This is a genomic window from Rufibacter roseolus, from assembly GCF_017916365.1.
GTDB lineage: Bacteria > Bacteroidota > Bacteroidia > Cytophagales > Hymenobacteraceae > Nibribacter > Nibribacter roseolus.
In genome coordinates, this window is record NZ_JAFMSU010000002.1 from 807401 (window position 1) to 865071 (window position 57671).

Genomic DNA, 57671 nt, shown 5'->3' on the forward strand with positions numbered 1-57671 from the left:
GGTACACTTTCATGAACCCGTTGATGAGGACCTCCTCAGCATCCATCTCATTCTTGAGGTACCGCAGGCACACGCCCATCATGGGGCCGGCGTAGCGATCGTACAAGATTCGCTGGGCTTTGGCATCGCCTTTCTGCAGTGCTAGTACCAGTTCAGACTCATTCACGGGATGTAGAGATTTAAGCTATAATTTGTGCCTGTTTGTATGTTAGATGCGCCCCCTCAGAGATCGGTTGCCTGAGGTCCGGAAAATTTTTCAAGTAAATATAAGATACCAGCAATATTATTGAAGTAAAATCAAATAATATTAAGGTAATGTGCTGTTTACCAAGTGTATTCACTCTTTAGCTTCTTCTTTGCCCGCCAATAAAATATTCTGTTATTTTGTTTTTATGCCGATTTCTGAAAAACTGCTGTAGAACGATGACCAAGATTTCCCTTCCCGAAGGTTGTTGGCTTGGTTTGTTTGGATACAAAAAGCAATCCTCTCATCTTTATGGTATGAAAAGAATCATGTTCGCTTTGGCGCTGTTCTGCGTCCAGCCTCTTTGGGCACAGGAAAAACCAAAGGCAGCCATTACAGCCACAGAATACAAGGAAGTAAGCAAAAAGGAGAAGGGCGTGCTGGTAGATGTACGCACTCCGGAGGAGTTCCAGGCGGGGCACCTGAAAAAAGCCCGCAACTCAGATTTCAGAGGCGGAAAGTTCGCCCAGGAGTTTGCAGGGTGGGACAAGGACAAGACTTATTATCTATACTGCGCCAGCGGGAACCGCAGCGGACAAGCCTTGAAATTGATGCAGGAGGCCGGGTTCACCAACGTCTATAACATTGGCGGATATAAAGATCTGAAAGCGGCTGGTCTGAAAACAAAGGACGAAAAGAAAAAGTAAGGCTGTTTCTGACCTGGTTCTTCAGAAATCGGCTCAAAACAAAGCAGCTTTGGGTCAAAGCTTACACCATAGCAACTGTATTAAACCTTCGGGTATAAAAGAAAAAGGGTTTCGGGGCTGTTGTTTTGAAAACAGCCCCGAAACCCTTTTTTACAATTAGGCTCCTAAAAGCCTAGTAATTCCCTACGGAAAGCATGACCAGAGTACAGGCGTGCAGGGTTTTGATATTTTGCTCCTTTGCCTTTTTCTCCAGTTCGTAGTTCTCAGTTCCAGGGTTGAAGATAATGCGTTTGGGTTTGAGCGACAGGATATAATCATACCAGCTGGGCTGGTTCTGCGGTCCCACGTACAGGGTCACTGTGTCTACCTCGTCAATGGAAGGTTTCTCTGTCTCAATAGGTAAACCGGCCACCTCTCCGCGCCTGATGCCAACCGGCACCACCTCATGGCCCGATCTTTTCAGCTGATGGACAGCTTTATAACTGAAGCGTCCTGGGTTGTCAGAGGCGCCTATTACCACGGTCTTTTTCATCTCTTCTCACTTTAGATTAGAAAATCAGGCGTTAAACGCCATAAGTAGTTATACTCACAAAAGGGCCGCGGGTTAACCGCGGATCAAAACAGCTACCTGCTCAGCGCAACGTTCCCCGTCCATAGCCGCCGAAACGATTCCACCGGCGTACCCTGCACCTTCGGCGCAGGGGAACAAATTCTGGATCTGCGGATGCTGCAGCGTTTCTTTGTCCCTGGGGATGCGTACCGGCGAGGACGTTCTGCTTTCCACACCCACAATCTGGGCATCGTTAGTGAGGTAACCCCGCATTTTATACCCGAACTCCTGGAACCCGCCTCTTAACCGTTGTCCAATCATAGGTGGCAACACTTCCATCATGTCTACTGAGGCTAGCCCAGGTTGATAAGAAGTGTCCAGGAGCGAAGAGGAAACCTTTCCTTTCACGAAATCATGGAGACGCTGGGCTGGGGCCACCTGGGTACCGCCCGCGGCAGCCCATGCTTTCTGCTCCAAGGCCTGCTGCAAGCGCAGTCCGGCCAGAGGGCCGTGTTGCTTCAAGTCCATGTCTTCCAGGTTCACCGCCACCACAATGCCGGAGTTGGCGTACTTGGAATCCCGCCGGCTGGGCGACATGCCGTTCACCACCACCTCACCGGGAGCCGTAGCCGATGGTACAATAAAACCTCCCGGACACATGCAGAACGAGAATACGCCGCGCTCCTGACCCTTATAAGCCACCTGTTGCACAAGTGCGTAAGAAGCCGCCGGCAAGTGCATGCCACGGTCACCGTCACAATGATATTGGATGCCATCAATAAGACTTTGCTGGTGCTCTACCCGTACGCCCATGGCAAATGGTTTGGCCTCAATCAGGATGTGCTTCGCGTGCAAAAGCTCATAGATATCCCGGGCCGAGTGGCCGGTAGCCAGGATCACGGCTTCGCCCTCCAGGGAAGAACCATCGGCGGTGATAACGCCTTTCATCTGGTTTTTCTCCAGAATGAAATCAGTTACCCGCGTGTTGAAATGGATCTCGCCACCAGCAGCCAGAACCGTTTCCCGCATCTCGGCAATCAGCACCGGCAGTTTGTTTGTCCCGATGTGCGGGTGGGCATCAAACAGGATATCAGTTGTGGCGCCGTGCTGCACCATGATCTGCAGGATGCGCTGCACATCGCCGCGCTTTTTAGAGCGGGTATAGAGCTTGCCGTCTGAGTAGGTACCGGCCCCACCTTCGCCAAAGCAGTAATTAGAGTCTGGGTTAACGATATGCTCTTTGTTGATGGCGGCCAGATCCCGGCGGCGGCTACGCACATCCTTGCCTCGTTCCACCACCACCGGCTTCAGGCCCAGTTCAATACACCGCATAGCCGCGAAAAGCCCAGCCGGACCGGCCCCCACAATGAGAACCCGCTTGGCATCTGGTCTCAGTTCAGGGTAATGGTAGGTAGGCAGCAGGGTAGAAAGGTCAGGGGCCATGGTGTACACATCGGCGCGCACCTTTACCTGCACTTTGCGGCCGCGGGCATCAATGGATCGTTTTATCTTATGGATGAAGGCTGCATCTTCGGGACGGGTGATTCCGGCTTGCTGCAAAAGCTCGCGCTCCAGAAGGGCAGGGTCATAGGCTACCTCAGGCGCTAAGACTAAGTCAAGTTCTTTTTTCATAAAGCAGATGTAAGGTAGTTAACCTTAAAGTATAAAATGGGTGGGTTTTCCTTCCCGAAAATGGCTGCAAAGATAACCACTCTTGCTTAACCAAAAACAGTGTAGATAAATTCGTTTTTGGGCCTTTTTACCTTAACCAGTGCAAAAACAGATGCTTTCCACTTTGCATGACGCATCAAAGTTTTGGGTGCAAAAAAAGGTTTTGATCATAAAAGCCTGCTTTCCAGGTAAAAACGGCAACCAAAATTGATTTTCAGATATGACCTTTCAAAGAAGTATTTAATTTTATAAAGAATCTTGCAAAAAAGAAAAGTGCATAAACTAAAATCAATTGACAGTCCGTTATTTTTGCAAATCAGAGAAATCTGATTTTGAATGATAACTAGAAGGAAAGGAGGGAGATAAGAGAAAGAGTACCTGTAAGCAGTAATTGCAACAACCGCCAAAAAACCGCTTAAACCAGTTTTTATCAATTCTGGCACAGACAAACACTCAAGTTCCTAGTAAAGCGTTGAAAAATAGGAGCTAAACATTTTTAGGGAAGGAAACCAGACAACTTGTACTTTCTATATTCAGGCAAACCAATCTGAAAGGAAAAGTAAAATTTCCGACCCATTACAATCAAAATCCTAAATGAAGAAAGTTATATTTTTCAGCTTCGTCTTGTTGCTGTCGCTGGTTAGCCATGCGTGGGCGCAAAGTCGGACAATTAAAGGAAAAGTAACCGATGCAAAGACTGGCGAAGGAATGCCAGGGGTTACTGTTCAACTCAAAGGCAGCACAACCGCTGCCCCTACCGGTGTCACCGGTGATTATGAGATCTCCATTCCTTCTGTTGACGGAACGCTGGTGTTTACTTTTATTGGGTACACTAATAAAGAAGTGGCCATTGCCGGCCAAAGCACTGTGAACGTAGCTTTAGTGGAGGATAACACCCAACTGGGCGAGGTATTGGTAGTGGCTTACGGTACGGCAGAGGAGAAGTCCTATACCGGTTCCGTGACCTCTGTGAAGTCTGAGGCCATTGAAAAAATGCAGGCCAACGACGTGACCAAAGCGCTTTCTGGTTTAACTCCTGGGGTTCAGGTAACCTCTTCCAGCGGACAGCCTGGTACTACCAGTGCCGTTCGTATCAGGGGGGTAGGTTCTGTGAACGCCAACAGCTCTCCGCTGTACGTAGTGGATGGTGCGCCTTATTCCGGTGACATCAATGCCATCAACCCGCATGACATTGAGTCTATGACCGTGTTGAAAGACGCTACAGCGGCTTCTCTTTACGGATCTAGAGCGGCCAACGGTGTGATCGTGATCACGACCAAAGGCGGTTCTGCTCCTAAAGAGCCTACCATCAGCTTCGGGGCTACCGTTGGGGTTTCTGACTTTGCCGTGAAGGATTACAAGACCGTGAACGCCTCCCAAATGTATGAACTTACCTGGGAAGCCCTGCGCAACGACGCCAGAGCCAACAAAGCACTTTGGGAAGGTAAATACGCTTCTCCGGAGGAGTATGCCTCTAAGCTGGTAGTTTCTAGATTGGCAGGTGCCGGCAACGGACAGCAATACAATCCTTTCAACAACGCCAATGGAGTTACTGAAGTAGAGCCAGTGGGTCTGGACGGCAAGATCAAACCAGGTTTGACCCCGGCGTGGGATGAAGACTGGAGAGATGCGTTGTACAGAAAAGCCGTGCGTCAGGAATATGACCTCAGCGTGCAGGGTGGCAATGATAAGAGCAACTACTACTTTTCAGGGAACTACCTTGATCAGCAGGGTGCCTTCATTACCTCCGGCTTCAAGCGTTACTCTACCCGTCTGCGCTTAAGCTCACAGGTGCGTGACAACATTAAAGTTGGCTTAAGCGCTAACCTTTCTTATACAGACCAGAACGCACCAACCTCCAGCGGAACCTCTTTCCGGAACGTAGTGTCTTGGGGACGTAACATCTCCAGCATTTACCCAATCTACAGAAGAAAGAACGCTGATGGCACTCCATTCACAGGACCAGAGGAGTTTGACTTCAACACGGCGCGTCCTTACGGCGGCAACAGCAACCCGGTTGGTACTACTGCCTTGGATATTATTAAAGGAAGTAACCTTACCTGGGGCTGGAATGGTTTTGCTGAGATCACTTTCCTGAGAGATTTCAAATACAGAACCTCTTTGGCCCTGAACGGTGACAACTACCGTGGCGTGACGTTCTACAACCCTAAATACGGTGATGCCTCCGGCTCAATTGGCGGACGTGGTACCCAAAGCAGATCTTCCTTCACGGAGTACACTTTCAACCACATCCTGAGCTGGAACAAAACTTTTGGCCAGCATACCATTGACGCCTTGGGTGGTTTTGAGGTATATAACCTTTCTTCCAACTCAGTGTCTACCCAGAAGACCGGTTTCATTCCAATTGAAGGCATGACCGAGCTGGACAACGCCGCTACCATTGTGAGCTCCAACTCACAAACTGACAGACGTGCGCTGCAAAGCTTCCTAGGCCAGGTGAACTACGGCTTAGCCGATAAGTATTACCTGTCTGCCTCCTTCCGTCGTGACGGTTCTTCCCGTTTCCAGAAAGATAACCGCTGGGGTAACTTCTACTCTGTGGGTGCATCCTGGAGATTGTCTGAGGAGAACTTCATGAAAGAACTGGGTTGGCTGAATAACGCCAAACTGAGAGCTTCATATGGAACATCAGGTAACGAGAACCTTTCTTCTTACTATGCTTACAGAGGTGTTTACAACACTGGTTACCCAGACTTGTCTGCACCGGGTATGATTGTGTCTACCCTGGAGAACCCTTTCCTTACTTGGGAAAAACAAGCCATCTTCAACGTAGGTTTAGACGCTACCGTGTTCAACAGATTTGATGTGTCTTTGGATTTCTATGACAGAAACTCAAAAGACCTTCAGTTGGATCAACCGTTGCCTCCTTCTTTGGGCTTCACAAGAGTGTCTGCCAACCTGGGTGCTATGCGCAACAGAGGTTTTGAGGCCAACATCACTGCCCACATCGTGGACACTGAGAAATTCGGTTGGGATATGAACCTGAATGCAGCTCATAATACCAACGAGTTCACCCAGCTTCCGCAGCCAACTATTTTGAGCGGAACCAAGCAGTACAAAGTGGGTCAGTCTATCTATGACTTCTTCATTGAGGATTTTGCAGGGGTAGATCCGCAGACTGGATTGAGCATGTGGTACCGTGATGTAACCAACGCAGAAGGCGTGGTGGAAAGACAAACCACCACCAACTACGCCCAGGCTACCCGTTACTATGTTGGTAATGCCTTGCCAGACGTAACCGGAGGTTTGTCAAACAACCTGCGCTACAAAGGCTTCGACCTGGGTCTGTTGTTCTCTTACAGCTTCGGCGGTAAAATCCTGAACACTGACTACAGCGGCCTGATGGGCGGTGGTTCTTCTGCCGGTTACAACTGGAGCACTGACATTCTGAACAGATGGCAGTCACCTGAGAACCCAGGAAATGGAAATGTTCCTCGTTTGGGTACCGGTCAGTCTTTGAACGCCAACGCACGTTCTTCCCGCTTCCTCACCGATGCTTCTTATGTACGCATGCGCAACGTAACCCTGGGTTACACCTTGCCAGCTAACGTACAGGAGCGTTTGAGAATGAAAGGCCTGCGCGTGTTTGTACAAGGCGACAACCTGTGGACCTGGTCTAAAGGCCTGAAAGGAATGGATCCTGAGCAATCGCTTGACGGTATCACTTCCAACAGTTTCCCAACCATGAAGACGTATTCTGTTGGGGTACGTGCCTCTTTCTAATAACAGACAAATTACTAGAGTAAATGAAAATTAATAAAGCTAGAATATATACTGTAATCCTGGGAGCGACTCTGGGCTTAGGCGCCTGTAAAGATGATTTCCTGGAGACGGTTCCTTCAAACGCCGTGTCTTACGAGCAGGCGTTCAGCTCTACGGCTGGGGTGGAGGCTGCTTTGACTGGTATCTACCGGTTAATGCGCGATGCACCGGTGAACTCCGGTTCAACAGCCAGCCATGACAGCTACGGTGTGCCGCACTTCAATGAAACCTGGGACGTAATGGGCCAGGATATCATGGCACCCACCAGCTGGTTTGTGTTCCAATACGAGTTGGATAACAAGCTTCCAACTTACCGCGGTACTTATATGTTATGGGCTACCAACTACGGTATCATTACCAACGCCAATAACATCATTGCCAACGCGGCCAAAGTACCTGGTATGACAGAAGCCCAACGTCTGGCCTATGAAGGTGAGGCGAGAGCCCTGCGTGCTTTCGGTTATTTCAACCTGGCCCGGACTTACCAGCATACGTACCTGAAGGATCCAAATGCATTGGCCGTACCGTTGGTACTGGAGCAAACAACTGCGCAATCTCAGGGGCAACCCAGAGCCACATTAAAGCAGGTGTATACCCAGATTCTGGAGGACCTCACCATTGCTGAGCGTGACCTGACCACCGCCAGACCAACCAAAAGCCGCATCAACAAGAATGTAGCCCAAGGTTTGTTGGCCCGCGTTTACCTGGAGATGGGTGAATGGGCGCAGGCCGCTGATTACGCTGCCAAAGCAAGAGAAGGTTATCCTTTGATGTCACCATCTGTTTGGAAGGAAGGTTTTAACAACTACGCCAATAATGAATGGATCTGGGGACTTGCCCAATCAGCTGATCAGCAGGTAGCTTTTGCTTCTTTCTACTCCACTATGGATGGTCGTTACACCACTGACGCAAAAGGCAACAGAACCTACGTGCGCAGAGGTTATAACAACATCCGGGCGAATGATAAATTCGTTGAGTTGTTTGCTTTGACAGACGCTCGCCGGGAGTTCCAGGAAGCGGTGGGTACCACCGATGCCAACCGATACACAGTTACTAAATTCAAGGACCTGCCAGACCTGAGTGGTGACTTCGTGCTGATGCGTTCTGCGGAAATGTACCTGATTGAAGCGGAAGCGAAAGCCCGTTTGGGTCAGGATGCCGATGCTCAGCAATTGGTATTTGCCCTGCGTCAGCAACGTTTCACAAATCCAGCCGATGCGGTTGCTCCAACCACTACCGGTGCTGAACTGGTGGATGAGATTTGGGTAGAGAGAAGAAAAGAGCTGTACGGCGAAGGTTTCGGGCTGATGGACATCAAACGTCTGCAGAAGCCTTTGGTACGGGAAGGTAACCACACTGCGGTGTTGGGCACTACCCCTGCTAACAGCGACCTGTTTATTTACATGTTCCCGCAACTGGAGATCATCAACAACCCTAACTTCGGGCCTCAAAACCCATAAGGAAGTTCAGGTTTTATATTCAAGAAGGCTGCTCTGCAAAGGGCAGCCTTTTTTTGTTTTAATGCTATTTTTCAAAAACAATGGTCAATACGCATGATGGCTTTACCCAATTACCAGCTCTTCTTATAAGCTGCTCTCTCATCGTTAGTCACCATGCCCTTGGTGTTGCTGGCAATGTTATAGGCAAGGCTAATCTGTACTCAGGAGTGAAATATCCAGATTCATACATATTATCATGGGCCTGGTCAAGAATTGGTTTCAAGTAGCATTTCTAAAAGATACATTTATTTAAGAAACAAGAAGATTTGTGAAAACCAGGTGCCCTGAGGAAGGGATGGAGGTCAGAAACAAGGGCAGAAAAGGAAAGCAAATCATAATTGTTTGGAAACAGAAATCCCCCTAACCATCTATAAAAAAACGAACTATGAAATTTACCTCTATCAAAACCGGATGGGCCCCTTACTTCATGTTGGTGGCAATGATGTTGCTGCTCACCCAAAGCCTGGTGGCCAAGAATAGTTTTGGCTCCAAGCCTGTTGAAGAACCAATTGCAACCGCTAGCTCCACCGGAACCCCGGAGCTTGTTGTAAGCAGGTTATTGAAGCTGTATCCCAATCCCAACTCAACTGATGAGGTAAACATCAAAGGCTTTACTAAGAATACCTCCGCGGCCATCCTGATCAAGAATGCCATTGGCTACATTGTCATGGACGAGAAAACTTATACCGCCGATGAAAAAGGGGAAATCAACCTGAAAATACATTCCCTTCAGCAGGGACATTATTATATCAGCATCAAAATAGACAAGGCCCAGGTCATTAAGAAAATGATCAAAATCTGAAAAACAGGCTCTAAACAGATTTTATTAATTTCTGAAAAGAACTATTTAAAAGCCTCTTCCTAAACCTTAACAGATACTAAAGGTGAGCACCAAAAGGGTATTGTTAGCCCTTGCATTTAGGACCTGTTTTTCCAAAATCGGGCTCAAAACCAGAGTGAGGAGCAGGCAATTATAGGGCAAAAGAAAAGGGAGCCTAAGCTCCCTTTATGAATGTTGAAATTTAGCTCACCTCGCCAATGATGTCGTTCACCCAACCCTTGCCCCAGTTGTCTTTTTCTTCCTGGGTCCAGATCTCCGGGTAGAAAATGCGCTTCTGGAATTTGGGAGGCAGGTATTTTTGCCAGTTGGTGCCCCCGGTGGCGGCAATTACCTCTGGGTCGCGCTGCAGGTACCGCACCGCCGATTTGTAGTGCATGAGGGGCCAGTTCACGTTGACGTTGCTGTCAAGTTCTTTGAGGTGATTGATGAGTTTCTGATTTTGACGCTCTTCTTCAGAAAGCCGCCTGAAAACAGACCAAACGTTTTTGTGCTGGAATTCCTGGGCATGCTGCATGAGCTCTTTAGAGTACTTCTCCTCAAACTGAAGCAGGGTCAGGGTCTTGGCGCCGGTGGCCGCCTCTGTGGCGCCTTCTTTCCAGTAGATGCAACCAAACATCTCCTCATGGGTGCTTTGCTGGCCTAGGGCTTCACGCTTGGCTTTGTCAGTGAGGTTGCGCAGATCAGTAGAGCAGATCTCAATCTTGCGGTACTGCACGCTCTGAAATCCGCTGGCCGGCATAAGCGCCATTCTGAACTTAAGGAACTCCTTGGGATCCATGCCGTCCACCATCACATCAAAGGAGTCAATTAGGTTCTCAAAGTAACGGTTAATGCGGCCCACCCGCTTAATGAGCATCTGCGCAGTGGGAGCAGGGTCCTCTCCAATCTGCCGGTATTCATGCAGGCAAAGCTTGAAATAGAGTTCCGTTACCTGGTGGTACATGATGAAGATTTCTTCATCAGGGATCTTGGTGCGGGGAGTCTGCAGGCTCAGGAGGGTGTCCAGGTGGATATAGTCCCAGTAGTTGATGAAGTCTGAGTACAGAAGACCTTCAAGGTAAGAAGCCAGGTCTTGGCCCAGCGGGCTGTATTTCTGTTGGAGGCGCTCCAGCAGTTCCAGAACCTGGGGGGAGAAGGTGCGGTCCGGCATATATTATTTTCTGAATGTTGTAATTATCTTTCTTTACTTGCGACAAAGAAAGTAAAAGAAATTGGTTTGAACCTTTTCTATACGCAATATGAGGGAAAGCAGGACAACCATTCGGCTGCTTCCTGCATCTTCCTGAATGAGGTTCCACTTCTGTTTTTTTGGCAGCGGCTGCCTAAGGGTGAACAATATCTTTAACTTTGATGCCGGAAGAAAGCACAAAGACAATGGCAGAGAAAAGCAGCATTTTTGATATGATTGGGCCGGTGATGATAGGACCCTCCAGCTCGCACACGGCCGGGGTGGTACGCATTGCGCGGGCCGCGATAAGGATCCTGGGTTCAGCGCCGGTAGAGGCCACCATCACCTTTTATAACTCCTTTGCCCGCACCTATGAGGGGCACGGCAGTGACCGGGCCATCCTTGCCGGGCTCCTGGACTATAAAACCGATGACACCCGCATCAAAGAGTCCTTTACCCATGCAGAAGCCAGCGGCCTGAAGTACACCTTCAAATCCATCGGGAACGCTTCTACCATGCACCCAAACACCATCAAGCTCAACCTCACGGCTGCTGATGGTAGAACCTGCGAGGTAGTGGGGCAAAGCCGGGGCGGAGGCGTGATCAGCATTGTGGAGGTGGATGGTTTTCCCTCCAACTTCTCGGCTAACCTGCATACGCTTATCATTGACGCCGATGACGTGACAGGCAGTATCGCTTTCATCAGCAGCATTATAGCCCATGATGACTGCAACATTGCCACCATGAACGTGTCACGCAAAGGCCGCAATGATGTGGCCCGCCAGTTCATTGAAATGGACTCGGGGCTGCGCCCCATCTCGCTGGAGTACCTACGGCAGCTGAGTTGGGTCAAGAACGTGATCTATATCCCTAACATTGACTTATAATGCGACGTTTTTCTTCCAAATTTCTAGCTTCGCTGGGTTTGGTCATTGGCTGCCATACCTTTTTGGTGGCCCAGACCACCACACCCACAGAAACCGTCTGGAGTTTGCAGCAGTGCATCCAGGCCGGCCTGCAGAATAACCTGCAGGTAAAGCAGACTGGCCTTTTTGTAGAGCAGGATGCCATTGACGTAAGACAGGCCATGGCCAATTTCCTGCCTGCGTTCAATGCCAGCGCCTCACACGGCATGAGCTTCGGTTTCTTCAATGACCCCATTACCTATGAGCAGCGTAACGAGTCAAACCGCTCCAGCAGTTTCTCATTGCAGGCATCGGTGCCGGTTTTCAGCGGTTTGCAGGTCCAGAACACCGTGAAGCGGAACAGGCTTAACCTCAAAGCAACCGAACTGGAGCTGAAAAAGGCGCAGAATGACCTCATGCTGAATATCGTGACGTCTTACATGAATATTCTGCTGAACCAGGAACTGCTGAAAACAAACCAGGAGCGCTACAACCTGACCAAGGCCCAGGCTGAGCGGACCCAAAAGCTTTTTAAAGCTGGCAGTGTGCCGGAAAGCAACGTGCTGGAACTCAATGCCCAGTTGGCCAGCGACGAGCTCAACATCATCACGGCACAGAACCAGATTGAAATATCAGAGCTGCAGTTAATTCAGCTGCTTAATTTGGAGAACACGGCGCCTGCTAATTTCGCTATTGAGATACCGCAGCTGCCAGATCCGGACCAATCTGTGATCGCATTTGATGCCCAGCAGGTCTATGAGACGGCAGAAAGCATCATGCCGGAGATCAGAAGCAACCAGTTGCGGGTAGAGAGTGCCTTAAAAACCATTGACATTGCCAAAGGTGCCTATTTCCCAACCCTTAGCCTGGGCGGAAGTGTGAGTACCCGCTACTCCAGCGGAACGCCCTTCTTTTTAGTTGGCCCTCTTGAAACCGTAACCCAGACCATTGGGGTGGTACAAGGCACCAACACGCCCGTGATAACCACCTACTCAGACAGAACCCGCACTCCCACTAAATATAAGTACATGGACCAGTTGCAGGACAACCTGGGCCAGTATGTAGGGTTGAACCTGAGCATTCCTATCCTCAACAGTTTCAGGACCCGCAACAATGTGCAACTTTCCAGAATAGGCCTGAGAAACGCCGAGCTGAACACGGCCATTGCCAGAAACCAGCTTCGGCAGAACATTGCGCAGGCTTATACCAACGCCATCAATGCCCAGAAAAGGTTTGTATCTGCCAGAAAGCAGCTGGAGTCTTTTGAGCAATCCTTCAAAAATGCTGAGATACGTTTGAACAACGGCCTCATCAATAGCGTGGATTTCAACGTGGCCAGAAACAACTATGTGAAAGCCCAGTCAGACATTATCCAGGCTAAATACGATTACATCTTTAGACTCAAGTTCCTTGAATTCTATCAGGGAAAAACGATCACTCTCTAATTGACTCATGGCAAAACGCAAATCGAACAAACTGATTTACATTCTGGGTGGCTTATTGGTTTTACTTCTGGCAGGGTTGCTGGTAGCCAAAAAGCAGGGTTGGATAGGGAAGAAAGAAGGAATAGAAGTAGCGGTGGCCAAAGCAAAGGCCGCTAGTATAGTAGAGAAAGTAAGCGCCTCTGGTAAGGTGCAGCCCGAGATTGAAGTAAAGATCAGCCCTGACGTTTCAGGGGAGATAACCGAACTGTACGTGAAAGAAGGAGACTCAGTGGTAGCTGGTCAGCTGTTGCTCCGTATCCGCCCTGACAACTACCAGGCCATGGTGGAGATGCAGTCTGCCTCGGTAAATACGCAGCGCGCCAACCTGGCCCAGGCCAGAGCCCGCCTGAACCAGGCCGTAGCCAACAGCAAGAACATCAGGCAGTCTTATGAGCGTAACCAGAAGCTGTTTGAGCAGAAGGTAATTTCCCAGTCTGAAATAGATGCTTCCCGGGCCCAGTTTGAGGCCAACCGGGCCGAAGTGGATGCCGCCCGCCAGAGCGTGAGAGCTGCTGAGTCTACCGTACGCAGCGCCAGCGCCTCCCTGGATGAGTCTCGCAGGAACCTGGAGAAAACCACCATCTATGCGCCCGTAAGTGGAACCGTTTCCAAGCTGAACGTAGAACGTGGTGAGCGCGTGGTGGGAACCTCACAGATGGCCGGTACCGAGATCATGCGCATCGCTAACCTCAACAACATGGAGATTAGGGTGAACGTGAACGAGAACGACATCGTGCGCGTGCGCCTGAATGACTCGGCCATTGTGGAGGTGGATTCCTACACCAACACCAACCGCAAGTTCAGAGGCGTAGTAACGTCCATCGCCAACACTGCAAAAGACGCAGCTTCACTTGAGGCCGTGACAGAGTTTGAGGTAAGAATCAGGTTGTTAAATGAGTCTTACAAAGACCTCATTCAGAAAAATGGCCGCACGCCTTTCAGACCGGGTATGACCGCTTCCGTAGACATCATCACTGACCGAAAAAACAATGTTCTGTCGGTTCCGTTAGCCTCCGTGACTACCCGCGCCAAAGACAAGCCAAAAGATAAAACCGATGGCCCGGAGAACAATTTTACGCAGGAAGACAAGCCGGTAAGACCCGAGGAACGTCCGGAAGAAGTGGTGTTCGTGCACGAGGGCGGAAAAGTGAAGATGGTGAAGGTGACCACCGGCATCAGTGACTTTGACAACATAGAGATTTTATCCGGTTTAAAACTGGGGCAGGAGGTGGTTTCTGGCCCATTCAGAGCGGTTTCCAAACAACTCAAAGATGGTGACCTGGTAACTGTGAAGGATGAAAAATCACTGAGCCAAAATTTAAAAGAAGATCAACCAGAAGAAGAGGATAACTAAGCTTTGCAGGAAAGAGAAAGAATTGCCGTGTTAGGCGGCGGAAGCTGGGCAACCGCCCTGGTGAAGATATTATCAGAAAATAAAACGGATGTAAGTTGGTGGCTCAGGAACCAGGACGATGTGCACCATCTCCAACAGTATGCCCACAACCCCAGATACCTGAGCGGGGTTAGGTTTGACCTGGAATACGTTCATCCTTCCAGTGACATCCGGGAAACGGTAACTCAGGCAGACTGGGTGATCCTGGCCGTTCCCGCCGCCTTTGTGAAAGAAGCTTTGTCGCCTTTGGCCCCAGACGCCTTACAAGGCAAAACAGTGGTGTCGGCAGTGAAGGGCATGATCCCGAAGGAGAACCTGCTGATCACTGATTTTCTGGAGCAGCATTATGGCGTCCCGCCCGAGCGCCAGTGCGTGATTGCCGGTCCTTGCCACGCCGAAGAAGTAGCCTTGGAAAAACAGTCTTACCTGACCATCGGATCGGTGGATCTGGACCGCGCCGAGCAGTTCTGCGCCTTGCTCCGGAACCGCTACGTGAAAGCCAATCCGTTGGACGACATTGACGGCGTGGAGTACTGCGCGGTTATGAAAAACATCATCGCCCTGGCCTGCGGCATCGCCCACGGCCTTAACTACGGCGACAATTTCCAGGCGGTGATGGTATCCAACTCCATGGAGGAGATTGAGCGTTTCCTGGATGCCCTCATGCCCCTGCACCGCGACCTGAAAGGCAGCGCCTATCTGGGCGACTTACTCGTAACCGCCTATTCGCAGTTCAGCCGGAACCGTACCTTCGGGAATATGATCGGGCGGGGCTATACGGTGAAATCTGCTCAGTTTGAGATGAACATGGTGGCCGAAGGGTATTACGCCGTGCAAAGCATACATGAACTGAACAAGCGCCTGAAGGTAGATATGCCTATTACCACCGCCGTTTACAATATTCTCTATGAGCGTATTTCTCCAGGAGTTGAGATCGAGATCTTAAAGGATAAGTTTAAGTAAGCACGACAGCTTTTCCTTAGGAAACTACCCGATATGCATGGTTTAGGACTAAAACAGAACACCCGCCTCATATGAGGGCGGGTGTTCTGTTTTAGGGGCTTTTTCTAATAATCGGCCTCAATACGGTTTTGAGATTATACTAGAAGGTCAGGAGTTCTTCGTATAGGCGGTGCACTGGTAAGCCCATCACGTTGAAATAAGAACCCTCAATGCGCTTAATACCTACCAAGCCCAGCCAATCCTGGGCGCCGTAGCTTCCGGCTTTGTCGAAGGGTTTGTAGTGGTTGATGTAAAAATCTATCTCATCTCGGGTGAGATCTCTGAAGTGGACCGTGGTCACATCATGAAAGACCACGCTTTTCTCCAGGCTGAGGAGGCAAACCCCGGTGTAGACCTCGTGGCTGCGGCCTGAGAGCATCGTGAGCATGCGGGTGGCCTGCGCGTGGTCATAGGGCTTGTTCAGAATTGTCTGGTCCAGGCAAACAATGGTATCGGCGGTGATGATGACTTCCTCGTGCTGCAGTTCCTCACGGTAGGCGCTGGCCTTGTGGGCCGCCAGGTACTCGGCAACCTCGGCGCGTTCCAGTTCTGTGGGGTAAGTCTCGTCTATTTCCTTTACGCGGGATTCAAACGGGAGGCCCAGGTTGGTGAGCAGTTCCTTCCGGCGAGGGGAGTTGGAGGCCAGGATGTATTTTTTAGTAAAATTCATTTTCGTCTATTGAGCTGAATAAAAACCCGCAAATGGTTTTGGGGTAGAAAAACGTTGATTTCTGAGGCATAACAGCACCCGAGTGGCAAACCCGCTGCACCTCTTCCATCTTCACCTCGTTCGTGATCAGGGCCACTTCGGCTTTGCCACTGTCCACTTTGGCCATGCACTCGGCAAAGGACCGGACGTAGGAGAGACCCGGGTACTGACGCTGTTCCTCTGGGGAGATTCCTAGTACGCGTTCCAGAATAAAATAGTGCATGACGGTTAGGTCCAGGTCTTTCACCTCCTGCGGAATGTCCCAATCCAATTGAGCGTGTACCTCAGGTTTGAGCCGCGCTTTAAAGCTGTTTTCGCCAAAATAAACTCCAAACGCCCACTTCTTACCCACAATCACCTCGTTCAGTTCATAGGCCTCTTCAATGGGCGTAACTACGAAAAACTCCTGCAACCGCTCCAGAAATTCTTCCGGTGAGATGGGTAAACGCTCTAACAGCCTGTGGGTTGGCAAGATGCGGAGGTCATCTGAGGCGGCATTGGTCAGGTACATCAAATGGTAATTGAAAGGCTCCTCACCTGTGGCTCCGGGGAATTGTTCCTGCATCTTCTTCCGGTACTGCAAAGACCCTTCGTAGCGGTGGTGGCCGTCTGCCAGAATGATCTGCTGGTCCCGCAGCAGGTCTACAAACATTTGGATAACCTCGGCATCATGGATCACGGAGAGCACATCGCGCACGCCCTGGTAATCCTCAGATTCATACAGCGGCGAAGTGATGCTTTCATCCATGTACTGCTCCAGGGTGAAGTCGGGGTCCAGGAACAAGCCGTGGGTAGCACTGGTGTGCATGCGGGTCTCGGCCAGTAGTTCTATGCGGTCGTTCACGGCCGCCGGGATGGTGTTCTCGTGCCGGAGGATTACCTGCTCTTCCCATTGGTAGGCCTTGATGTGGCACATGAACCCTTTGCGGCAGTACTCGCGGCTGGAGCCCGGCAAGGTGAAATACTGGTAATAGACGTAGATGCCGGGTAACTGGTCTTGGAGCAGAATGCCAGCCCGTTTCCAGTGCTCGGCGGTTCGGCGGGCCATGTCGGCGGGATCCGGGCCGGGCGGCACCGATAAGTGGATGCTGTTATAGGGATTCCGGTAAAGGGCCTGGCGTTGCTTCACAGAAACCACGTCGAATAGGGGAGAGGTGAGCGCGTCTATGGAAAACGGGAGCCTGGGGTTGTACCTGAAGCCTTTGATGGGGAGTATTTCAGCCATTGACTGGTTTTAAGCTGTTTTTTGAAATATGGACCTTAAACGATCAGGGCGCCAGGCGCTGGATGTGCCAGTGCCCGTGGCTGTCCACTTCGTACAAGAGCCGGTCATGGAGCCGGTTCTGGCGCCCCTGCCAAAACTCAATCCGGTCTGGCTTGACCTGGTAACCACCCCAATGCTCGGGCCGGGGAATCACCTCCAGGTCCTTGAAGCGGGCCGAGTACTCTTTCTCCAGGTTCTCCAGGATGCTGCGGTCCGCAATGGCGGTACTCTGCGGCGAGGACCAGGCCCCTATCTGGCTCCCGCGCGGCCGGCTATGGAAATAAGTGTCTGACATTTCCGGGGAAACGCGTTCCACGCGGCCTTCCACGCGCACCTGCCGTTCCAGCGCTGGCCAGAAAAAGGTGAGGGCGGCAAAAGGGTTTTCCAGCAGTTGTTGGCCTTTGCGGCTCTCATAATTGGTGTAGAACACAAACCCTTCTTTCTGTAAAGCCTTCAATAAGACTACCCGGGCAGTGGGCCGGCCGTGGGCATCGGCGGTGCTCAGGGTCATGGCGGTGGGCTCATCGGCTTTGGCTTCCAGGGCTTCCTGCATCCAGGTCTCAAACTGTTGCAGCGGGTCCTGGGAGATGGCTTCCAGGGTAAGTTCCTTCAGGGAATAGTTGATCCTGATATCGGCAAGAGACAGGGGCGTGGCCATGGTATTTACACTGAATTGTTAGACTGTTCCAAAAGTAGGGCTTTCTGTTTAAATGCGATGGATTTACGGCGAAAAGCCTTTTCTTTTAAGCTTTAACAAATATGACCGGCGTTTTTTATGCGTTTTCTCAATTTTGGTACAGAATCTGCCGCAAACCAAATAACCCCCGATTCAGTAAGTATAGAAAGCTAAATCCACGGAAAAAGATGACTAGAAAGATGGCGAAAGAAATCCAGAAGGGCAGCATCCTTATCTCAGAACCATTCTTGGGTGACCCCAACTTTGAACGTAGTGTGGTGGTGATCTGCCAGCATGACAAAGACGGCACGGTAGGACTGGTGCTGAACCGGGTTTCTGCCCTGCATCTGTCTGATGTGGTGGACATCAACGCAGAGGTCTTTGACATGGCTTTGGCGGTGGGAGGCCCCATGCAGCCCAACACCTTACACTATATCCATCGCCTGCCTAATTTACCGGATGCGCAACCCATTGCCTCTGGTCTTTACTGGGGTGGAGACTTTGAAGAACTCACCCGTTGGCTTAACCAAGGAATTGTATTACAGGACGAAATCAGGTTTTTTGTGGGTTATTCCGGGTGGAGTCCCGGGCAGCTAGATGAAGAAATTGATAAAAATGTTTGGTTTGTTAATAACAATGCTGCGAATAAATTGCTTACTTTGAATATAAATACCTTGTGGCGCGATATATTAAAGGAAATGGGAGGCAAATACAAAATGTACGCCAACTATCCCGCGGACCCAAGTTTAAACTAATCCAAAGGCGCAAAGCCCCACGTGTATGATGAACCTAAATCCGGAAAATCAGCCAAACGGAAAAGCGGAAGAGCAGTCTACCGAAGCACAATCTAGCCAAGACCAGGCGCTGGACCAACGTAGAATTCTGGAAGAACGTTTAGCTGAAATAAATGCCCGTAATGAGGCCCCCGCAGTTCCCGCAGAAACTGTTGAGCAAACCCCAGTCACAGAGGCTTCGGCTGCTCAGGAAGTAGCCGCTCCCCAAGTGGAGCCAGCGTTGACCCAATCATCCGTCCTAGCTACCGAGCCCGCCTTTGATGGATCGCCGCCAGAAACGCCTGCACAAGTACCCGTGCAGACGGACCTGCCAACCCCTGCAATGGCTACAGCTAGCCCAGAAGCAGAAACGCCAACCGCCTCCACCGAAGAACCAACCACTGCGGCCACCCCGATAACAGAAACGCCGGTGGCCCAAACAGAAGAACCTTCTGCCCCAACTGACCCGAGTCCAGAAAGCCCCTCAGCCGGTCCTGAGGTGCAAACACCAGCCACTCCGGTCGCCCAGGAAACCCACGAGGAAACCACTTCTGAAGAGGAAGACTTGCACCCAGAGGAAGATTACACCCATTTATCCATAGATGAGGTAAGAACCAAGATCCTTTCTTTGGCCCAGGAAGGTAACGCCAGGAAATCTGGCCGTGCCCTCAACACCCTGTACAGAATCTATGAACCGCAATTCCAGGAAGAGCGCCAGGCGGCCCTGAACCGGTTTATTGCCGAAGGCGGCTCTCCAGACGATTTTGAGTACAATGCCCCCCGCGCCCACAAAGACGTGGAGCAGGCCATGCAGCGTTTCAGGGAGGCCCGGTTCAGAGAGCAGCGCCAGGAAGAGGAGCAGAAAATCCAGAACCTGCAGAAGAAGCGCGACCTTCTGGAGCGTCTTCGCCTGTTTATTGAGTCTTCTGAGACCCAGACCAGCGGTAACGCCATCAAAGAACTGCAGAACGAGTGGAAAGCCATTGGCCAGGTACCCACCGCCGAGGCCCAGCAGCTGTGGAACTCTTACCACGCCCTGCTGGACATGTACTACAACAACCGCAGCATCTTCTTTGAACTGAAAGAGCTGGACCGCAAACGTAACCTGGATGCCAAAAACCAGCTGTGCGAGCGCGCCGAAGGCCTGGCCAACGAAGAGAACATCAACAAAGCATTGCAGGAACTCCGCCACCTGCATGATGAGTGGAAACACATAGGCCCGGTACCCAATGAGATGCGCGACCAGGTGTGGAACCGCTTCATCCAGGCCTCTGAGCAGGTGCACGAGAGAAAAAAACAGTTCTTTGAGTCCCGGAAAACCGAGGAACTGGCTAATCTTGAGAAAAAAAGAGCCCTTCTGGCCCAAATTGAACAATTCCAGCATTTTACCTCAGACCGCATCAATGACTGGCGCGACAAAACCGACCAAATTCAGCAGTTGAAGGAAGCCTGGGATGCCGCCGGTTTGGTGCCTAAGGAAAACGCCGAGGAAGTAAACAAAGCTTTCTGGAGCAGCTATAAAGCCTTCTTCCACCACAAGAATACCTTCTTCAAAGCCCTGGACGAGGAGAAGATGCAGAACTACCGCCAGAAGGTAGCCCTTTGCGAGGAAGCCGAAAGCCTGCAGAACAGCGAGGAGTGGGACAGCACCAAAGAAAAACTCATTCAGCTGCAGAAGAAGTGGAAGACCATTGGCCGCGTGCCAGACAAGTACTCAGACAAAATCTGGAACCGGTTCAGAACGGCCTGCAACGCTTTCTTTGACAGACTGCACCAGGAAGTACAGAACAAGGAAACCCACCTGAACCAGCTCTCGGCACAGAAGCAGAACTACTGTGAACAGTTGGCGGGCAAAGTGGCGGATCCAACCTTTATTGGTTCCCTGGATGAGTTCAACCAGATTCACCAGGAGTGGCAGTCTTTCTCCACCGAGGGCAAGAGAAACCCCAAAGTGGAAGACAGATTCCAACAGCTGCTGGCCAAGTACCTTGACAAAGTGCCGGAGATGAGCCCGCAGCAGAAAGAGCAGACTTTGTTCCAACTGCAGCTGAACCACATGAAGGCCAGCCCTGACGGTGATCAGAAGCTGTACCAGAAAGAGCAGCACCTGCGCCGCGATATCACCTCGCTGGAAAATGACATCTCTACTTTGAAGACCAACATTGAATTCTTTGCCCGGTCAAAGAACGCAGAGAAGCTCCGGCAAGAATACCAGTCTAAGATTGACGATGCCCAGAACCGCATTCAGCACCTTAAAAGACAGCTGAAAGCACTTCGGTCGTAAATTTTTCACGTTGACTTTCAGGGCCTTTCTGCAAAGGCCGCAAATTAGTTGAGAGGTCTTTTTGCAAATATCAAAAAGACCTCTACTTTTGTATCGCTTTCAGAAACCACCAGGGTTTCAGAAGCAAAAGCCTCCATAGCTCAGCTGGTAGAGCAACTGACTTGTAATCAGTAGGTCGCTGGTTCGATCCCGGCTGGGGGCTCCCAAACAGCACTTATAGGACGGACCTGTAAGTGCTGTTTTTTGAAAATCTTTTTATTGCCGCTTTCTGAGGCCATATGGCCAATAAAGCAAAAGCCTCCATAGCTCAGCTGGTAGAGCAACTGACTTGTAATCAGTAGGTCGCTGGTTCGATCCCGGCTGGGGGCTCTCTTCAAAGCGCTTGCATTCCTAAAGATGTAAGCGCTTTTTTTGTGCCTTATTATTTCTGCAATAGTGACCAACTCTGCTTTTTTGCCAGTCAACTTTCAGAGCATGATCAAAGAGATGACCATTAAGGTTGATGCCTGGAGTTTTTCATGTTGCTTTGGAAGCATATTCCTTTAGTCCTTTTAGAGCAGGTTTTGCAAATAAAGGCTCCAAAACAAATGCTCCGCTTAATTTCCTAGGCACCGCTTTACCACACCTGGCGTTTTCCTGGTATTTCAAGTTTATATTCCTTGCTTTAAGAACCAATCATAGGTCCGCTGTAAATGGCTTGTTTTATGGAAAATACCCTTAAAACAGAAACCTCCCTCTATTCAACAGAAATCATGATAATCAATGACCTATCCGTATTTTCTGCGCCTCCCATGAAATAACACCTGTTTTAGCTTAGGTAAACAGATTGGGCAAACCCGATAGTGCAAGGTTCGTTGAGAATAGGTATATCAGCTGAACCTCACCATGGCGGAAACCACTGTAAAGAACAGGACCGGATTGGCTAACTACTGCCTTCCCCTTCAGAATGCCCAGGACCTGAATCCCTTGTTGGAAAGGATAGGTGATGCCCGGTATGTGCTATTAGGGGAAGCAACCCACGGCACCCATGAGTATTATACCTGGCGGGCCGAGATTACCCGGCGGCTCGTCCAGGAGAAAGGCTTTTCCTTTATCGCCGTGGAAGGTGACTGGCCCGATTGTTTTGAGATAAACCGATGGATCAAAGGCTACCCAGATACGCCGGAGAGCATTGAGGGGGTGCTGCGCCAGTTTAACCGCTGGCCAACTTGGATGTGGGCCAACTGGGAAGTAGCCGCTCTGGCCCGTTGGCTGCGCAGCCACAATGACAAGCTGGTTCCGGACCAGAAGATAGGATTCTACGGCCTGGATGTCTACAGCATGTGGGACTCCATGAAGATCATAGTGGATTACCTGGAAAAGGAAGACCCGCAGGCGGCAGCTTACGCGCGGCGGGCCATAGATTGCTTTGAGCCCTACGGCGAAGAAGAGTCTTACGCCACTGCCCTCAGTTCCATGAAGCCCAGCTGCCGGGAGGCGGTGCTGCAGTTATTGCTGGAAGTAAGGCAAAAGGCCGGGCAGTACAACCACGCGCCTGAAGCTGGTCTCAACGCCGAGATCAACGCCCTGGTAGCCGCCAACGGAGAGAAATATTACCGGGCCATGTCAGCGTTTGGAGACAATTCCTGGAACGTACGGGACCGCCACATGGTGGAAGCCCTGAATACCCTTATGAACTACCATGGCACTGAGGCCAAAGTCATCGTCTGGGAACACAACACGCACATCGGCGACGCTCGGGCTACTGATATGGTAGACGATGGGGAGATCAACGTGGGTCAGTTGGTACGGGAACAGCACAAGCCAGAGGAAGTAGTGCTGGTGGGTTTCGGGTCATACGAGGGTTCCGTGATTGCGGGCCGCAGATGGGACGGCCCCATGCAGGAAATGCCCGTGCCGCCGGCCATGGAAAAGAGCGTGGAGAAGATCCTGCGCGAGGCATCGGCAGAAAACAAACTCCTGATCTTTGACCAACAACCGGCTTTGAAAGAATACTTCCGGGGCTGGATGGGCCACCGGGCCATTGGAGTGGTGTACCACCCAGAGCGGGACCGTGGCAACTATGTCCCTACCAAACTATCGGCTCGATACGATGCCTTTCTGTACATAGACAAAACCAAGGCCGTTCACCCGCTGCACTTGGAACCCAAGGGCCACCAATTGCCTGAAACCTTCCCCTTCGGGATGTAATCTTGGATATAGGAAAAAAGTTTAAAGGCTGGTTTTCTTAAAGGCTCCTTAAACCTTTTATTTCCATTTACAATTTAAAATATTATAAATTAGGTGATTAAATAAAAAAAGAGGCCTAGAACTCTGTTTGAATTCCGGGCCTCTTTTTACTTTTAAAATCCTTTTGTAAAGGATCATCTAAGATGGCAGTACCTTATCAGATTCTTCCGCTCTCCGGATAGATGGAGGTGTCAGGGGCGTTATTTGCCTCCGGGAAACGGTCATCTTCCGCGAAGCTGGTGTTATCTGGGTAGGTGGTGTTTACCGGATAGGTGCTTCCGGTTTGGGTGTCACCTGTGCTGTAGTACCCGCTAGTTGCCTTTGTGTGGCCTTTCTTTTTGGAGTTGTTGATAAGGGCATACACGGCGGCTCCGGCGGCCAGGGCAATGGCACTGGTCACTTTGGGATGCATGACGGCGCGGGTGTAAAGGCTGGTTTTCATTACGTAGCCATCATGGTTGCCGTGCACCCGGGCATCTGAGACAGATCTATGCAGAGAATCCCGGCGGGAAGTGTCGGGTTCATCCTTCAACTGACCTTTAGACATCATTTTAGAGCTAACCCAGTCCATCACACCCGGAATCCTTTTGTTCAAGGTACTCATGACTTTGGCTCCGCCACCTACCATAATGTCTCTGTGAGGATTTACAGCAGCGTGCAGAATAGCATTGGCCACTTCCTCGGGCATATACACCGGGGCGGGCAGGGTCTGCGCCTGACCCGTGTAGTTTTTAGCGTGTTCAGGATACGGAGTATCAATGCCGGCCGGTTTGATGAGGGTTACTGAGATAGGCTCCTTGTCCTCCAGCAGTTCAATACGCAGGGCGTCGGTGAATCCTTTTACCGCATGCTTGCTGGCCGAGTACATACCCTGCAACTGAATGGCTACGTCTGAGAGCTCGCTGCCCACGTTGATGATGGCACCGCCTTTGCCGCGCATGTGGTAAGCGGCGGCCAGAGAGCCGTATACCACGCCCCAGAAGTTGGTATCAAAGAGACGTTTGTTGTCTTCATCGCTCACCTGGCTCAGGCGCCCGTAAATGGAAACGCCGGCATCATTCACCCAGGTGTCAATACGTCCGTAATGGCGTAGGGCTGCATCGGCAATCCACTGCACCTCTTCCCAGCGTCCTACATCGGCCGCCACGTGAATAGCTTCGCCGCCTTCATTCCGGATTTGCTGTTCCACTTCGGTCAGGGCTTCCCGGTTCCGGGCGGCCAACACTACTTTGGCGCCTTTCTTGGCTGCTGCCAGGGCAGTAGCCAAACCAATGCCGCTAGAGGCACCGGTAATCACAATTACCTGCTCATTGAGCGGTTTCAAAGAGTAATTCATAGCTATCGTTTTTAGGGATTGGATTATTGCAAATGGTTATAGGTAATTTCTTACGAGGCTTATTTCCAGAAGATACAATGTTCTGCCTCTAAGTGGAGATGGAGGTGCTACCAGAAAGCTTTTCCGGCCAATGAAAGTACGGGTTAGAATAGGGCAGCAGGGTTAATGAACAGCAGCTTAGGGAAGTAGAAGAATCAACTGAAAGGAGCAGGGCAACTATAAAGGTTGACAAGCAGCTAAAGTTCTGACCCGTCCACCCCCAGGATACGGAGAAGCTCCGCCTGGTAACCGGCATCTTCAAGGGCATTCTCTACTTTCTGCGGATCTAAGCCAGAACCTGAGATGCTGAGAATATTTTCCTGGGTTTGGGTGTCTATTTTCCAGTTTTCTATCTCCTTTACCTTACCCAGGAAAGGAGATACTTTGGCTATACCATCCTGGTCAGACACATTGGTTTTGAATTTGAGAATTTCCATAATAGTAGCAGTTGTTTAAAGGAATCAATAAACAAATGGCTTTTAATACTTTGTCTTTTTAACTCGGTTTCCTGAAAAAGAGGGCAGAAACGAAGGCATTAAAAAGTTTTATTCGACATCGATCAAATTATTGCCCTAAAAGGACTTTTCTGTTTTGGTCCGTTTTTTACCCAATTAGGGCTTAACCGTATAATAAACAAACAGGATAGGAGAACGGGCTCTCAAATGAGGAAAACAAGCCGGTATAATTGATTGAAGTTTAATCTGGTATGAAGTTGATATCCATGTCTTGGTTGAAGACCACGTAAACCCTTTTCCAGGGCTGGTCACCCAGCATTCTCCATTTGTGCCCGTTGCCGGTTGTATCAGTGGCCAGCAGCACATCGCCGGGTTCCAGAATGAAAGTCTCGCCCAAGCTGGTGGTGAACTCCAGGGTTCCGGTCAGACTCATGACATACTGGGTGTTGGGGGCGGGGTGCCAGTCATATTCTGAATGGGGTGGCGTTTCCTTGAAATGGATGGAAAGCGCATGGGTGGATAGCTTCTCTTGAATGGTTCCTTGCGTAAAATGGGAGTGCCCATCTGCCCCAGTGTACAGTTTAAAAGCTCTGATCATACGTGGTGGTTTCTGGTAGGTCTGTATATATACCTATCTGGCAGGAAGTAGTTACCTGGAATCTGAATGACATAATTGCTTGTCTTTTTAAATCATGGAAGGGAACCTGCCATCTTACGTCTTTCATAGTCCGTAGGCAAGGGCGTACACGAGCCTGGGTTTTACAACGTTCTAGAACCAGTTGACTAAGTTAAAGTTATGGTGAGCCAGGCCAGGAAGTTGGAACAGGCAGTACCTACAAATCAGTTTTTTGCCTAAATTGGAAAAATAACCTTTTTTCTATATTCTAAGTAAGTGCGCAATAATACTTATCCCAAGGGCATGTACAGATCAAGGTGTATTCGTAGAGGTGAAATGCTACTGCTTTGCATGGCGCTGGTTTTCTCCGGTTGCTATAGAAAGGAATCCAAACAGGAGGGAACCCCCTCAGAAAAGTCATCGGCGCAGGAGCAAAGCCCCACGCAGAAGCCCGTAAACGAACCAACCGCAGAAAACCCACCCGCCGCCCAGGCCAAAGTAGACGTGGACCTGTACTTAGAGGTATCCAATGGCATGAAAGGTTTTATGCCACCGCCCGCTGCTGAAAAAGAGCCCACTGTTTTCCAGAAGCGGTTGAACAAGCTCATATCTGAGGTGCAGGATGGTATTTACGTGGAAGACAAACGCTTTTACCTGGCCGGGCAGAACGCCCAGGGCCAGCCGGTGCTGGACAGCGTTGCCTACGGTACCCTCAAAAACACCATTACCAGCGGCATCAAAGCCAATGTACTGGGCACGCCGCTGCCCGACATGCTGCAGGCAGCCCTTGCCAATTCGTTGAAGCGTGGGGCGGTGACTGTGGTGGTCTCTGATTTCATCCACGGACCAGACCCCAATAATCCGGGACAGTTCCTTTCCCTGGACTCAGACATCCGGAGCAGCCTGAAACAGGCCGAGCATGAGAATCTGGTAGTAGCGGTTTTGGCCGATGCGTCCCCGTTCTTCGGGAGTTTTTACCCTGCGGTGAAAAAACCGGCTGTAAAACGCACGCTCAACGGGGAGGAAGTGCCATTCTACATCTGGGTTATTGGTAAACAGCAGGAGGTGCAGACCGTCACAAACAAGGTGCTGCGCGATCTGCCGGCTCAACAGGCATATTTTGGGTTTGACTACCAGCGGGTTCCGTATTCGGCTATTCTTAAATCCAATACATTCAGACCCGCGGGCGTTGTGTATTGTACCAGCCGGACCGCTGAGGTATGTACCAGCGTAAATTTAATGCCGGAAAAAGACGAGCAGGTGGAGTTCACCATTGGATTGAACCTCAGCGATTTCCCGGCTTCCTTGCAGGACGTAGCTTACCTCAAGCAGCACCTGCGGCTGGCGGTGACCGGCGGAAAGGCGTCTATTGGTACAGTAATTGCAGCCTCGGAAGACGTGAAGGCCACCCCAGACCTGGCTCAATACACCCACTTTGTGCGGGTACGGGTTCCGCAACTGACGGCCAACACGGGGTCTATCTCGCTTGCTTTGCCGCAGGTAGTGCCCACCTGGATTAGTCAGTGGTCTACCGCCAACGACAACAACCCGGCCGGGGCTCCCAGGAAAACGTACCAGTTGAATTCAATTATGGAGGGCGTGCAGGCGCTCTACCGTGATAAAAGTGAAAATGTGTTTAATGTAACCATGAAGTTTAACAAAGAAACCAAGTAAGGATGATCCAAAATTTCTTCTCCGGGCTCTATGAATTGTTCCTGGGCCGCCCCATGCCTGCCAACTACACCAATGATTACCGCGAGGTGGTGTTCCCCAACACCGGTATCCAACTCATATTGATCTCGCTGGCGCTGGTCATCCTGTATTACTACGTTTTTAACCGGGTTATGAGCACCGGGTTTTACAAGCCCATTCACTGGACCATCATGCTCATCATCAACGCCGTGATTGCCTTCATTGTGCCTATTACTCAGGTAAACAACAATGGCATTGAAACCCATTCTTACACCTACACCTTTGCGCTGGTGAACGCCATTCTCAGCCTTATTCTGTTTTTCATTTTCTCATTGCTGCTTAAAAAAGGATCTGTCCAGGCCTGGACTACTCCTATGAAATGGCCCCACACAAGATAAACTATGGCAAAACTTTTTGTATTTGGAATTGGGGGCACGGGCTCCAGGGTCATCCGCTCGCTGGTCATGCTCATGGCCGCCGGAGTCAAGATCAAGAACTGTGACAAGATAGTACCCATCATCATTGACCCCGACACCCAGAACGGGGACATGAACCGCACCGTGGAACTGCTTAAAACCTACAAGCACCTCCACGACCAGTTAGGCAAGCGCGAAGAAGGCTTCTTCCACACCAACATCAGCACGCTCTCCAGCATTGCCGGCGACGGTTCCTCCAAGATCAGAGATTCTTTTGTGTACGATTTCGGGGGCATCAACAAGCCTTTTAAAGACCACGTGGGCTACAACCAATTGGACATTGACTCCCAGGCGCTGGTAGACCTTCTCTTCACTCCTGAGAACCTGAACAACAGCCTGGACGTTGGCTTCAGGGGTAGCCCCAACGTGGGCAGCGTGGTCTTAAACGAAATCATCGATTCACCGGAGATGCGTTTCTTCGCCTCCAATTTCCAGGCCGGAGACCGCATTTTCTTCGTGAGCTCCATCTTTGGGGGCACCGGGGCGGCAGGTTTCCCGCTCTTGCTGAAGAACTTTAAGGATGTGCATTCCAAACTGCCCAATGCCTCTAGCCTAAACTCGGCGCTGACCGGAGCCATGGTGGTGTTGCCGTATTTCTCCCTGGAGCAGCCCGCACCTGGCGTGGAGGCGGATTTTATTGACTCCAACACCTTTACCACCAAAGCCAAGGACGCGCTTTCTTATTACCAAAACCACCTCACCGGGGTGAACGCGACCTACTACATCGGGGACACCCCGGACAAACCGCTGGAGAATAACCCAGGCCGCGCAAGCCAGAAAAACGATGCGCACCTGATTGAGTTGCTCAGCGCCCTGTCCATCATTGATTTCATGGACTACTCTGACAACGAGCTCACCGGATCTTCTCATTACCATGAGTTCGGTTTAAGAGAGGACGTGGATAATGTGCAGTTTTCAAATTTTGACCAAGAAACGCGCGACCGTTTGGCCAAGCAGCTCATCAGGTTCCATTACTTCTCCCGCTACTACAACACCCACGTGCCCGAAGATGCGCAGGCGGCCTACGCCAAAGGAGTGGACCTGGCCGGCGCCATCCGCAATGAGCCGGTCTTCAAGGAACTGAATAAGTTTCTCAACAGTCCAGAGTACGGTTATGAATCATGGTTGAGAGAGTTGGGTCGATTGGAGCGCACTTTCTCCGCGTTCAACCTCAACGAGCCAGATTTCAACCGCATGGTCTCAGACAAGCAGGTAGAAACCGGTTTCCTGAACAAGGGCATTCACCAGGGATCATTCGTGAAAGAGCTGAACCGCGCCTCAGAATCCATCACAGACCGCGAGCCCTTCAAAGCCACCATCAAGGCTTTTGAGATTGCCACCAATAGGTTGGTAGAGGAAAAGCTGAAATATTCCTGATGTGCTCAAACTAGTTTTTAGGGTAATTTCTTGAAAACATCCTTAGAACAGAAAATCAAACAGGGTTTGCCCTTTGGCCAACCATCAAAAGGGAGGGTATTGTAAATGACCATAGTCGTTTAGCGCCTCTTTCTTCAAAAACACCTTAAAAAGACAGATTTATGCCGAAAGTACTTCGTCTTCATAAAACCGGCTCAAACGTAGAAGGGTGGGCGAAAACCGCCCAGATCACCAGCACCGAGATTAAAGACATGGTGGACGGGGCCGGCGGAAGGGCGCAGAAAATCAACGCCTCCATTCCAACGCCGTTTGCCCGCATGCACCTGTTTGAGACAGCGTTTGACTTTGTGAAGCAAGGGGTCACCAGCACCCACAACAGCATCTACCATAAGTTTGTGACCCATTTCTGGGACTTGTGGGAATTGCTCTACAACCACCAAAGCTACGCGCAGGGCGGAAACAAGATCGTGATCCGGCGCTGGAACAAACACCAGCAGCTCGCGGCCATGCAGGCGAACCAGAACACGCACCTGCTGGGCAAGACTTTGGAGCTGTTCATGAATGACAGTCGGTTCCATGGGGTAGAGGATCTGTTCCTGTTCTACCTGGAATCAACTTCGCCCCGTGGTGACCGGAGCCTGCAGTTGCTGGGCGGTACCTCGCCGCTGACCTTCCTGTTTGTGTCGCCCAATGTGCAGCCGCTGGCCATTAACCGGGCGCAGAACGTGGGTGTGTACTTTGACAACAACTACATTTCTCTCAATGACCGCGAGCGCGACTTCAAAGAGTACGTGCACAAGCTGTTTGTCTCTAATCCGGAATACATCCGTGCCTTCCCGGCCGTGTATAATTCCCTGGATGAACACCTGCTCAAAAGCATCAGCATGTCAGGCGTGGGGGGGCAGGCGGGCATCTCCGCTGAATACCTGCCGTTGGTAGACCTGCAGCAGAATCCGGTACACGTGGGCCATCTTACCTTTTTAGTGAAGAAAGACCAGACCGCGGTAACCAGCAGCGACCTGTTCCTGCGGCCAACCAACACCATGTTCTCCGGTGACCGACCCATCGTGCTGAAACCAGACCTACGTCTGGCGCCGCACGTGAAGTACGTGAACAACCTGGCCTGGCCGGCTAACACCAACGTGGGGTACTCAGACAACAAAGAAATTGAGGCCCGTTCCCTGCCCGGGGTAGGTTTCAACTATCCGTACCTCACTGTTAATGACTTGTTGCAGGAAACCATCGTGCAGGTTCCTTATGAGGTGAACACCGACCGTTTTTACAGCGGTACGGTGCTGTACCAACCCGGTGTGACCGAGAAGGTTTTCAATTACCTGTTGCCGGTAACCAGCCTGTACTTCCAGTATTTTACGCCCCAGGACCTGGCCACGCACCTCACTTTCTACGTGGATGTGAACCACGTGCGGGTGACTTTGTCTATCCCTACGGAGAAGGGCAATGTGGTTTACGAGCGCAGCTACTATGACAACCCGTTGAACTCCAAGGATGCCCACGGCGAGATCATCCCTGAAAAAGGGCATATCTTGAAGTCACGAGTGGGCATTGGCGTGTTTCCGTTCTACAAGTTCACCGATGCGCCTACCTACAATGATTTCTACAAGGTAATGCTGGTAGACGAGGACATTGATCCTTTGTTGGTAAATAGAAACCATTCGCTAAACTTCTACGCCGGCGGACGGCAACTGGAAGCCAGCGGAGGATTAATCTCTGCCACCTCGCAGCGACGGACGAAGAAAAGCAACGCCAGCGCCGGCAGCACTTACTACGAGATCAGGGGCACGCACTTTGACGTGGCCGAGCTGGTGCACACGGGCGTGGACGTAACCGGCCGGGCTTTGATCGTGCCTAAGTTCCAGGAAGTGCAGCAGGGCATCCAGACCTTTACCTTCGCCATTGACTTCGGAACCTCCAACACGCACATTGCTTATACCTCGGGAGCGAACCAACCTCCTAAGGAGTTCTCCATCACGGCCAATGACCAGCAATTGGTGATGCTGAACAAGCCCTCTGATGATACCTCTTTATCGGATTACCAGCGGTTCCATAAGCGGGGCTTCGGGCGATTGTTTGCGGTGGAGACCCTGCTTAAGCGCGAGTTCCTGCCCTTGATTATCAACTCCGGCGGATCTTTGTACACTTTCCCCACTAGAACGGCAACCTGCGAATCCATTGACTTTGAGAACCAGATTCCCAGCTTGTTTGGGAACATCAACATCGGATTCTCCATCAATACCGAAGGCACGCACCAGGATCAGTACAAGCAGAATTACCACACGGACCTGAAGTGGAGTGAGACGCTGTCTAACACTGGGAAGCGCCGGATTGAGGCTTTCTTCACCGAGATCATGCTGCTCATCAAAAACAAGGTAGTCCTGAACCACGGCAATGTGGCCAACACCAAGGTGGTGTGGTTCGCGCCGCTGAGCTTTGATGATTACTCCCGCAACATGTTCCAGAACGTGTGGGACGGCGTTTACCACAACATTTTTAAAAACGGCCGCAATACGGCCTGCATCACTGAGTCGGTGGCGCCGTTCTACTATCTGTCCAGAACCGGAGTAGTAGTGCCCAGCCAGGACGAGAACCTCATCAACGTGGACATAGGCGGCGGTACCACCGATGTACTTTTATTTACGAACCGCAAACCCTCGCACAGCGCCTCTTTCCGCTTTGCCGGGAATGACCTGTGGGGCGATGGCTTCGCCTCGGTGAAGACAAGCAAGGACAATGGTTTGCTGCAATACGGCGTGGCCCACGTGCTGCAGATCCCGCTCACCGAGGAAGGCAAGGAGTACAAGAAGTTCCTGGAGACCGCGCTGGATAACCCGGATTTCTCCTCGGCAGACATCACCAGCTTGCTCTTCAGCTATGACAAGGAACTGCACTATAGCTCTCAGCTTTTGCAGGCTCGTCAGCTGCGTTTGATGTTCTATTTGCACTTCGGGGCGTTGATGTACCACCTGGCGCAGCTCACCCAGCAGTTGGGCACCCAGGTGCCTCGGTACATCTGTTTCAGTGGGCAGGGAAGTTTGTACATCAAACTGCTGGCAGCCGGCAACAACCTGTCTAACGTTGAGCGATACGCCAAAACAATCTTTAGGAAAGTGACGGGCCAGGAAGCACCGGGCAACTTCAAACTGGTGTTGGTTGACAACCCTAAACAGGTTACGGCCAACGGCGGCGCCATGGCCCTGGAAGGCAACAACCTGTCTGACCTCACTGACATTCCGATCATGCGCCCTACGGGAGCTGCCTCCGGCGAGGATGCTTTGAGAGCGGTGAACAAAAGCCAGATCTCTTCCACCATCCGCCAGGAAGTGCTGGATAATGTGATGAACTGCCTTGAAATGCTGCTGGACGATGCGGACATCGCACCGCTCATGCGCTCAATGGGTGTGGAGGTTGATCCGCACTGGATCCTGAATTTCATGCGCTCCAACATCCAGGACAGCTATACCATGGTGCTGGAAGAAACCCTCAGAGGCCTCTCTGACCGGGAGCTCATTCCGGAGACCATGTTCTTCATGCCCCTGAAACAATCGCTGTATTTGTTGTCTAAAGAATTATATCAGCAACAGGTAGGCGCATTTGTTTAACTTTGATGCCTCAGATGCCATAGCCAAACGCATCTGAGGCTTTTTGTTACGTCATTTATATTCAAAAACTATTTACGGTATGGCATATGTACCTATCATCTTAGGAGTTGTGGCACTTATTGTCGCGGGATTCACCTTTTTTAAAATGGGCGGGATCGTGTCTAGAACGAAGTCCTTGGAAAGGAAAAACCGCGAGCTGGAAGCAGGTCTCAAGTCCTTGGAAAACCAATTGAGAAGAAGCGCCAAGAACCAGCCGCAAGACAATGGTCGGCAGCAAGGTCGCGGAAACCAGCAGAATCCGCAACCCCAACAACCTAAGGCCCAACAGCCTCAGGAGCAAAAACAGAGAAACCAGAACCAGCAACCCGGCCGTGCCCAGCAAGAACCGCGCGGAACCCAAGGCCAACCACAGCAGCCGCGTCAACCACAGGAGCCCCGCCAAAAGCAGGAGGGACAACCCCAGCAGCAGAGACCACCGCGTGAGCCCAGAGAGCAGCGCCAGCCCCAAGAACCACGGGAGCCGCGTCAACCACAGGAGCAGCGCCAGAGACAACCCCAACAGCCACAGCAGCAGCCCGTGGCCGGAGGCGCCCAACCAGCCCGCGAACCTCGTCAGCCGCAGCAACAACAGAGAAGAAACGAAAACAGAAGACGTGAGCCGGTCATGGCCGGTGAGGACCAGAGCCCTGCCGGGCAGCCAGTTCCAACCGCTACCTTAGGCCAGGGCATTGTGGGCGATGACCTCCTGAGCGAATTGACCCAACAGGCCGCTCCTGCCCCAACGCCTGCTCCCGAGCCGGTGAGCCGTACTCGTTACGCCATCATCCCCGAGGACGGTACCATTAAAACGCACCAGTTGCAGCAGCGCCCAGATTCAGATTCTTACCTGGAAATTGACTCACCCACCGAAGGGATCCCCACCACCAATTATCGGTTTAATCTGGGCGGCAACCAGGCCTTTGTGATCTCGCAGGGAATGGACCGTCTGGAGAACGCATTTTCTTTTGAGAAGCCTTCTAACCGCATGGTCAGCAAAATCATCCAACAAGGTGATGGGGTGCTGGTGAGAACCAGTGCCGGCTGGAAAATACAGGAAAAAGCCAGAATTGATTTCCGGTAAGCTTTAGTCAGAAGCTGTCTTTGAAAGTAAAGAACCGTTTTAGGCCTGTTTTACATTAAACAGCTCTAAAACGGTTCTCCTTGCTTTAAGACCTCTCCTAAGAACCCCAGATTACCTATCTTTAACCTGAAGTAAAGCTTGAGAACATACCTTCAAAGGCGTCTGCAACAGGGAAAATACCTTATGCCAAGCGGAAGTTTGGCTGCCCATTTCTATACATCAAACCTACATGGAAGGAATATTTATTTTCGAGGCGCTGCTGGTGATCCTCATCATTGGGTACCAGTGGCGCGTGTACCAGGCCAACCGCCAAAAGGTGGAAAGCATTGCGGGCCTTTTTCCAGCCAAGGAAAACCTTTCGGTGGCCCGGCGGTCGCTCACTGCCAAAGAACCGGTAGCATTAGAGGCGCCCTCCCTGGAAAAACAGTGGGACCAACTGCTCTACGGTGAGTACTTCAGGGAATTCTCGCCCACCAACCCGGTGGTGAAAAGGATCATTGCAGTAGATGCCGAGGAACTGCACATTGAGGCGCAGAACGGGGAGATCCCTTTTTACACCATCAATATTGAGAAGTTCAGGCAGCTGCACCGCGACGGAAACATCTACCTGGCCAAGGACACCAAACCCGTCGCGTCGGAAACCAAAGAGCCCGAGGATACGGGAGCGTACGCAGACCTGATCGAGGTGAAAAATCCTTCGCCTACCTTCCAGGAGATAAACAAAAGCACGAATGAATATCTGAGGCTGAACAAAGGCGCAGCCGCCGATTTTGACATCCTCAAAGACGTGGCCGAGCGCCACTCAGACGCCCTGGACGCAGAAGTACAATCTACCATCGCTACCCCGCTCTACGTGGGTCTGCTGGGGACCTTTGCGGGCGTAATCCTGGGGCTTTCCAGCCTGATCTGGACTGGCCTCACGGGATCCGCAGATGAAGGTTCTTCCTTTATCACCGATCAGAATATTCCGTCCTTCTTGTTCGGGGTGCTCATTGCCATGGCCGGAAGCCTTTGCGGTTTGCTTTTCACCATGATGGGCAACCACGCCCTCAAGAACGCCCGCAGCCTCCGCGACCGCCTCAAAAACGACTATTATACCTTCCTGCAAACGCACCTGCTGCCCAAGCTCAACTCAGACATGTCGGCCAGTCTGGGGAACCTGAAATCGGTGCTGGACTCGTTTAACAAGGATTTCCTGGACAAGATCCTGGGCTTCCGCCCGATTGTAGAGACGCTCACCGATAACATTAGCACGCAGAAGGAATTCATCCAGAAGCTGGACCAGATAGGTTTTACCCAGATGGCTAATGCCAATCTGCAGGTGTTTGACAAGATCAAAGAGAGCGAGCGCCTGTTCATGAACTTTCTGCAGTACCAGGAGGCCCTGAATGAATCCGTTAGGAAAGGCGGCGAGCTCACCCAGAACATCACCCAGGTTTTGAACCGCCTAACCAAACTGCAGGAAGGCTTTGACCAGGTGCCCGGCTACCTGCAGCAGCACGATGAATCCATCCAGCGGCAGATCAACTTCTTCGCCCGCCATGAGGAGGAACTGGACACCATCGCCAACCGCACTGAGCAGTATTTTGACAAAGCGGCCCTTAAACTCACTGATCTGATGCAGGCCCGACTGCAGCATCAGGAACGCGACGCCCAAAACGCCTACGAGAAATGGCAGGAGCACTTCAGAAGACTGAACGAGGACAACCTTTACCAGCGCATCCTGGATTACATGCGTCCGTTTGAGAATCTCAATCCGCAGCAAGATCAACTTAATAGGCAGCAGCAGGACCTGGCCCAGGAGATAAAACAGACCAACGAGCGCCTGCTCCGCAAAATTGACACTGATACCGAGATCCAGCAGAAACTGCTGCAGCAATTGGCCGTACTGAACGCCAACGTGGAGAAAAGCATGGAACCAGGTGCCATTAAAGCGGCCCTGGGCAGAATCTTTGGGACTGGGGCCAGCAACGGCCGGAAAGGATAAACAGCCATGAACAAAGACAACCAAGACTTCTTCTGGCCCAGTTACGTGGACCTCATGACGGCGCTTTTCCTCATCATGCTGGTGCTGTTTGTGTTAAGTTTCAAGATGTTCACCGATAAATCATCGGAGAACCTCCGCAACATTGCCCGCCTGCAGGTAGAGGTACAGGAGAAACGAAAACTAGACGAGATTAAAGCCGCCCTTTCCCGCCTGGACAGTCGCTACTTCCAGTACAACGAGAAGTACAAACGCCACGAGTTGCTGGTGGATGTGCTCTTTGAGCAAAGCAGCGCCACTATTCCGCAGCGGTCTCTGGTACCCTTGCGCCGGGCCGGGCAGGAATTGAGCCGGGTGGTGAACTCCGTCAAAGGCGCCGATGTAAAGTACCTCATTGTGATTGATGGCCGTGCCGCCAGTTTCCCCCGCGGAGACGCCCGCAACATCACCCAGCGCGAATACGCCCTGGAACTGAGTTATAAACGCGCTTTGGCCTTGCTGCAGTTCTGGCGAAACGCCGGCATCAGATTTCCCAAGGAACGGATAGAACTCATAGCCTCTGGCAGTGGCTTTGAAGGCGCCGGCCGTACCGGCGACGTGCGGGACCGCCGTTTTGTGATCCAGATCCTGCCCAAAGTAGGTACGCTGGAGACAAGGCAGGTTAGGTAAAAAGTAAAATTGTAATAATCAGAAACCAGAAAAGCCGCTGCAACCTAAATTGCAGCGGCTTTTCTTTTCTAGCCTTTTTTCAATAAAACAGCTTTAAAACGCCTCCGCGAAGGAAAAGTAGATGTACATGCCCTCCTTAGAAAAAGCCACGTCTCCGCGCACCACCATGCCTTCGTCGTTAAGCCTGTAGCGCAGGCCAGCGCCGCCGGCCAGGTGGAACTGGTCCACGGCAAAGTCTGGGATTCTTTTGGAGACCTGGCCGGCTCCGCCGAACAATGCGCCGCCAATGCGCCCTTTGATAGGAAACCGGTAGTCTACCTGGCCCACAATAGCGTCTTCATCCCGAAAACGACCTTCCAGGAAACCGCGCATCACGTTCACGCCGCCCAGGGTAGCCAGGTGCTGGAAAGGCGCATCGCCAACGGTGAAGGTAAAGAGTCCCTGCATAGCTAATACTCCCGGCCCTATACCCGACATATATTTCCTAAGGTCCAGTCGGTAGCGGGTAAAGTTGTTTTCTCCGCCCAGGTACTTCCCGAAAAATAAAGCCGAGAACTGGTGGTAATGCCCTCTCTTGGGGGTATAATTGTTGTCACGGCTATCAATCATCAGTACTGGTCCAATCCCCGAGGAAACCACGCCTTCGCTTCCTATGATGTTTTTCTGCGCCAACTGTCCGCCTTCCTGTATTTCTGGCAGGGTCTCGTGTTTGAATTCATAACGAGCGCCCAGGAACACTTTAGCAAATATCTTCTGGTCAAACTGCCCGAAGAAGTTGATGGTACGGCTGGTATAGGGTTCTTCGGCTTCCTCGGGGCTATTGTTCCCGATTCCGTAGAAGAAGTAAGGATAGTTGTTGTATTCCGCCTGTCCGTACAAATGCTGGCCGTTGTGTTGGCGCCAAACATCCGCGGAGAGGGCCGTGAGGATTTGCTTTCTGGTGGTGTACACCAGCGTGGGAGAGTACAGGTCAGGCCGGTCATCAGGGAATTGTCCTTTTGATTTCCGCACGTGCACCAGTTTCACCCCAAAACCGAACTGCGTCTCTGGGGTGTAGTAGGCCACCGGATAGACATTCAGCTTCCGGTAAGCGGGCGCCACTGAATCCTGGGTTGCGGTGCTTTGGCCTACAGAATCCCGGGCCAGGGAATCAGCAGGAGTCTCCGTGGTAATCTGGGCGAAAGAAGCCAACGGCAGGGCGAATAGCGCCAGCAAAAGTAGTTTTGTTTTCAAAGGCGTTCTTGTTGGTTGTCTCGGGTTCTATACGTGTTTACCACAATTTATATATAGAAAACCTGCAGAATTATTCATTTAATCTCCTGTAAAGCAACATTTTTAATCTGGTGAGGGGAGGCTCTATGATTTATTGGTCCTTTTTGGTGCTTCACAAGGTCTAATGCAGATTATTAGCACAAAAAATGCTTTAATGAAATAAGTAAGTAAATGACCAAAGCAGCAGGGGAGATAAAGCGGTCATTCTGTTTAGTCGCCGTTTTCTTGAGATCGACTTTAAAACAGGCCAATGGTTACTGGTGTGTTAAAAGGCCAAACTAATTAGTACCAGACCGTGGCTCCTCATGATGCGGCTACCCCCGTTTTGACCAAATTTATAGGAAAACAGACCTAAAACAGGATTGTGCGGTGACCTAGCTCCCATGGAACAATGCTCTGCATTTTTTTAACTAATTTTCCCCGATGAACGCTGAAGAACTGGTGGCAATCACTGCCCAACACGTAGAAAAACTATTCGCTGGCGAGGGTTCTGGTCATGACTGGTGGCACATTAAAAGGGTTTGGCAGAACGCCATGTCCATAGCCCAACAGGAAAACGCCGACCTTACCGTTGTGCAGTTGGGCGCCCTACTCCATGACATCGCCGATTGGAAATTCAACGCCGGAGACGAGGAAGCCGGTCCCAGGGCCGCCCAAAAATGGCTGAAGGAGCGGGGTGCCCCCGAGGACCTGATCCAGAAAGTATGTCAGATCATCAGGGAGGTGACTTTCAAAGGCGCGGGCGTTGACACCACGCCTTCAACGCTGGAGGGCAAAGTGGTACAGGACGCTGACCGACTGGATGCCATTGGGGCTATTGGGATTGGGCGGGCTTTCGCCTACGGCGGGCACAAAGGACGCGAGATGTACCACCCTGGGCAGGAACCGCGTTTACACGCTTCTTTTGAAGAATACAAGAAAAACCAGGGACCTACACTCAACCATTTCTACGAGAAGCTTTTCCTGCTCAAAGACCGCTTCTCCACGGCCGCTGGTCGTCGATTGGCCCAGGAAAGACATGCCTACATGGAACAATTTGTAGCGCAATTCCTGATGGAATGGCACGGGGAAGAAGTTCCGCCCGCCGCTTTTCAACTCACCACTAAAGCCGATTAGGATAAAGTCTCAAGTACCTTACATGAATATAAACCTAAAGGCAGCCTTGTTGGGCATCGCATTCTCCGGCCTCAGTTCTGTGGCCGTGGCCCAGCGCGATTACCAGAGTTATGAGCAGCTCACCGCCCGGCTGCAGAAACTGAGTTCCCGCTACAGTAAACTGGTTTCGCTCACCACCGTGGGAAAAACCGCCACCGGCAAAGAGATCTGGCTCTTGACCATGGGCCGCGACAATGCCGCAAACAAACCTGCCATTGTGGTTGCCGCGGGCGTGGAAGGCACCCAACTTGCCACCACCGAACTAGCCGTGCAGATGGCCGAACAGATGCTTCAGGGCGCCGTTCTGCAGGACTCGGTGCGCGATCTTTTATTGAGCAAGACCTTCTACATCTTCCCCAACCTCAACCCGGATGCCTCTGAGCAGTACCACGAGAAGCTTCGCTGGGAGCGGTTCGGCAACGCCCAGCCCATAGACGATGACCGGGACGGCCGCATGTTTGAAGACCCGTACGAGGACCTGAACAAAGACGGCCTCATCACCATGATGCGCGTCAAGAATCCCACCGGACCGTTCCGTCCCGCGGATGAAGACCCAAGGGTTATGGTGAAGGCCGATGTCTCCAAAGGCGAGAAAGGCGGTTACCTGCTTTACACCGAGGGCATTGACAACGACAAAGACGGCAAGTGGAACGAAGACCCCGAAGGCGGTGTGATGTTCAACCGGAATTTCACCTTTGACTATCCTTATTTCCAACAGGGGGCCGGCGAGCATCCCATGTCTGAACGTGAAACCAAAGCCTTCGCGGATTTCATGTACGAGGCCAGGAACGTGTACGCAGTCTTTGTCTTCGGGCCGGCCAACACCCTCACTGAGCCCCTGCGGTATGACAAAGCCGCCGCCTCCAAGCGCATCGTGAGTGGTTTGCTGGAGAAAGATGCCGCCGTGAACAGCCAGATTTCCAAGCTTTATAACAGAACCATCCAGCCTAAAAACGCCCCCCGTGTAGCACCTTCGCCCGGCGATGTGTTGCAGTGGGCGTATTTCCATTATGGAAGGTTCAGCTACAGCACGCCCGGCTGGTGGACCCCGCCTATAGAGGCATCTAAAGACACCACTGGTGGCAAAAAGCCGCAGGCTCCCTCTGAGCATGATGACGTTAATTTCCTTCGCTGGGCAGAGGCCAATGATATGGCCGGTGTTTTTGTGAACTGGAAACCCATTAAGCACCCTGATTTCCCGGATCAGGAGGTAGAGATTGGCGGCCTGGCACCTTACGTGAAACAAACCCCACCAGTGCGCACCTTAGGCCCGATTGCCACCAAGCACTTCCAGTTTTTCTCGGCTTATGCTAAATGGATGCCTTCTCTGCAGATCGTGAACATCAGCTCAGAGAAAGTGGCCGGCGGCCTCACCCGCATCACCGCCGACGTATACAACCAGGGCTCCCTGCCCACTCATTCAGAGATAGGAGACAAGTCAAGATGGGTGCAGAAAGTGAAGGTGACCCTTAAGCTGAGCGATAACCAGGAAGTGGTCTCGGGTAATAAAATCCAGCTGAGCAACGCGTTGGCGGGCGGCGAGAAGTTCCAGGTTTCCTGGCTCGTGAGTGGAAAGGGCTACGTCTCCATCATCGCCAGCAGTCCCACTGCCGGCAAACAAACCAAAGAAGTCTTCCTCCGCTAGTACCTGCCATGAAGAAAAGAATTTTAACTATCGCCTTTCTGTCAGCCTGCTTGTTTTCAGGGCTGATTTCGGAAACCAAGGCCCAAACGGCAGACCAAGTTTTCAGGGCTGCCGGCACTCCCCAGGCCCCTAAGGTAACCGTGAGTTGGAACCGGTACTATGACTATGACGGCCTCACCGAGATATGCGCTAAATTGGCCAAAGCCCACCCGAATTTGGTGAAGATGGAAACCATCGGTGATTCCTACGAGGGCCGACGTATCTGGGTGCTCACCATCTCTGATTTCAACACCGGCGACCCGGACCGGAAACCGGCCATGTACATTGATGGGAACATCCACTCAAATGAGATCCAAGGCTCTGAATTTGCCTTGTACACTGCATGGTATTTGGTAGAGAACTTCCATGACAACAAGTTCATCCAGGAGCTGTTGCAGCAGAAGACGTTCTACATCATCCCCACCATCAACCCGGATGCGCGGAACCATTTCATGCACCAGGCCAACTCGCCGCACTCGCCCCGTTCCGGCATGATTCCCCTGGACGATGACGGTGACGGTTTGGTGGACGAGGACCAGCCCGACGACCTGAACAAAGACGGGCACATCACCTTTATGCGCCGCAAATCACCTAACGGGCGGTACATCCAGGATCCGCAGAACCCGCTTCGGCTCATCCCGGCCAAACCTGACCAACCAGGCCAGTATGAACTGCTGGGCTACGAAGGCTTGGACAATGACGGTGATGGCAAAGTGAACGAAGATCCGCCCGGCTACTATGACCCTAACCGCGATTGGGGCTGGAACTGGCAGCCAGATTACATTCAACGAGGCGCCTACAAATACCCGTTCTCCATCCCCGAGAACCGGGCGGTGAAAGACTTTGTGCTGCGCCACCCCAACATCGCGGGCGCACAGAGCTACCACAACAATGGCGGCATGATTTTGCGTGGCCCTGGAGCGGAAGAAGACCAGAACACCTATAACCGAGACGACAACCAGGTATATGACCTGCTGGGGAAATACGCTGAGCAGATTATTCCCGGGTACACCTACATGGTGGTATACAAAGACCTGTACTCCGCCTTCGGGGGGGAACTTGATTGGTTTCATGGTGCCCGCGGCATCTTCACGTTCTCCAACGAGCTTATGTCGCCGTACCTGCAATTTGACCGCAAGGGCACCAGCTCCGCAGACCGTGAAGCAGAACAATACGACTTCAACCAGATGCTCTTGTTCAATGATGCCTTTGTGGAGTGGACGCCTTTTGACCACCCCACCTACGGCAAAGTGGAAATAGGAGGCTTCAAGAAGAACTATCCCAGGGCGCATCCGGGCTTTTTACTGGAAGAAGATGCCCACCGCAACATGGCTTTTACCGTGTACCAAGCGTTCCAGTTACCGCAGTTGGTGATCCAGGATGTACAGACCCGTAAATTGCCCCACGGCCTAACGGAGGTGACGGCCACCGTGGCCAATACCCGCATCATTCCCACACACTCCAGCCAGGACCTGAAATACAGAATTGAGCGGCCAGACTATATCTCCCTGCGGGACTCCACCGTAGTAGCTGGCATGGTGCTGGAGAACGCTGACCTGAACTTGGGTAAAGAGCAGAAACTGAACCCGGCCCGTTTGGAAATTCCTAACATCCCGGGCATGGGCTACATCAAAGCCCGCTGGATTGTGAAGGCCAACAAGCCAAACCTTTTGGTCGAAGTTGATAGCCGAAAAGGAGGGGTGGTAAGCCGCCGTTTTGAGCCTGATTCAAAGAATACACCCTAAAAACAGAAAGGGCGGCCCGGTGGGTCGCCCTTTCTGTTTTTAGGGTGTAATTGTTGCTTATATAGACTGGTAATAAGTAACTGCTTTAACCAGGTCTGCCTCTGAAGACATGGCCAGTTTCTGGCTGGAAATAAAGGATTTAATTTGGTCCGCTTTTTCCGGAAACGCCTCTAAAAGGGATTTTTTGTTCAGCTTCACCTTCTTCATTTTGCCGTTTGCCACCACGTAATAACTGGTCTCATCTACGATCTCGTCATAAGTTTGACCTGCGCTGTACGGGCCTTTGAAGTTGGCTTCTATTTTCTTTTTAGCAATCCTTTTCACTACGGTTGCCTTTCCGTTCTGGCTGTCATACAGCACGGCAAAAAAAGCATCTGCCAAAGCTGGGTCAAGCTCGCGGGCTTCTTTTATTCTTCTGAACTCCAATTTGTCTCCTGCAGGCGCTTCCATACGGAAAGAAATGACAGGGAGGGTACTGATCTGGAGCGTGTCTTTCGTTTGGGGAATCACCGCCACCAGAAGGTTGGAGAATACATCGTATTTCAGCTTCAGGTCTTTGAAGAGCTCGGTTTTACCGGTGTTTCCTGCCTTGATTTCAATCTCGCCCGGTAACCAGGCCTCCATAAAATAGGGGCTTCCTTTAACACCTTCGTACCTGTTGTCAAATATCCGCACGTTAGCGGCATTTCCCCCGGCTGCCAAGGTATTCAGGTTCATCTGGGCGGCCATTCCCTGCGGAGCGTTGGTTTGGGAGAAACCAAGGGCGGAATAAGTTAATCCTAAGGTAAATACACAGAGGCTTTTGGCGTTAAATTTCATAAGGGTAAACAGGTAGAGCTGGTTTTATCTGTATACCAATGTATGATTTTTCTAGGAATAACCAAAAAATTGGGAGCCGCGCTTCAGAATTAGCTTATTTTGTGGCAGAACTTCATTCCATTTTTCCTATGATGCCCCTTATGAGAAAAAGTGTTTTATTCTTCCTATTGATTATTTTCTGCAGCGTTTTGGCCTCATCCTGTAGACCAGCCTGTCCCATTTCCTCCTGCCAAACCCGCATGGTTCACCGCCATGGGGAGGGTGAGTACAGAGGCATGCCCTGGTATAAAAAACAGAATCCCAGAATAGGCGAGAAGCTCCCCAAAAACTCAAAAGCCATGCAGAAGGAACTGGACGGAAAGAGTGGCCGGAAGAAGGGCAAAAATTAGCAAATCACTATCTTTTTTCGTAAATTGCAGGCTTACAAATAGTACAAATTTTAAGCTCTATTGAAGTAAAATGGCAGAAAACGAGCGGATAATTCCCATTAACATAGAAGACGAAATGCGCGGGGCGTACATTGACTATTCAATGTCCGTTATTATTTCCCGGGCCCTTCCGGATGTGCGCGATGGCTTGAAACCAGTGCACCGCCGCGTGTTGTATGGGATGTCTGAATTGGGAGTTTCCTATAACAAAGCATACAAGAAATCGGCCAGGATTGTGGGGGAGGTATTGGGTAAATACCATCCGCACGGCGACTCATCCGTTTACGACACCATGGTGCGGATGGCGCAGCCCTGGTCTTTGCGCTATCCCCTGGTAGATGGTCAGGGTAACTTCGGGTCCATTGACGGTGACTCACCGGCGGCCATGCGTTACACCGAGGCCCGCCTGAAGCGCATCGCCGACGAGTTGCTGGCCGACCTGGAGAAAAACACCGTTGACTTCGTTCCTAACTTTGACGATTCCCTGAAGGAGCCCAGCGTTTTTCCGGCGAAATTCCCAAACCTGCTGGTTAACGGAACTTCGGGGATTGCGGTAGGGATGGCCACCAACATGGCGCCTCACAACCTCACCGAGGTAGTGAACGGTACCATCGCCTTTATTGAAGACCCTGAGATCAGTGTGGCTGACCTCATGAAGTACATCACCGCGCCAGACTTCCCAACGGGAGGTATCATCTTCGGGTATGACGGAGTAAAGAATGCCTTTGAGACGGGCCGTGGCCGTGTGATTGTGCGGGCCAAAGCCGTGATTGAGACCTCTAAAACAGGCAAGGACCAGATCATTGTTACCGAGATCCCTTACATGGTGAACAAGGCGGCAATGATTGAGAAAACTGCCGCCCTCATCAACGAGAAGAAAATTGAAGGTATCTCTGACCTGCGTGATGAGTCTGACCGCGAGGGTCTGCGCATTGTGTATGATTTGAAAAGAGACGCTGTGCCAAACGTGGTGTTGAACAACTTGTTCAAATACACGCAGCTGCAGTCGTCCTTCGGGGTGAACAACGTGGCGCTCGTAGGTGGTCGCCCAATGACCCTGAACCTGAAGGATCTGATCAAGCACTTCGTGGACCACCGCCATGAAGTGGTGATCCGGAGAACCGAGTTTGAGCTGGAGGAAGCCCGCAAGCGCGCGCACATCCTGGAAGGCTTGCTCATCGCCCTGGATAACCTGGACGAGGTCATCAACCTCATCAGAGCTTCCCGCGATCCGGAAGTGGCCAGAACAGGCTTGATCGAAAGATTCCAGTTGTCTGACATCCAGGCAAGGGCTATTCTGGAGATGCGTCTGCAGCGCCTTACCGGCCTGGAGCGCGACAAGATCATGAAGGAGTACCAGGAGATCAAAGACCTGATTGATTACCTGACCCGCGTTCTAGCCGATGAAGGCTTAAGAATGGAGATCATCAAACAAGAGCTGACAGATATCCGGGACCGTTACGGCGATGAGCGCCGCACGGCCATTGAGATGGTATCCAGCGACATTTCCCTGGAGGACATGATCCCGGATGAGAACATGGTAATCACCATTTCGCACGAAGGATACGTGAAAAGAACGCCGCTCACTGAGTACCGCAGCCAAAGCAGGGGCGGGGTTGGTTCAAGAGGCGCCGCTACTTCAAAACAGGATGACTTCACTGAACACTTGTTTATTGCCAGCACCCACAACTACCTGCTCATCTTCACCGAAGCCGGTAAAGTATTCTGGCTCAAAGTGTACGAAGTGCCGGAAGGCGGAAAGACTACCAAAGGCCGCGCCATCCAGAACCTCATTAATATTGAGAAAGAGGACAAGGTACGCGCCGTAATTAACGTGAGCGGCCTTAAAAACCCAGATTACGTCCTCAACAACTACCTGGTGTTCTGTACCGAGCAGGGAACCATCAAGAAGACGCCATTGGAGGCTTATTCAAGACCAAGACAAGCCGGTATCCAGGCCATTACCATCAACGAAGGTGACCGCCTGCTGGACGTGCAGCTAACCAACGGAGCCAATGACGTGATCATTGCCCTGCGTTCTGGCCGTGCCGTACGGTTCAACGAGGAGAAAGTGCGTACCATGGGTCGTACTGCGGCTGGGGTAAGAGGGGTGACGCTGGCCGGAGAAGACGACAAAGTAGTTGGTATGGTTTGTGTACATAACCCTGATACCAACTTGCTGGTAGTATCTGAAAAAGGCTTTGGCAAGCGTTCATCGCTGGAAGAGTACCGGATCACCAACCGTGGCGGTAAAGGAGTGAAAACCCTGAATGTAACTGAGAAAACCGGTCACCTGGTAGCCATCATGGGTGTGATTGACTCAGATGACATCATGATCATCAACCGTTCAGGTATCACCATCAGGTTACGCGTGGCAGATTTAAGAATCATCGGGCGAGTATCACAAGGGGTGAGACTAATCAGGCTGAACGAAGGAGACGAGATTTCATCTGTAGCCAAGATTGAGGTAGAAGACAAAGCAGAAGTAGTAGTAAGCGAGTCTGATTTGCCAATAGCCGAGTTGCCGATTGATGAGGCCCTGAACCCTGAAGACATGATTGACCCGGCGGAAGATGACGAAGAGGATGAAGTACTGGAAGATGACATCATTGACCCGGAAACCTCCACTGACCTCCTGGACCCTGATACGCTGAGTGAGAACTAAATTTTAAAAATTCCAGTTTTTAGAGAAAAAACACAAACAACCTATATTTCTAACCTAACGAAAGCAATGAAAAAGTTTCTTTTAACAGCAGCCGCGTTGGTGTCCATGCAAGTGGCAATTGCGCAGACTTCTGCCGTAACAAGTGCCATCATGTACCAACAGAAAGGTACCTTAGACAAGGCGAAAGAAGAGATTGACAAAGCCGTTGTGCACGAGAAAACCGCCAATAACGCTAAAGCCTGGTATTACAAAGGCGTGATCTACTCAGATATGGCTAACCACCCTATCTATGGTAAACTGATGGATCCGGCTGAGGCTTCTAAGCAGGCTTATGAGGCTTTCTCTAAAGTTCCTGCCCTGGAAACGAAGAAAAAGGAATTCACCGATGAGGCCAACAAGCGCAAAGAGGTGCTGGTGAACAATATGTATGCCTATGCCCTGAACGCTGGGGTAGAGAACTACAACAACAAAAAGTTCGCTGAGGCTCAGAAAGCGTATCTGCAGGCTATCACCTACAAGCCAGAAGATACCACTGCTTACATCTATGCCGCTTACGCTGCTGCCGGTGCAGAAGATTATGCATCCGCTAAACAACTGTACACTCAGTTGGTAGACAAGAACCTGGCTTCTCCTGCCGTGTATGGTCAGTTGCTGTACATCGCCAACAACGTTGAGAAAAACGAGAAAGAAGCTTTAGCTGTGTTAGAAAAAGCCCGTGCCAAATACCCTAACGACAAGAACTTCATGCTGCAGGAACTTGACCTGTACCTGAAAACTGGTCGTGAGAAAGAAAGCATGGACAAACTGAATGCCGCTATCGCTGCAGATCCAAACAACGCTAACCTGTACACCGTTCGTGGTAACATCCTGGAGAAACTGAACAAAGGCGATGAGGCCCTTGCTTCTTACAAGAAAGCCGCTGAAATTGACCCAGCAAACTTTGATGCCCAGTATAACCTGGGAGTTTACTACTTCAACAAAGGCGCTAACCTGAACAACAAAGCCAACAAAATGAGCCTGGCCGAGTACCAGAAAAACGGTAAAGCTGTTCAAGCCGAAGCCAAGAAGTTTTTCTCTCAGGCAATGCCTTACTTTGAGAACGCTTTGAAAGCCCAGCCAAAAGACCGTACCACTGTGCAGTCTCTGCTGAAGGTATACACTGCCTTAGACAGACCAGCTGACGCAAAACGCATGGATGCTTTGCTGCAGACCTTGTAAGAAATACAACCAAAAGAAAGGGGCTCTTGTAGCCCCTTTTTTTATGCCCTTTTTATAAAAACAGGTCAGAAATAAAAACAGGGGTAAACATGGTGAGGTAAAATCCAGTAGTTTAGGCCAAACGAATTCAATATGCCAGCAGAAAAGAGAATCGCCATCATAGCCCACGATGGCAAGAAAGCAGAGATGGTAGCTTTTGTAAAAGACCACTCCAACCTGTTCCAGAACACACAATTGGTAGCTACCGGCACCACCGGGCAGTATGTAGAGCAGACGGGCCTTAAAGTGAAAAAGCTTTTATCCGGTCCCAAAGGGGGAGATGCCCAGATTGCCAGCCTGGTAGCCGAAGGCAAGATTCTGGCTGTGCTGTTTTTCCGAGACCCGTTGGGTAAACACCCCCATGAACCAGATGTACAGATGCTCATGCGACTTTGTGACCTGCACAACGTACCCCTGGCCACCAATCCATCAGCAGCCCGCTTAATGGTAAAAGGCCTTGAAGTTGAAATGCTGAGCAATAAAAACAACCCGTTAGAGATAAGCCAAAAGGGAGGTACAACCTAAGTTTTCTAATCAAGTACATCTTACTTGTACAAACTTGATTAGATACATGAAAAGGAAAATAGATTATTTTTTGGGGTTGCTGCTTTTCCTGTTACTTGCGGCCTGTAGCCCGGTAAGGGTGGCCAATACAGAAGCCGCCCCTGATTTCACGCTTTCCAATTACAAAACCTTTGGTTTCCTGGAGGTGAATGCAGATTCTTCTAAGTTGGAGATTCCGGCAGAGCATATCGCAGCGCTGCAAAGGGAGGTATCCAACCAGTTGCAGAAGCGAGGTTTAACCATGGCTACATCAAACCCAGATCTTCTGGTGAACCTGGGCGTAGTGGTACAGGAGAAAAAGCAGACCCGGCAAACCGATTTCAGAACGGATGCACCCTATTACATGGGTCAGAGAAGGTATACCTGGCGCAGCAAGGAAGTAGAGGTGGGACGCTACAAACAAGGAACCATTTCAGTACACCTGGTGGACCGGACCCAGAATAATTTGGTCTGGAGCAGCCAAGCAGAGTCTGTGGTGCCCTCCAACAACGCCAAAGTACAGGAAAGAATAGCCGAAGGAGTGGAGAAACTCTTTGAATCACTACCGACTTCAACTCAGTAGAGAAGTTGGCAAATGAGTTAAAGGAGTCCGGGCTTCTTTTTTTATGTTAAATAACTAAAACGCCTTTTATTAAATTAAGAGGCGTTTTAGTTTGATAAGACAAATGATCAAATCTCTGTTTTTCGCGTGTTATTTGGAGAACTGGGCAAAAACAAAGGACTCGGTAAACTAAGCATTCTGCAGGCTATCGATAAACTCGTCAAGGGTGTCTTTGCTGTAGCCAATGCGGCGGGCATATTCCAGGCACAGATTATACTCCGCTTTGTCTATTCTGCCATCCTGAAGCACCATCATGACCAGGCTTTGCAGTTCCATTGTTTTTTGCAGCCCATCCTCGGGGATGATAAAAGAGAGCACGGGCAGGTTATCAGCAATAGGAGTGGTATCTTCTTCTGTTAGGCTCAGCCTTCTTCCTATGGAAACCAGGAAATCGCTTTCCTGCTGGTCCAGGTAATTATCTGCGACAGCCACTAAGACCAGGTTCTGGAAAAATGCAAGCTTCTTTTGTTTTGTATTCAGGAGTTCATCAAAGGATCTCTGTGTAGCCATGGTTAAACATTTTGATTTCCTTAGTGCCTACCGTAAAATGAAAGGGAAAGTTGTGGGTTCAGTATAAACACCATGATTAAGTTAGGAGAGCTGAAAACTGTAGACGATCAAGTTAGTAAATGCTTTTTAGTAAACTCACTGATTCAAAGCCAAAGCCTTAGGTGATAGCCATGCAGTAAAAACCCAAATAGCAGTTACAGTCTCTTTAGAAATAAAAGCACGTTACATACGTGCTTTTTCTATGTGGTTATATTATTGACTTAATGTTGTGATTCAATATGCCCAACAATGCCAAACAGTTAAAGAATACTAAAAGGTAAATAGGAATGTCCAACAAAAGTAGATCCCAAATAGGAGAAGAAATAGATAGGAGATTAAAGGTTTATCTAAGTACAAAGGAACTTCTTTTTTATTTACTTAACATAATATAAATTATAAGACTTTTAAATAAGACAAATTACAAAGACTTATAGCTTATTATATGTTAAATAGAGATTCATAATCAATCCAACCACTTTATTCATCTTTAAACACGGTGAGGCTAACAACTCACCACAACGTTCATTATCTGTAGTGATAAAATATTCCTTTGTAGAACGGCGTCCATACAGCGGCTTTCTGGCCACAGGCTTTCAGGCCTTCGTTGGCCCAGGTGTTACAGGTATAAAATAGATTGTAGCTTCCTGTTGCTTCGTAGAAAGCATCATTCTGGCCGTAGTTTGCATCTGTTTTTATGTGAATGGTATTCCCGTGCTCGTCCAAATCAAACCGTTGCTGGATAAATTTCACCAATCTTCCGTACTGTTCCCGGCTGATGTCTATCCTGTGGCAAGCCTCGTTTTCTGGCATGGTCTTGTAAAAAGTTGCATGAATGGCCGATGCACTCAGACCCGTCATCGCTTTGAAAGCCACACTCGCCTTCAAATCAGCCCAAGTGGGCGTCTCCAGGTAAAAGCCTTTGTCACCCCACCCGAAGGCTATAAAGTTTGCCGTGGTGTCTTTGCCTGCGGTATGGTCATATTTAACATAATTACGCCAATCATAGACCTCGTTCTTCACCGGTACTACTAAGTCGGTATGCACTCCGTTAGTCAGGATGTAAATGGAAACCTCTTTCCTGGTTTCAGGCTCTGCAGCTACGCTCATCCTGGACAGCACAAACGCAACCACGAAATAAACCAGCACCAGCGACAATAAGACCAGGAAAACGTATCCTGAGGTGATTAAGGCAGATTTCAATATAAAGGTATTTCAATAATGGAGATCCGAAAGATAGGCCTTTCCGCTTGAACCACAAGAAACCTCACTCACCTTCATGCCATCTGGCATAAGAACAGTCAATAAATCTCTTTTTGCCTGGAGAGCCATTACATTCCGTTTAAAGGTTGTTTTAGATTAAATGGATTGAATACAATATCCTAAATCTAAATAGCATGAGTATTTACCCCCATACCTTACCAGATGCAGTAGATTCCTTACTTTTGCAGCTTCATTTGAATTCCAATTCCCTAGCGCAACCTCCTTCATGAAATTTGATACCGCCTCGCTTACGCACCTTTCCATCCACCACGTGGGTAACAAAGGACTGGAACAGAAACTGACCTTATCAGAGAACACCTTTGATTTTGGCGACAGCCTTACCGAAAAACTGGAGAAGTTCTTCCTGGGTAAGTTTGCCCAGGCGCACGAGCGGTTCAGATTCTCGCACCCTTCATCGCTGCAGTTCAATGAGGTGTACAGCTACGCCGAGAACATCTTCGCTGATAAGGAGTCCTTCCATGAGAACTCCCGCAACATCGCGCGTCACCTGTTTGAAAGCACCACGCACCCCAAAATCAAACCCGGTGAGCTGTACGTGGCCCATTTCATCAACTGTGAGATTGAGGAGCGCGTAGTGGAAGCCGTGGGCATCTTCAAAACTGAGGTTAAAAGCGGTTATTTTGACGTAAGTCGCAAGAACCGGGATTTCTCCATGTCTTACCTGGAGGGCATTGACTCCAACAAGTTTGACAAAGGCTGCATCATCTTCAACACCAAACCCGAGGAAGGCTTTCTGGTAGCCATCATGGACAACCAGAACCGCGGCGAGGAAGCCAAATACTGGAGCGAAAACTTCCTGGGACTAACCCAGATCAACAACGAGTTCCACCAGACCAACCACCTGCTCAACCTTACCAAAGAATTTATTTCTGAGCGCATGTCAGAGGAATTTGAGGTAGAGAAAACTGACCAGATCGTGCTGCTGAACCGGTCCGTGGAGTACTTCAACAAGCACGAGACCTTTGACAAGGAAGAGTTTGTCACTGAGGTTTTCGGGCAACCTGATCTTATTGAATCCTTCAATAACTATGACACCGAGTACCGCCAGAACTATGACATTGAACTGGAAGACAGCTTTGACATCTCGCCCCAGGCGGTGAAGAAACAAGCACGGGTTTTCAAGAGCGTGCTAAAACTGGATAAGAACTTCCACATCTACATCCATGGAAACAAAGACATGATTGAGAAAGGCGTAGACGAGGATGGCCGCAAATACTATAAGCTGTATTTTGAGGATGAGGAATAAACCTGTTCTGGCCCTGTTTTCCTAAAAACGGGGCCAGAACAGCTAAAGGCCTCCCCTTCCTTTTACTTTAATTAAAACACCGGGCTTTTTCTCTACGTCTTACCTGTAGAACGCTCAACAAAGAGCCTCAGACTTCGACCTTTTGCCTTAACCTTCTCGCATGAACCTGTTTATCTTCGCTGAACTTGACCCGCAACAGCAGACATATCTAAAGGACCTACTTCCGGCAAATATTCAACCTTATTTCTATAATGGGTTTGAAAACCAGGAAAGTGAATCTGCTTTTGCCTCGGCGGAGCTCCTGTTTGGGAACCCTCCCTCCTCCTGGTTTGCCTTAGCCCCTACTAATCTGCAATTCTGGCAATTGGAATCTGCGGGTTTTGACCAATTCAAACAGGTACAAACCAACGCAAAGGTCTCCAACATGGGTAATTTCTTCGCGGAGGCCTGTGCCGAGACTATGGTGGCCGGTATTCTGGCTTTCTACCGGGGTATTCAGGATCTGGTTAAACTGCAGCAGATACAGAACTGGCAGGGCAAAAAGATGCGCCTGAAGCTGGACCTACTTGGGCAGAAAACCGCCATTGTACTGGGGGCGGGTACCATTGGCCAGGCAGTGAAAAGGATTCTGGAAGGGTTCGGGACGAAGGTAAAAATGACTGCCCGCCAAAACCCCGCCGCCCAGATCCATTCCCTTGATGAGCTTTTCCAGCATCTGCCGCAAACAGATATCATCATCAATACCCTGCCTGGCAACCTTGACAAATACGTCTCCAGAAAATTCATCCAGACCATGAAAAAAGGCAGCCTGTACGCCAATGTGGGCCGCGGCAATACCACCGATGAAACTGAGCTAATAGAGGCTCTGCAATCCGGGCATTTGGCTGGGGCGGTGCTGGACGTCACCGAGGAAGAGCCTCTACCAAAAGGAAACCCGCTTTGGGAGATGGAGAATGTATTAATCACGCAGCACACCGGCGGTGGTCAGGCCCGTGAGGTGGAAGGTAAAATAGAGAGGTTTGTCTCTAACCTTCAACTGTTTCTGGCCGGTGAAGAGGTGCCAGACCAGGTGAACCTATCACAGGGTTACTAATCCTCCAGCGAATCTGGACTCAGAAAAAATGCAGAATAGGGTTTAAGGGCTGGTTTATTAAAAACAGGTCCAAAACATAAGGTTGATAAGACCAAAAAGCCTGTTGCTTTTAGCCTTTAACAACAAAAAAAGCGCCAACATCTTATCCAGATGCTGGCGCTTTTCATTATCAGGCATATACAAAGTTAGCTGACAATTTGCTGCAAAGGCCCTTGAACCAAGGCAGTTTGCTGGTACTCTGCGCTGTCATATTCCTCGTCGTTACGTTCCAGTAAAGTACTGGCAACTGCCAAGGCAATGGCAATCACCAACGCAGGCCAGAAGCCGCGCACTTCAAAGTTTCTCACCAGCTTGTCTACAACTTTGATGATGACTGCGGTCACTATCAATTTCACTACAAATTGCAGCAAGAACAAAGTCACCAGGTTCAATGGGAACCTAATCAGCAACCCAAGGGTGGCGTTAAGAATACCCACCAAAAAGGCAACCCAGAGGGCGGTCCAGAAACTCTTTATGGTAACCTGTGGCATTAAATACGCCAACAGCATCAGTACCCCGGCGCTCACGAGAAGGTTAATCAAGAAATCCATACTTTTTTCATAGTTTAGGTAGAACAGTATTGTATATGGGTTCCAGAATATTTAGTTCTGGTATTGCTTCTATACTGGAAAATACGGAAAGGGTTTATAGGGCAAGGTTGAAAGTCTGTATCAACTGGCTTTGCAGGACCTTCCATTCCTCCTTGTGGGTCTCGGGAAACCGCTGGTTTACTTCCAGTTCAAGGCCGGCATATTGGGTGTCTGTATAGTCTTTGCGCAGATGAGTGATAAAGCCATCGGCGGTGCCTTTGTAAGGATAATTATACCTGATCTTAATCTCCGGATTCACCATCTGCATCTGCTGGCGCCAGCGTGCGGCAAACAACTGCTCTTTTTCACGCTTAGGGTCATAGAGCAAACCAATGTCTGCTTTCCGCTCCTTGCCGTTGAGTTCAGGCGTAAAGCTGTGCACCGATACATGTATCACGGAAAAATCTTCCCGCACCCAACTGGCAATCTGCTCCTCTACCCTCTGCCGGTAAGGCTGGTAGTAATCTGCCACCACTTTCTCTGCCTCCGCGGTAGACAAAGGCAGCATAAACTCAGAGAATAATTTTGGGTGGTGCAAAGACCTGTTCAACTCCACCACCAACCTGCTGGTAGTACTGTACAGAGAGAAATCAGCTATTTTGGAGAATTTCTGGTACAGCTCTAGCGCGCCAATATCATACCCCCTATGCGTGGCAAGCACTTGCTTTGCCCCCTCAAAGGCGGCTGCAAACTCCGGAGGTATCTCATTTCCGGCGTGTTCACAAGTGACGATAACCTTCAACCGTTCGTTTTTCAAGGTGCATATAGTTGATTATGAGCCAAACAGTTAGCTAATTTTCTATATACGTCTTTGATGGCGTCAATGGAAGGCGAAGAACCTAAAATCTTCAAAATTCGCTGGGAAAGGCAGCCTTCCTGAAGGATTAACCTAATAGCTTGGCTTAGCGCCGGGGTGAAAACGGGTTCTTCCTGCACTTCCCGCCATAGGTGTTCCCAGATTTCCTGTAAGGTGGCTTTCTCACCGGCTAAACCTAAGAGCCGCAGATAATCAGCTTGCGGTACTTCCGTTTGGGGGCCGTTTTTAAGAGAAGCCAGAAAAACTGAGGCCAAGAAAGAGGTGTTAACTTTTTGCTGGTCTGGGTAGCTGCCCCACCTTTCGGAAACCAATTTCTTCAGTACCTCGGAGACCAGCGTCACAATGGCTATATCCGCCAGCGGACACTCCTGGTTGTCAATGATCCTGATTTCAATAGCGCCCCGGCTGAACCGCGCGATGGCTCCCCTGGAGTTCAGGAATTCTTCTTGCAGATCGCCTTCCGGGTCATAGGGCGCAATGGCCTGGAACATGGGCTGGAAAATCTGGGCATCATAATCTGCCTCAGAGAAAACCGCCTCCGGCACCACCTCTCCGGCAATGAGCGGAATTTTACCCTGGTTTTTCCGGTACACTTCCAGACGGGTGTCCAGCAAGCCACTGACTTTTCCGTCAAGCACCGGTGAGGCCGCGCTGACAGCCGGAATAAGCGGCAAGATCAACCTGATGGCCGCGTGCAACCGCCCGAACTCCTCATCATCTCTGAAGGGCAGGTTCAGGTGGGTGCTCTGCAGGTTTGACCAACCATGGCCCTGGCAATTGAAAATGCGGTTGTAAGCCTCGTAGATCTCACTCGCCTCGTGGGGCCAAAGCTTCGTTTCCTTGTAGGGATCCATGTACGGGTGCGCGCCCGTTGGCAACAGCATGGCGTTAAAGGGCGCCAGCAACTCATTCACCCGCTGCACCTCTCCGTGGAATTTATCGGTTAAAGAAAATAGCTCAGGAGCCGGACCGTTGGTCTTAAGTTCTAAGACGTGCAGCACTAATTCATTAGACCAGGCCATGGTGCCGCGCTCCACATCAGAAGTCAGTTCCCCCGCCTCTGCTTTGAGTACCTCATCTGAGATGGGCTTCACCTGGAGGGTATCCCGGTCCACAATCATGAATTCCATTTCTACGCCGTAGCCCTGGAATAAACCTAGTTTAGGAGAGGCGCTGCTCATTGCCGGTCAGGTTTTTTTGGCTGTCTATCCGCCGTTTAATGGATTTGAGGATGGTGAGGTACAGGTCTTTCCTGAGGATGCGGTCTTCCACGCCGTGGTCAATGTTGGGGTTATCATTCACCTCAATCACGTAGGCCTTTCCATCAATTTCCTTTACATCTACGCCGTACAAGCCGTCGCCAATGAGGTTAGCCGCCTTCAAGGCCGTATGGAGCACAAAGAACGGCACATCTTCAAACGGTACGGTCTCAAAGTTGCCGGTCACGTCTTTCTTCTTGCCTTCCCAATTGTAGATTTGCCAGTGGTCTTTGGCCATGAAGTACTTGCAGGCATAGAGCGGCTGCTTGTCCAGCACGCCAATGCGCCAATCAAAATCCGTGGGCGTGAATTCCTGCCCAATAATGAGGTCAGACTCAGACAGCATCTCCTTCAGTTGCTCTTCTAGTTCTTCCTCGGTTTTCACCTTCACCACGCCTTGGGAAAAAGAGGAATCCGGTTTCTTGAGCACGCACGGCAGCCCCAGTTCCGCCACCACCTTGCAGCAATTGTCCCTATGGATGATCATGCTTTTGGGGATGTTCACCTTGGCTTTGGAAAGCAGCTCGGCCAGGTAAACCTTGTTCGTGCACCGCAGGATAGAAACCGGGTCATCAATCACCACCAAACCCTCGGCGTGGGCCCGGCGGGCAAAACGGTAGGTATGGTGGTTCACCGAGGTGGTTTCCCTGATGAACAACGCATCAAACTCAGACAAGCGGCGGTAATCTTCCTTGGTGATCAGCTCGGTGTAGAAGCCCAGGCTCTCGGCGGCATCAATGAAATTCTGGATAGCCCGGTCATTGGAAGGCGGATCACTATCAGCGTGGTTCACCAGAATGGCTAGGTCATAGATTTTCTTGTTCGTCCGGATATTGGAGAACCGGTTACGGGCAAAATAGGCCTTCGCAAAATTGTACAGGTCCCGCAAGTGATGCTCGGGCACTTCGTTCACCGGAATTGGATTTATGCTTTCCAGTGTCCATTCTTTATTATACACAAACTGCGCCCTCAGAAGCGGGGCCTGGAAAAGGTCATGCAGCTGCTTGCTCAGTTTCTCGTACTGTTTGGCCACATTCTGCCCAAAGTAAATACTAAGGGTAAAATTCTTGGACTTGAGCTTAGATAAACTCTTTTGGATGGTCTCGTTGATCTCATCGGTGATGGCCCTTACAATGGTCTGTGATTTCAGGTCCTGGATGGTGGTCACGTTTGGGATGGCCCGGTGGCCCCTGGCTTCGGCTAAAAGCGAGACGTAATAACCACTGCTCTGGTATTTGTAAGACCGGCAAAGGTTGAAAATACGGGCGCTTTTAATTTCTGTGTAGGCCGGATCGGTGAGATAACGCTGCGCATCTACCACCTCTACATCCTCAATGTCAAGATCCCAGTCTTTGGGATTATTGACCACTACTAGTTTGCGCATGAAGGTTGGTCTGTTCTGGGGTAAGTTTAGATTTTGGTTGCGGTTCAATGGCCAAGAGGTTGGCATCATAGGTGACTATGCCCAACATAATGGCGTTAATGAGGCGCGAAATGGGTACGTTATAATAATTGTTTCCTACCAATGGGTTTTCCTGATAAGGGTCTGCCACAATCACGTGTTCTTTATCTTGTTCGTTGTCAAAGCCCGCGAGGACCACAAAATGCCCCAGAGGCTCGCCCCGCACATCGTCATAGATAGCTTCGCCTCGTTCATTGGTTCTTTCCCGGGCGCAGTTATACAGGTAGGTGGCGCTGAGCCCCGTTAAAAGTGGAATTCCCCGAGAGAAGTAATGGTCCAGCAGGCTAAGGGTAAGATCCTTGTGCAGGATCTCGCCACCCAGTTCCAAGAACTCAATGTAGGCGTGGGTGGCTACGTGCAGCTTGGCGTCTGGTTTATAGATGAGTTGTTCCCGCAGGTTGGCGATAATTTTCTCTTTGCCCAGTTTAAACCAGGTGGGGTCAAACACGTGCAGGTTATAGGTATAGATACGGGCTTTGTAGCCCCTGCGCAAGGCATGGCAACCCAACAAAACCGCCAGGGTGCCGCCCTCCTCCAGGAAAGAAACCTCAGAGATTACCTGCTCCAGCGGAAGTGAATCCTGGTAATACTGGTAAACCGCATGGAGGCTGGTGGGCCCGCAGGTAGAATCATCCGGTTGGG

At 50.6% G+C, this 57671-nt stretch carries 47 protein-coding genes and 2 tRNA genes (2 of these 49 running past the window's edge); 30 read left to right on the top strand and 19 right to left on the bottom strand.

Annotation, left to right across the window (positions count from 1 at the left end):
* Window positions 1–166 carry the start of an RNA polymerase sigma factor gene (locus tag J3P35_RS12340; RefSeq protein WP_210464898.1) on the bottom strand. 374 nt of this gene lie to the left of the window's left edge, so only the first 166 of its 540 coding nucleotides appear in the window; the start codon lies at window positions 164–166; the stop codon falls past the left edge of the window.
* Window positions 167–501: 335 nt separating this feature from the next.
* Here J3P35_RS12340 and J3P35_RS12345 point away from each other — a divergent pair, with 335 nt between their 5' ends.
* Window positions 502–891: a rhodanese-like domain-containing protein gene (locus J3P35_RS12345; RefSeq protein ID WP_246850196.1), complete on the top strand. Its 390-nt coding sequence runs from the start codon at window positions 502–504 to the stop codon at window positions 889–891.
* 172 nt (window positions 892–1063) lie between these two features.
* On the opposite strand, the gene J3P35_RS12350 is transcribed toward J3P35_RS12345, so the two are convergent.
* Window positions 1064–1423 (bottom strand): CoA-binding protein, encoded by a 360-nt coding sequence (locus tag J3P35_RS12350; RefSeq protein WP_210464899.1) that lies wholly within the window; start codon window positions 1421–1423, stop codon window positions 1064–1066.
* Window positions 1424–1495: 72 nt separating this feature from the next.
* The gene (locus J3P35_RS12355) at window positions 1496–3073 is read right to left on the bottom strand and encodes an NAD(P)/FAD-dependent oxidoreductase (protein WP_210464900.1); all 1578 of its coding nucleotides are present in this window, start codon (window positions 3071–3073) and stop codon (window positions 1496–1498) included.
* Window positions 3074–3706: 633 nt separating this feature from the next.
* Between J3P35_RS12355 and J3P35_RS12360 the strand changes: the two genes are divergently transcribed.
* The 3 genes from J3P35_RS12360 (at window position 3707) to J3P35_RS12370 (ending at window position 9196) form a co-directional block, all read left to right on the top strand.
* The gene (locus tag J3P35_RS12360) at window positions 3707–6856 is read left to right on the top strand and encodes a SusC/RagA family TonB-linked outer membrane protein (RefSeq protein ID WP_210464901.1); all 3150 of its coding nucleotides are present in this window, start codon (window positions 3707–3709) and stop codon (window positions 6854–6856) included.
* A gap of 23 nt (window positions 6857–6879) precedes the next feature.
* Complete coding sequence (locus J3P35_RS12365) at window positions 6880–8355, top strand: RagB/SusD family nutrient uptake outer membrane protein (protein WP_210464902.1); 1476 nt, start codon at window positions 6880–6882, stop codon at window positions 8353–8355.
* A gap of 424 nt (window positions 8356–8779) precedes the next feature.
* Entirely contained in the window at window positions 8780–9196 is a 417-nt protein-coding gene (locus J3P35_RS12370; RefSeq protein ID WP_210464903.1) for a T9SS type A sorting domain-containing protein, read from the top strand.
* 220 nt (window positions 9197–9416) lie between these two features.
* On the opposite strand, the gene J3P35_RS12375 is transcribed toward J3P35_RS12370, so the two are convergent.
* On the bottom strand, window positions 9417–10385 hold the full coding sequence (locus J3P35_RS12375; RefSeq protein WP_210464904.1) for a tryptophan 2,3-dioxygenase family protein: 969 nt from the start codon (window positions 10383–10385) through the stop codon (window positions 9417–9419).
* Between the two features lie 224 nt (window positions 10386–10609).
* Here J3P35_RS12375 and sdaAB point away from each other — a divergent pair, with 224 nt between their 5' ends.
* From sdaAB to J3P35_RS12395, 4 genes are read left to right on the top strand one after another with little or no spacing between them, the layout of a single operon-like run.
* Entirely contained in the window at window positions 10610–11290 is a 681-nt protein-coding gene (sdaAB, locus tag J3P35_RS12380) for an L-serine ammonia-lyase, iron-sulfur-dependent subunit beta (RefSeq protein ID WP_210464905.1), read from the top strand.
* Window positions 11290–12753: a TolC family protein gene (locus J3P35_RS12385; RefSeq protein ID WP_210464906.1), complete on the top strand. Its 1464-nt coding sequence runs from the start codon at window positions 11290–11292 to the stop codon at window positions 12751–12753. The genes sdaAB and J3P35_RS12385 overlap by 1 nt, the downstream gene beginning before the upstream one ends.
* Window positions 12754–12760: 7 nt before the next feature.
* On the top strand, window positions 12761–14146 hold the full coding sequence (locus J3P35_RS12390; protein ID WP_210464907.1) for an efflux RND transporter periplasmic adaptor subunit: 1386 nt from the start codon (window positions 12761–12763) through the stop codon (window positions 14144–14146).
* A gap of 3 nt (window positions 14147–14149) precedes the next feature.
* On the top strand, window positions 14150–15148 hold the full coding sequence (locus tag J3P35_RS12395) for an NAD(P)H-dependent glycerol-3-phosphate dehydrogenase (RefSeq protein ID WP_210464908.1): 999 nt from the start codon (window positions 14150–14152) through the stop codon (window positions 15146–15148).
* Window positions 15149–15287: 139 nt separating this feature from the next.
* On the opposite strand, the gene J3P35_RS12400 is transcribed toward J3P35_RS12395, so the two are convergent.
* From J3P35_RS12400 to pdxH, 3 genes are read right to left on the bottom strand one after another with little or no spacing between them, the layout of a single operon-like run.
* On the bottom strand, window positions 15288–15857 hold the full coding sequence (locus J3P35_RS12400) for a Maf family nucleotide pyrophosphatase (RefSeq protein WP_210464909.1): 570 nt from the start codon (window positions 15855–15857) through the stop codon (window positions 15288–15290).
* Window positions 15844–17121 (bottom strand): DUF1015 domain-containing protein, encoded by a 1278-nt coding sequence (locus tag J3P35_RS12405; RefSeq protein ID WP_210464910.1) that lies wholly within the window; start codon window positions 17119–17121, stop codon window positions 15844–15846. The genes J3P35_RS12400 and J3P35_RS12405 overlap by 14 nt, the downstream gene beginning before the upstream one ends.
* A gap of 43 nt (window positions 17122–17164) precedes the next feature.
* Window positions 17165–17818: a pyridoxamine 5'-phosphate oxidase gene (gene pdxH / locus J3P35_RS12410; RefSeq protein WP_210464911.1), complete on the bottom strand. Its 654-nt coding sequence runs from the start codon at window positions 17816–17818 to the stop codon at window positions 17165–17167.
* Between the two features lie 206 nt (window positions 17819–18024).
* Here pdxH and J3P35_RS12415 point away from each other — a divergent pair, with 206 nt between their 5' ends.
* The 5 genes from J3P35_RS12415 to J3P35_RS12435 all read left to right on the top strand — a co-directional run bounded on the left by J3P35_RS12415 (window position 18025) and on the right by J3P35_RS12435 (window position 23083).
* Window positions 18025–18591: a YqgE/AlgH family protein gene (locus J3P35_RS12415; RefSeq protein WP_246850197.1), complete on the top strand. Its 567-nt coding sequence runs from the start codon at window positions 18025–18027 to the stop codon at window positions 18589–18591.
* A 25-nt stretch (window positions 18592–18616) separates the two neighbouring features.
* Complete coding sequence (locus J3P35_RS12420; protein WP_210464912.1) at window positions 18617–20893, top strand: DUF349 domain-containing protein; 2277 nt, start codon at window positions 18617–18619, stop codon at window positions 20891–20893.
* Between the two features lie 129 nt (window positions 20894–21022).
* Window positions 21023–21095: transfer RNA gene (locus tag J3P35_RS12425), tRNA-Thr, on the top strand.
* A gap of 94 nt (window positions 21096–21189) precedes the next feature.
* A tRNA-Thr gene (locus J3P35_RS12430) sits at window positions 21190–21262 on the top strand.
* A 516-nt stretch (window positions 21263–21778) separates the two neighbouring features.
* On the top strand, window positions 21779–23083 hold the full coding sequence (locus J3P35_RS12435) for an erythromycin esterase family protein (protein WP_210464913.1): 1305 nt from the start codon (window positions 21779–21781) through the stop codon (window positions 23081–23083).
* Between the two features lie 196 nt (window positions 23084–23279).
* On the opposite strand, the gene J3P35_RS12440 is transcribed toward J3P35_RS12435, so the two are convergent.
* The 3 genes from J3P35_RS12440 to J3P35_RS12450 form a co-directional block, all read right to left on the bottom strand.
* On the bottom strand, window positions 23280–24458 hold the full coding sequence (locus tag J3P35_RS12440; RefSeq protein WP_210464914.1) for an SDR family oxidoreductase: 1179 nt from the start codon (window positions 24456–24458) through the stop codon (window positions 23280–23282).
* A gap of 236 nt (window positions 24459–24694) precedes the next feature.
* Window positions 24695–24934 (bottom strand): heavy-metal-associated domain-containing protein, encoded by a 240-nt coding sequence (locus J3P35_RS12445; protein ID WP_210464915.1) that lies wholly within the window; start codon window positions 24932–24934, stop codon window positions 24695–24697.
* A 259-nt stretch (window positions 24935–25193) separates the two neighbouring features.
* On the bottom strand, window positions 25194–25550 hold the full coding sequence (locus J3P35_RS12450) for a cupin domain-containing protein (protein ID WP_210464916.1): 357 nt from the start codon (window positions 25548–25550) through the stop codon (window positions 25194–25196).
* A gap of 354 nt (window positions 25551–25904) precedes the next feature.
* On the opposite strand from J3P35_RS12450, the gene J3P35_RS12455 reads away from it, so the two are divergent.
* From J3P35_RS12455 to J3P35_RS12485, 7 genes are all read left to right on the top strand, one after another.
* Window positions 25905–27242 (top strand): hypothetical protein, encoded by a 1338-nt coding sequence (locus tag J3P35_RS12455; RefSeq protein WP_210464917.1) that lies wholly within the window; start codon window positions 25905–25907, stop codon window positions 27240–27242.
* A 2-nt stretch (window positions 27243–27244) separates the two neighbouring features.
* The gene (locus J3P35_RS12460) at window positions 27245–27658 is read left to right on the top strand and encodes a hypothetical protein (protein WP_210464918.1); all 414 of its coding nucleotides are present in this window, start codon (window positions 27245–27247) and stop codon (window positions 27656–27658) included.
* A gap of 3 nt (window positions 27659–27661) precedes the next feature.
* Window positions 27662–29113 (top strand): hypothetical protein, encoded by a 1452-nt coding sequence (locus J3P35_RS12465; protein ID WP_210464919.1) that lies wholly within the window; start codon window positions 27662–27664, stop codon window positions 29111–29113.
* A gap of 161 nt (window positions 29114–29274) precedes the next feature.
* On the top strand, window positions 29275–32730 hold the full coding sequence (locus J3P35_RS12470) for a cell division protein FtsA (RefSeq protein ID WP_210464920.1): 3456 nt from the start codon (window positions 29275–29277) through the stop codon (window positions 32728–32730).
* A gap of 79 nt (window positions 32731–32809) precedes the next feature.
* Entirely contained in the window at window positions 32810–33850 is a 1041-nt protein-coding gene (locus J3P35_RS12475; RefSeq protein ID WP_210464921.1) for a hypothetical protein, read from the top strand.
* Between the two features lie 229 nt (window positions 33851–34079).
* Window positions 34080–35837, top strand: a complete 1758-nt coding sequence (locus J3P35_RS12480; protein WP_210464922.1) for an O-fucosyltransferase family protein — start codon at window positions 34080–34082, stop codon at window positions 35835–35837.
* Window positions 35838–35843: 6 nt separating this feature from the next.
* Window positions 35844–36503: an OmpA family protein gene (locus J3P35_RS12485; protein ID WP_210464923.1), complete on the top strand. Its 660-nt coding sequence runs from the start codon at window positions 35844–35846 to the stop codon at window positions 36501–36503.
* A gap of 93 nt (window positions 36504–36596) precedes the next feature.
* Here J3P35_RS12485 and J3P35_RS12490 read toward each other — a convergent pair whose 3' ends face one another.
* Window positions 36597–37736 carry a BamA/TamA family outer membrane protein gene (locus tag J3P35_RS12490; protein ID WP_210464924.1) on the bottom strand — a complete coding sequence of 380 codons (1140 nt, stop codon included), beginning with the start codon at window positions 37734–37736 and terminating at the stop codon, window positions 36597–36599.
* A gap of 462 nt (window positions 37737–38198) precedes the next feature.
* Here J3P35_RS12490 and J3P35_RS12495 point away from each other — a divergent pair, with 462 nt between their 5' ends.
* From J3P35_RS12495 to J3P35_RS12505, 3 genes are read left to right on the top strand one after another with little or no spacing between them, the layout of a single operon-like run.
* On the top strand, window positions 38199–38891 hold the full coding sequence (locus J3P35_RS12495) for an HD domain-containing protein (protein WP_210464925.1): 693 nt from the start codon (window positions 38199–38201) through the stop codon (window positions 38889–38891).
* 22 nt (window positions 38892–38913) lie between these two features.
* Window positions 38914–40575: a M14 family metallopeptidase gene (locus tag J3P35_RS12500; protein WP_210464926.1), complete on the top strand. Its 1662-nt coding sequence runs from the start codon at window positions 38914–38916 to the stop codon at window positions 40573–40575.
* A gap of 8 nt (window positions 40576–40583) precedes the next feature.
* On the top strand, window positions 40584–42359 hold the full coding sequence (locus J3P35_RS12505) for a M14 family metallopeptidase (RefSeq protein ID WP_210464927.1): 1776 nt from the start codon (window positions 40584–40586) through the stop codon (window positions 42357–42359).
* Between the two features lie 57 nt (window positions 42360–42416).
* Here the strand turns inward: J3P35_RS12505 and J3P35_RS12510 are convergent, their stop codons facing one another.
* The gene (locus J3P35_RS12510; RefSeq protein ID WP_210464928.1) at window positions 42417–43178 is read right to left on the bottom strand and encodes a hypothetical protein; all 762 of its coding nucleotides are present in this window, start codon (window positions 43176–43178) and stop codon (window positions 42417–42419) included.
* A 239-nt stretch (window positions 43179–43417) separates the two neighbouring features.
* Between J3P35_RS12510 and J3P35_RS12515 the strand changes: the two genes are divergently transcribed.
* The 5 genes from J3P35_RS12515 (at window position 43418) to J3P35_RS12535 (ending at window position 48654) form a co-directional block, all read left to right on the top strand.
* Window positions 43418–43567: a hypothetical protein gene (locus J3P35_RS12515; protein ID WP_210464929.1), complete on the top strand. Its 150-nt coding sequence runs from the start codon at window positions 43418–43420 to the stop codon at window positions 43565–43567.
* Window positions 43568–43637: 70 nt separating this feature from the next.
* Window positions 43638–46271 carry a DNA gyrase subunit A gene (gene gyrA / locus J3P35_RS12520; protein ID WP_210464930.1) on the top strand — a complete coding sequence of 878 codons (2634 nt, stop codon included), beginning with the start codon at window positions 43638–43640 and terminating at the stop codon, window positions 46269–46271.
* A 66-nt stretch (window positions 46272–46337) separates the two neighbouring features.
* Window positions 46338–47489, top strand: coding sequence for a tetratricopeptide repeat protein (locus J3P35_RS12525; RefSeq protein WP_210464931.1), 1152 nt, complete (start codon window positions 46338–46340; stop codon window positions 47487–47489).
* Window positions 47490–47621: 132 nt separating this feature from the next.
* Window positions 47622–48053, top strand: a complete 432-nt coding sequence (locus J3P35_RS12530; protein ID WP_210464932.1) for a methylglyoxal synthase — start codon at window positions 47622–47624, stop codon at window positions 48051–48053.
* A 46-nt stretch (window positions 48054–48099) separates the two neighbouring features.
* Window positions 48100–48654 carry a DUF4136 domain-containing protein gene (locus J3P35_RS12535; protein ID WP_210464933.1) on the top strand — a complete coding sequence of 185 codons (555 nt, stop codon included), beginning with the start codon at window positions 48100–48102 and terminating at the stop codon, window positions 48652–48654.
* 168 nt (window positions 48655–48822) lie between these two features.
* On the opposite strand, the gene J3P35_RS12540 is transcribed toward J3P35_RS12535, so the two are convergent.
* Together J3P35_RS12540 and J3P35_RS12545 are read right to left on the bottom strand one after the other, a co-directional pair.
* Window positions 48823–49203, bottom strand: coding sequence for a hypothetical protein (locus J3P35_RS12540; RefSeq protein ID WP_210464934.1), 381 nt, complete (start codon window positions 49201–49203; stop codon window positions 48823–48825).
* Between the two features lie 564 nt (window positions 49204–49767).
* The gene (locus J3P35_RS12545; RefSeq protein ID WP_210464935.1) at window positions 49768–50442 is read right to left on the bottom strand and encodes a TIGR02117 family protein; all 675 of its coding nucleotides are present in this window, start codon (window positions 50440–50442) and stop codon (window positions 49768–49770) included.
* A gap of 286 nt (window positions 50443–50728) precedes the next feature.
* On the opposite strand from J3P35_RS12545, the gene J3P35_RS12550 reads away from it, so the two are divergent.
* A complete protein-coding gene (locus J3P35_RS12550; RefSeq protein WP_210464936.1) occupies window positions 50729–51769 on the top strand; it encodes a nucleoid-associated protein in 1041 nt (346 codons plus the stop codon).
* Between the two features lie 160 nt (window positions 51770–51929).
* On the top strand, window positions 51930–52862 hold the full coding sequence (locus J3P35_RS12555; RefSeq protein WP_210464937.1) for a D-2-hydroxyacid dehydrogenase: 933 nt from the start codon (window positions 51930–51932) through the stop codon (window positions 52860–52862).
* A gap of 185 nt (window positions 52863–53047) precedes the next feature.
* Here the strand turns inward: J3P35_RS12555 and J3P35_RS12560 are convergent, their stop codons facing one another.
* The 5 genes from J3P35_RS12560 to J3P35_RS12580 form a co-directional block, all read right to left on the bottom strand.
* A complete protein-coding gene (locus J3P35_RS12560; protein ID WP_210464938.1) occupies window positions 53048–53452 on the bottom strand; it encodes a phage holin family protein in 405 nt (134 codons plus the stop codon).
* 94 nt (window positions 53453–53546) lie between these two features.
* On the bottom strand, window positions 53547–54248 hold the full coding sequence (locus tag J3P35_RS12565; RefSeq protein WP_210464939.1) for an N-formylglutamate amidohydrolase: 702 nt from the start codon (window positions 54246–54248) through the stop codon (window positions 53547–53549).
* Window positions 54245–55489, bottom strand: coding sequence for a carboxylate-amine ligase (locus J3P35_RS12570; RefSeq protein WP_210464940.1), 1245 nt, complete (start codon window positions 55487–55489; stop codon window positions 54245–54247). The genes J3P35_RS12565 and J3P35_RS12570 overlap by 4 nt, the downstream gene beginning before the upstream one ends.
* Window positions 55470–56951, bottom strand: coding sequence for a RimK family protein (locus J3P35_RS12575; protein ID WP_210464941.1), 1482 nt, complete (start codon window positions 56949–56951; stop codon window positions 55470–55472). The genes J3P35_RS12570 and J3P35_RS12575 overlap by 20 nt, the downstream gene beginning before the upstream one ends.
* Window positions 56926–57671 carry the 3' portion of a peptidase-C39 like family protein gene (locus J3P35_RS12580; protein WP_317195377.1) on the bottom strand. The gene runs 40 nt beyond the window's last position, so 746 of the gene's 786 nt are visible here — the last part of the coding sequence; its start codon lies off the right edge, out of view; it ends in the stop codon at window positions 56926–56928. The genes J3P35_RS12575 and J3P35_RS12580 overlap by 26 nt, the downstream gene beginning before the upstream one ends.

Excerpts from the sequence above, each read along its gene's own strand:
- J3P35_RS12530 (WP_210464932.1), top strand. The coding sequence starts at position 47,622 with ATGCCAGCAGAAAAGAGAATCGCCATCATAGCCCACGATGGCAAGAAA.
- J3P35_RS12470 (WP_210464920.1), top strand. The coding sequence starts at position 29,275 with ATGCCGAAAGTACTTCGTCTTCATAAAACCGGCTCAAACGTAGAAGGG.
- J3P35_RS12550 (WP_210464936.1), top strand. The coding sequence starts at position 50,729 with ATGAAATTTGATACCGCCTCGCTTACGCACCTTTCCATCCACCACGTG.
- J3P35_RS12570 (WP_210464940.1), bottom strand. The coding sequence starts at position 55,489 with ATGAGCAGCGCCTCTCCTAAACTAGGTTTATTCCAGGGCTACGGCGTA.
- J3P35_RS12355 (WP_210464900.1), bottom strand. The coding sequence starts at position 3,073 with ATGAAAAAAGAACTTGACTTAGTCTTAGCGCCTGAGGTAGCCTATGAC.
- J3P35_RS12370 (WP_210464903.1), top strand. The coding sequence starts at position 8,780 with ATGAAATTTACCTCTATCAAAACCGGATGGGCCCCTTACTTCATGTTG.
- J3P35_RS12540 (WP_210464934.1), bottom strand. The coding sequence starts at position 49,203 with ATGGCTACACAGAGATCCTTTGATGAACTCCTGAATACAAAACAAAAG.
- J3P35_RS12560 (WP_210464938.1), bottom strand. The coding sequence starts at position 53,452 with ATGGATTTCTTGATTAACCTTCTCGTGAGCGCCGGGGTACTGATGCTG.
- J3P35_RS12365 (WP_210464902.1), top strand. The coding sequence starts at position 6,880 with ATGAAAATTAATAAAGCTAGAATATATACTGTAATCCTGGGAGCGACT.
- J3P35_RS12390 (WP_210464907.1), top strand. The coding sequence starts at position 12,761 with ATGGCAAAACGCAAATCGAACAAACTGATTTACATTCTGGGTGGCTTA.
- J3P35_RS12525 (WP_210464931.1), top strand. The coding sequence starts at position 46,338 with ATGAAAAAGTTTCTTTTAACAGCAGCCGCGTTGGTGTCCATGCAAGTG.
- J3P35_RS12480 (WP_210464922.1), top strand. The coding sequence starts at position 34,080 with ATGGAAGGAATATTTATTTTCGAGGCGCTGCTGGTGATCCTCATCATT.
- gyrA (WP_210464930.1), top strand. The coding sequence starts at position 43,638 with ATGGCAGAAAACGAGCGGATAATTCCCATTAACATAGAAGACGAAATG.
- J3P35_RS12450 (WP_210464916.1), bottom strand. The coding sequence starts at position 25,550 with ATGATCAGAGCTTTTAAACTGTACACTGGGGCAGATGGGCACTCCCAT.
- J3P35_RS12345 (WP_246850196.1), top strand. The coding sequence starts at position 502 with ATGAAAAGAATCATGTTCGCTTTGGCGCTGTTCTGCGTCCAGCCTCTT.
- J3P35_RS12465 (WP_210464919.1), top strand. The coding sequence starts at position 27,662 with ATGGCAAAACTTTTTGTATTTGGAATTGGGGGCACGGGCTCCAGGGTC.
- J3P35_RS12405 (WP_210464910.1), bottom strand. The coding sequence starts at position 17,121 with ATGGCTGAAATACTCCCCATCAAAGGCTTCAGGTACAACCCCAGGCTC.
- sdaAB (WP_210464905.1), top strand. The coding sequence starts at position 10,610 with ATGGCAGAGAAAAGCAGCATTTTTGATATGATTGGGCCGGTGATGATA.
- J3P35_RS12400 (WP_210464909.1), bottom strand. The coding sequence starts at position 15,857 with ATGAATTTTACTAAAAAATACATCCTGGCCTCCAACTCCCCTCGCCGG.
- J3P35_RS12515 (WP_210464929.1), top strand. The coding sequence starts at position 43,418 with ATGGTTCACCGCCATGGGGAGGGTGAGTACAGAGGCATGCCCTGGTAT.
- J3P35_RS12575 (WP_210464941.1), bottom strand. The coding sequence starts at position 56,951 with ATGCGCAAACTAGTAGTGGTCAATAATCCCAAAGACTGGGATCTTGAC.
- J3P35_RS12500 (WP_210464926.1), top strand. The coding sequence starts at position 38,914 with ATGAATATAAACCTAAAGGCAGCCTTGTTGGGCATCGCATTCTCCGGC.
- J3P35_RS12555 (WP_210464937.1), top strand. The coding sequence starts at position 51,930 with ATGAACCTGTTTATCTTCGCTGAACTTGACCCGCAACAGCAGACATAT.
- J3P35_RS12510 (WP_210464928.1), bottom strand. The coding sequence starts at position 43,178 with ATGAAATTTAACGCCAAAAGCCTCTGTGTATTTACCTTAGGATTAACT.
- J3P35_RS12385 (WP_210464906.1), top strand. The coding sequence starts at position 11,290 with ATGCGACGTTTTTCTTCCAAATTTCTAGCTTCGCTGGGTTTGGTCATT.
- J3P35_RS12455 (WP_210464917.1), top strand. The coding sequence starts at position 25,905 with ATGCTACTGCTTTGCATGGCGCTGGTTTTCTCCGGTTGCTATAGAAAG.
- J3P35_RS12350 (WP_210464899.1), bottom strand. The coding sequence starts at position 1,423 with ATGAAAAAGACCGTGGTAATAGGCGCCTCTGACAACCCAGGACGCTTC.
- J3P35_RS12445 (WP_210464915.1), bottom strand. The coding sequence starts at position 24,934 with ATGGAAATTCTCAAATTCAAAACCAATGTGTCTGACCAGGATGGTATA.
- J3P35_RS12495 (WP_210464925.1), top strand. The coding sequence starts at position 38,199 with ATGAACGCTGAAGAACTGGTGGCAATCACTGCCCAACACGTAGAAAAA.
- J3P35_RS12440 (WP_210464914.1), bottom strand. The coding sequence starts at position 24,458 with ATGAATTACTCTTTGAAACCGCTCAATGAGCAGGTAATTGTGATTACC.
- J3P35_RS12375 (WP_210464904.1), bottom strand. The coding sequence starts at position 10,385 with ATGCCGGACCGCACCTTCTCCCCCCAGGTTCTGGAACTGCTGGAGCGC.
- J3P35_RS12415 (WP_246850197.1), top strand. The coding sequence starts at position 18,025 with ATGACTAGAAAGATGGCGAAAGAAATCCAGAAGGGCAGCATCCTTATC.
- pdxH (WP_210464911.1), bottom strand. The coding sequence starts at position 17,818 with ATGGCCACGCCCCTGTCTCTTGCCGATATCAGGATCAACTATTCCCTG.
- J3P35_RS12485 (WP_210464923.1), top strand. The coding sequence starts at position 35,844 with ATGAACAAAGACAACCAAGACTTCTTCTGGCCCAGTTACGTGGACCTC.
- J3P35_RS12460 (WP_210464918.1), top strand. The coding sequence starts at position 27,245 with ATGATCCAAAATTTCTTCTCCGGGCTCTATGAATTGTTCCTGGGCCGC.
- J3P35_RS12420 (WP_210464912.1), top strand. The coding sequence starts at position 18,617 with ATGATGAACCTAAATCCGGAAAATCAGCCAAACGGAAAAGCGGAAGAG.
- J3P35_RS12505 (WP_210464927.1), top strand. The coding sequence starts at position 40,584 with ATGAAGAAAAGAATTTTAACTATCGCCTTTCTGTCAGCCTGCTTGTTT.
- J3P35_RS12360 (WP_210464901.1), top strand. The coding sequence starts at position 3,707 with ATGAAGAAAGTTATATTTTTCAGCTTCGTCTTGTTGCTGTCGCTGGTT.
- J3P35_RS12475 (WP_210464921.1), top strand. The coding sequence starts at position 32,810 with ATGGCATATGTACCTATCATCTTAGGAGTTGTGGCACTTATTGTCGCG.
- J3P35_RS12535 (WP_210464933.1), top strand. The coding sequence starts at position 48,100 with ATGAAAAGGAAAATAGATTATTTTTTGGGGTTGCTGCTTTTCCTGTTA.
- J3P35_RS12435 (WP_210464913.1), top strand. The coding sequence starts at position 21,779 with ATGGCGGAAACCACTGTAAAGAACAGGACCGGATTGGCTAACTACTGC.